The organism is Synechococcus sp. FACHB-909 (assembly GCF_014698945.1).
Taxonomy (GTDB): domain Bacteria; phylum Cyanobacteriota; class Cyanobacteriia; order PCC-6307; family Cyanobiaceae; genus Cyanobium.
Genome location: NZ_JACJTY010000001.1, coordinates 333,987 through 389,050, shown reverse-complemented (window position 1 = coordinate 389,050; position 55,064 = coordinate 333,987). Strand labels below are relative to the sequence as shown.

The 55,064-nt window shown below is 70.7% G+C and carries 56 protein-coding genes, 1 tRNA gene and 1 other RNA gene (2 of these 58 cut by a window edge); 26 read left to right on the top strand and 32 right to left on the bottom strand.

Translation table 11 applies throughout. The features are described from left to right. From cax to H6G99_RS01880, 3 genes are all read left to right on the top strand, one after another. Positions 1-351: the final stretch of a calcium/proton exchanger gene (gene cax, locus H6G99_RS01890; RefSeq protein WP_094584673.1), read on the top strand. The gene continues 762 nt to the left of window position 1, outside the view; the window shows 351 of its 1,113 coding nt (coding positions 763-1,113); its start codon lies off the left edge, out of view; it ends in the stop codon at positions 349-351. Further along, on the top strand, positions 348-1,529 hold the full coding sequence (locus H6G99_RS01885; RefSeq protein ID WP_190609537.1) for a pentapeptide repeat-containing protein: 1,182 nt from the start codon (positions 348-350) through the stop codon (positions 1,527-1,529). Before cax ends, H6G99_RS01885 begins: the two co-directional genes overlap by 4 nt. Positions 1,530-1,590: 61 nt before the next feature. After that, positions 1,591-1,675, top strand: a tRNA-Ser gene (locus tag H6G99_RS01880). A 33-nt stretch (positions 1,676-1,708) separates the two neighbouring features. Here the strand turns inward: H6G99_RS01880 and H6G99_RS01875 are convergent. Further along, positions 1,709-4,219 (bottom strand): ligase-associated DNA damage response DEXH box helicase, encoded by a 2,511-nt coding sequence (locus tag H6G99_RS01875; protein WP_190609535.1) that lies wholly within the window; start codon positions 4,217-4,219, stop codon positions 1,709-1,711. Positions 4,220-4,241: 22 nt separating this feature from the next. Continuing rightward, positions 4,242-4,451 (bottom strand): DUF350 domain-containing protein, encoded by a 210-nt coding sequence (locus H6G99_RS01870; protein ID WP_094584670.1) that lies wholly within the window; start codon positions 4,449-4,451, stop codon positions 4,242-4,244. Between the two features lie 54 nt (positions 4,452-4,505). Between H6G99_RS01870 and H6G99_RS01865 the strand changes: the two genes are divergently transcribed. The 4 genes from H6G99_RS01865 (at position 4,506) to H6G99_RS01850 (ending at position 8,021) form a co-directional block, all read left to right on the top strand. Next, positions 4,506-5,540 (top strand): hypothetical protein, encoded by a 1,035-nt coding sequence (locus H6G99_RS01865; RefSeq protein WP_094584669.1) that lies wholly within the window; start codon positions 4,506-4,508, stop codon positions 5,538-5,540. A gap of 1 nt (position 5,541) precedes the next feature. Beyond that, positions 5,542-5,775: a hypothetical protein gene (locus H6G99_RS01860; protein ID WP_094584667.1), complete on the top strand. Its 234-nt coding sequence runs from the start codon at positions 5,542-5,544 to the stop codon at positions 5,773-5,775. Then, entirely contained in the window at positions 5,772-7,319 is a 1,548-nt protein-coding gene (locus H6G99_RS01855; protein ID WP_190609533.1) for a polyamine aminopropyltransferase, read from the top strand. Before H6G99_RS01860 ends, H6G99_RS01855 begins: the two co-directional genes overlap by 4 nt. Positions 7,320-7,412: 93 nt before the next feature. Continuing rightward, positions 7,413-8,021: a DUF4178 domain-containing protein gene (locus tag H6G99_RS01850; protein ID WP_190609532.1), complete on the top strand. Its 609-nt coding sequence runs from the start codon at positions 7,413-7,415 to the stop codon at positions 8,019-8,021. On the opposite strand, the gene H6G99_RS01845 is transcribed toward H6G99_RS01850, so the two are convergent. From H6G99_RS01845 to H6G99_RS01835, 3 genes are all read right to left on the bottom strand, one after another. Continuing rightward, positions 7,997-9,673: an ATP-dependent DNA ligase gene (locus H6G99_RS01845; protein WP_190609531.1), complete on the bottom strand. Its 1,677-nt coding sequence runs from the start codon at positions 9,671-9,673 to the stop codon at positions 7,997-7,999. The two genes, H6G99_RS01850 and H6G99_RS01845, sit on opposite strands and share 25 nt — an antisense overlap. Positions 9,674-9,689: 16 nt before the next feature. Further along, the gene (locus tag H6G99_RS01840) at positions 9,690-13,229 is read right to left on the bottom strand and encodes a bifunctional diguanylate cyclase/phosphodiesterase (RefSeq protein ID WP_190609529.1); all 3,540 of its coding nucleotides are present in this window, start codon (positions 13,227-13,229) and stop codon (positions 9,690-9,692) included. Positions 13,230-13,400: 171 nt separating this feature from the next. Further along, positions 13,401-14,441, bottom strand: a complete 1,041-nt coding sequence (locus tag H6G99_RS01835) for a ligase-associated DNA damage response exonuclease (RefSeq protein ID WP_190609862.1) — start codon at positions 14,439-14,441, stop codon at positions 13,401-13,403. Positions 14,442-14,550: 109 nt separating this feature from the next. On the opposite strand from H6G99_RS01835, the gene H6G99_RS01830 reads away from it, so the two are divergent. Continuing rightward, positions 14,551-15,636, top strand: a complete 1,086-nt coding sequence (locus H6G99_RS01830; RefSeq protein WP_190609527.1) for a class I fructose-bisphosphate aldolase — start codon at positions 14,551-14,553, stop codon at positions 15,634-15,636. A gap of 34 nt (positions 15,637-15,670) precedes the next feature. Here H6G99_RS01830 and nadA read toward each other — a convergent pair whose 3' ends face one another. Beyond that, a complete protein-coding gene (nadA, locus tag H6G99_RS01825; protein WP_190609860.1) occupies positions 15,671-16,636 on the bottom strand; it encodes a quinolinate synthase NadA in 966 nt (321 codons plus the stop codon). A 68-nt stretch (positions 16,637-16,704) separates the two neighbouring features. Between nadA and H6G99_RS01820 the strand changes: the two genes are divergently transcribed. From H6G99_RS01820 to H6G99_RS01810, 3 genes are all read left to right on the top strand, one after another. Continuing rightward, positions 16,705-17,580, top strand: a complete 876-nt coding sequence (locus tag H6G99_RS01820) for a TIGR04168 family protein (RefSeq protein ID WP_094584657.1) — start codon at positions 16,705-16,707, stop codon at positions 17,578-17,580. Beyond that, entirely contained in the window at positions 17,574-18,674 is a 1,101-nt protein-coding gene (locus H6G99_RS01815) for a hypothetical protein (protein ID WP_190609525.1), read from the top strand. The genes H6G99_RS01820 and H6G99_RS01815 overlap by 7 nt, the downstream gene beginning before the upstream one ends. Positions 18,675-18,974: 300 nt before the next feature. After that, positions 18,975-19,730: a glycoside hydrolase family 24 protein gene (locus H6G99_RS01810; protein ID WP_190609523.1), complete on the top strand. Its 756-nt coding sequence runs from the start codon at positions 18,975-18,977 to the stop codon at positions 19,728-19,730. A 4-nt stretch (positions 19,731-19,734) separates the two neighbouring features. On the opposite strand, the gene H6G99_RS01805 is transcribed toward H6G99_RS01810, so the two are convergent. Next, positions 19,735-20,550, bottom strand: a complete 816-nt coding sequence (locus H6G99_RS01805; RefSeq protein WP_190609859.1) for a TPM domain-containing protein — start codon at positions 20,548-20,550, stop codon at positions 19,735-19,737. Positions 20,551-20,695: 145 nt separating this feature from the next. On the opposite strand from H6G99_RS01805, the gene H6G99_RS01800 reads away from it, so the two are divergent. Then, the gene (locus H6G99_RS01800) at positions 20,696-21,874 is read left to right on the top strand and encodes a class I SAM-dependent methyltransferase (protein ID WP_190609521.1); all 1,179 of its coding nucleotides are present in this window, start codon (positions 20,696-20,698) and stop codon (positions 21,872-21,874) included. A 176-nt stretch (positions 21,875-22,050) separates the two neighbouring features. Beyond that, the gene (locus H6G99_RS01795; RefSeq protein WP_190609894.1) at positions 22,051-22,236 is read left to right on the top strand and encodes a DUF8642 family protein; all 186 of its coding nucleotides are present in this window, start codon (positions 22,051-22,053) and stop codon (positions 22,234-22,236) included. A gap of 6 nt (positions 22,237-22,242) precedes the next feature. On the opposite strand, the gene H6G99_RS01790 is transcribed toward H6G99_RS01795, so the two are convergent. From H6G99_RS01790 to recQ, 3 genes are all read right to left on the bottom strand, one after another. Beyond that, the gene (locus H6G99_RS01790; RefSeq protein WP_190609519.1) at positions 22,243-23,337 is read right to left on the bottom strand and encodes a DUF4912 domain-containing protein; all 1,095 of its coding nucleotides are present in this window, start codon (positions 23,335-23,337) and stop codon (positions 22,243-22,245) included. Between the two features lie 138 nt (positions 23,338-23,475). Further along, on the bottom strand, positions 23,476-24,615 hold the full coding sequence (gene aroB / locus H6G99_RS01785; protein ID WP_190609517.1) for a 3-dehydroquinate synthase: 1,140 nt from the start codon (positions 24,613-24,615) through the stop codon (positions 23,476-23,478). Between the two features lie 27 nt (positions 24,616-24,642). Next, on the bottom strand, positions 24,643-26,472 hold the full coding sequence (gene recQ / locus H6G99_RS01780) for a DNA helicase RecQ (protein ID WP_190609515.1): 1,830 nt from the start codon (positions 26,470-26,472) through the stop codon (positions 24,643-24,645). Between the two features lie 82 nt (positions 26,473-26,554). Between recQ and H6G99_RS01775 the strand changes: the two genes are divergently transcribed. From H6G99_RS01775 to H6G99_RS01760, 4 genes are all read left to right on the top strand, one after another. Then, positions 26,555-27,451 carry a carbohydrate ABC transporter permease gene (locus H6G99_RS01775; protein ID WP_094584644.1) on the top strand — a complete coding sequence of 299 codons (897 nt, stop codon included), beginning with the start codon at positions 26,555-26,557 and terminating at the stop codon, positions 27,449-27,451. A gap of 92 nt (positions 27,452-27,543) precedes the next feature. Next, a complete protein-coding gene (locus tag H6G99_RS01770) occupies positions 27,544-28,827 on the top strand; it encodes an ATP-grasp domain-containing protein (protein WP_353617144.1) in 1,284 nt (427 codons plus the stop codon). A gap of 6 nt (positions 28,828-28,833) precedes the next feature. After that, positions 28,834-29,016: non-coding RNA, 6S RNA (gene ssrS, locus H6G99_RS01765), on the top strand. A gap of 61 nt (positions 29,017-29,077) precedes the next feature. Continuing rightward, complete coding sequence (locus H6G99_RS01760) at positions 29,078-29,527, top strand: hypothetical protein (protein WP_190609511.1); 450 nt, start codon at positions 29,078-29,080, stop codon at positions 29,525-29,527. Here H6G99_RS01760 and H6G99_RS01755 read toward each other — a convergent pair. Both H6G99_RS01755 and clpS read right to left on the bottom strand, forming a co-directional pair. Then, complete coding sequence (locus H6G99_RS01755; RefSeq protein ID WP_094584642.1) at positions 29,472-29,747, bottom strand: DUF2103 domain-containing protein; 276 nt, start codon at positions 29,745-29,747, stop codon at positions 29,472-29,474. The two genes, H6G99_RS01760 and H6G99_RS01755, sit on opposite strands and share 56 nt — an antisense overlap. Before the next feature lie 9 nt (positions 29,748-29,756). Further along, positions 29,757-30,050, bottom strand: a complete 294-nt coding sequence (clpS, locus tag H6G99_RS01750; protein WP_094584641.1) for an ATP-dependent Clp protease adapter ClpS — start codon at positions 30,048-30,050, stop codon at positions 29,757-29,759. 63 nt (positions 30,051-30,113) lie between these two features. On the opposite strand from clpS, the gene petN reads away from it, so the two are divergent. From petN to H6G99_RS01735, 3 genes are read left to right on the top strand one after another with little or no spacing between them, the layout of a single operon-like run. Continuing rightward, complete coding sequence (gene petN / locus H6G99_RS01745) at positions 30,114-30,215, top strand: cytochrome b6-f complex subunit PetN (protein WP_094584640.1); 102 nt, start codon at positions 30,114-30,116, stop codon at positions 30,213-30,215. Beyond that, complete coding sequence (locus H6G99_RS01740) at positions 30,193-30,357, top strand: hypothetical protein (RefSeq protein WP_015108282.1); 165 nt, start codon at positions 30,193-30,195, stop codon at positions 30,355-30,357. The genes petN and H6G99_RS01740 overlap by 23 nt, the downstream gene beginning before the upstream one ends. Positions 30,358-30,383: 26 nt before the next feature. Beyond that, positions 30,384-31,736, top strand: a complete 1,353-nt coding sequence (locus H6G99_RS01735) for a hypothetical protein (RefSeq protein ID WP_190609510.1) — start codon at positions 30,384-30,386, stop codon at positions 31,734-31,736. Here the strand turns inward: H6G99_RS01735 and psb29 are convergent. Beyond that, entirely contained in the window at positions 31,699-32,394 is a 696-nt protein-coding gene (gene psb29, locus H6G99_RS01730; RefSeq protein ID WP_190609508.1) for a photosystem II biogenesis protein Psp29, read from the bottom strand. The genes H6G99_RS01735 and psb29 overlap by 38 nt on opposite strands. Before the next feature lie 95 nt (positions 32,395-32,489). Between psb29 and clpP the strand changes: the two genes are divergently transcribed. Next, on the top strand, positions 32,490-33,080 hold the full coding sequence (gene clpP, locus H6G99_RS01725) for an ATP-dependent Clp endopeptidase proteolytic subunit ClpP (RefSeq protein ID WP_094584637.1): 591 nt from the start codon (positions 32,490-32,492) through the stop codon (positions 33,078-33,080). Between the two features lie 67 nt (positions 33,081-33,147). Here clpP and ftsH read toward each other — a convergent pair whose 3' ends face one another. The 4 genes from ftsH to pyk all read right to left on the bottom strand — a co-directional run bounded on the left by ftsH (position 33,148) and on the right by pyk (position 38,743). Next, a complete protein-coding gene (gene ftsH, locus H6G99_RS01720; protein WP_190609506.1) occupies positions 33,148-35,127 on the bottom strand; it encodes an ATP-dependent zinc metalloprotease FtsH in 1,980 nt (659 codons plus the stop codon). Positions 35,128-35,202: 75 nt separating this feature from the next. Next, complete coding sequence (locus H6G99_RS01715) at positions 35,203-35,511, bottom strand: DUF1830 domain-containing protein (RefSeq protein ID WP_190609504.1); 309 nt, start codon at positions 35,509-35,511, stop codon at positions 35,203-35,205. 190 nt (positions 35,512-35,701) lie between these two features. Then, positions 35,702-36,931, bottom strand: a complete 1,230-nt coding sequence (locus H6G99_RS01710) for an ABC transporter permease (RefSeq protein ID WP_094584634.1) — start codon at positions 36,929-36,931, stop codon at positions 35,702-35,704. 27 nt (positions 36,932-36,958) lie between these two features. After that, on the bottom strand, positions 36,959-38,743 hold the full coding sequence (pyk, locus tag H6G99_RS01705) for a pyruvate kinase (RefSeq protein ID WP_190609502.1): 1,785 nt from the start codon (positions 38,741-38,743) through the stop codon (positions 36,959-36,961). A 59-nt stretch (positions 38,744-38,802) separates the two neighbouring features. On the opposite strand from pyk, the gene H6G99_RS01700 reads away from it, so the two are divergent. Next, entirely contained in the window at positions 38,803-39,132 is a 330-nt protein-coding gene (locus H6G99_RS01700; RefSeq protein ID WP_094584632.1) for a nucleoside triphosphate pyrophosphohydrolase family protein, read from the top strand. Positions 39,133-39,203: 71 nt separating this feature from the next. Next, complete coding sequence (locus tag H6G99_RS01695) at positions 39,204-39,704, top strand: hypothetical protein (protein ID WP_286190957.1); 501 nt, start codon at positions 39,204-39,206, stop codon at positions 39,702-39,704. Here H6G99_RS01695 and H6G99_RS01690 read toward each other — a convergent pair. From H6G99_RS01690 to ilvA, 3 genes are read right to left on the bottom strand one after another with little or no spacing between them, the layout of a single operon-like run. Further along, positions 39,698-39,985, bottom strand: coding sequence for a YggT family protein (locus H6G99_RS01690; protein WP_190609500.1), 288 nt, complete (start codon positions 39,983-39,985; stop codon positions 39,698-39,700). The genes H6G99_RS01695 and H6G99_RS01690 overlap by 7 nt on opposite strands. Positions 39,986-40,037: 52 nt before the next feature. Next, positions 40,038-40,667 carry an SMC-Scp complex subunit ScpB gene (gene scpB, locus H6G99_RS01685; RefSeq protein WP_199296897.1) on the bottom strand — a complete coding sequence of 210 codons (630 nt, stop codon included), beginning with the start codon at positions 40,665-40,667 and terminating at the stop codon, positions 40,038-40,040. A 41-nt stretch (positions 40,668-40,708) separates the two neighbouring features. Next, complete coding sequence (ilvA, locus tag H6G99_RS01680; RefSeq protein ID WP_190609498.1) at positions 40,709-42,316, bottom strand: threonine ammonia-lyase, biosynthetic; 1,608 nt, start codon at positions 42,314-42,316, stop codon at positions 40,709-40,711. Between the two features lie 96 nt (positions 42,317-42,412). Between ilvA and dxs the strand changes: the two genes are divergently transcribed. Next, complete coding sequence (gene dxs, locus H6G99_RS01675) at positions 42,413-44,332, top strand: 1-deoxy-D-xylulose-5-phosphate synthase (RefSeq protein ID WP_190609496.1); 1,920 nt, start codon at positions 42,413-42,415, stop codon at positions 44,330-44,332. Continuing rightward, on the top strand, positions 44,322-45,569 hold the full coding sequence (locus H6G99_RS01670; protein WP_190609494.1) for an NAD(P)/FAD-dependent oxidoreductase: 1,248 nt from the start codon (positions 44,322-44,324) through the stop codon (positions 45,567-45,569). Before dxs ends, H6G99_RS01670 begins: the two co-directional genes overlap by 11 nt. A 4-nt stretch (positions 45,570-45,573) precedes the next feature. Here H6G99_RS01670 and psaK read toward each other — a convergent pair whose 3' ends face one another. From psaK to H6G99_RS01655, 3 genes are read right to left on the bottom strand one after another with little or no spacing between them, the layout of a single operon-like run. After that, positions 45,574-45,831 (bottom strand): photosystem I reaction center subunit PsaK, encoded by a 258-nt coding sequence (gene psaK / locus H6G99_RS01665; protein WP_094584626.1) that lies wholly within the window; start codon positions 45,829-45,831, stop codon positions 45,574-45,576. Positions 45,832-45,886: 55 nt separating this feature from the next. Next, the gene (locus H6G99_RS01660) at positions 45,887-46,246 is read right to left on the bottom strand and encodes a DUF3593 domain-containing protein (RefSeq protein WP_190609493.1); all 360 of its coding nucleotides are present in this window, start codon (positions 46,244-46,246) and stop codon (positions 45,887-45,889) included. Further along, positions 46,243-46,560 (bottom strand): DUF2499 domain-containing protein, encoded by a 318-nt coding sequence (locus H6G99_RS01655; RefSeq protein ID WP_190609491.1) that lies wholly within the window; start codon positions 46,558-46,560, stop codon positions 46,243-46,245. Before H6G99_RS01655 ends, H6G99_RS01660 begins: the two co-directional genes overlap by 4 nt. Positions 46,561-46,615: 55 nt before the next feature. Between H6G99_RS01655 and csaB the strand changes: the two genes are divergently transcribed. Then, positions 46,616-47,647 carry a polysaccharide pyruvyl transferase CsaB gene (gene csaB / locus H6G99_RS01650; protein WP_190609489.1) on the top strand — a complete coding sequence of 344 codons (1,032 nt, stop codon included), beginning with the start codon at positions 46,616-46,618 and terminating at the stop codon, positions 47,645-47,647. A 4-nt stretch (positions 47,648-47,651) separates the two neighbouring features. Here csaB and H6G99_RS01645 read toward each other — a convergent pair whose 3' ends face one another. From H6G99_RS01645 to H6G99_RS01605, 9 genes are all read right to left on the bottom strand, one after another. Next, positions 47,652-48,221 (bottom strand): peroxiredoxin, encoded by a 570-nt coding sequence (locus H6G99_RS01645; protein ID WP_190609488.1) that lies wholly within the window; start codon positions 48,219-48,221, stop codon positions 47,652-47,654. 52 nt (positions 48,222-48,273) lie between these two features. Beyond that, complete coding sequence (gene rpmB / locus H6G99_RS01640; RefSeq protein ID WP_015108262.1) at positions 48,274-48,510, bottom strand: 50S ribosomal protein L28; 237 nt, start codon at positions 48,508-48,510, stop codon at positions 48,274-48,276. Between the two features lie 48 nt (positions 48,511-48,558). Further along, positions 48,559-49,569 carry an ABC transporter ATP-binding protein gene (locus H6G99_RS01635; RefSeq protein WP_190609485.1) on the bottom strand — a complete coding sequence of 337 codons (1,011 nt, stop codon included), beginning with the start codon at positions 49,567-49,569 and terminating at the stop codon, positions 48,559-48,561. Continuing rightward, positions 49,566-50,360, bottom strand: coding sequence for a carbohydrate ABC transporter permease (locus tag H6G99_RS01630; protein ID WP_190609483.1), 795 nt, complete (start codon positions 50,358-50,360; stop codon positions 49,566-49,568). The genes H6G99_RS01635 and H6G99_RS01630 overlap by 4 nt, the downstream gene beginning before the upstream one ends. Next, positions 50,357-51,223, bottom strand: coding sequence for a carbohydrate ABC transporter permease (locus H6G99_RS01625; protein ID WP_190609481.1), 867 nt, complete (start codon positions 51,221-51,223; stop codon positions 50,357-50,359). Before H6G99_RS01625 ends, H6G99_RS01630 begins: the two co-directional genes overlap by 4 nt. Beyond that, positions 51,220-52,575, bottom strand: coding sequence for an extracellular solute-binding protein (locus H6G99_RS01620; protein ID WP_286190925.1), 1,356 nt, complete (start codon positions 52,573-52,575; stop codon positions 51,220-51,222). The genes H6G99_RS01625 and H6G99_RS01620 overlap by 4 nt, the downstream gene beginning before the upstream one ends. A 105-nt stretch (positions 52,576-52,680) precedes the next feature. Then, complete coding sequence (gene htpG / locus H6G99_RS01615; protein ID WP_190609480.1) at positions 52,681-54,600, bottom strand: molecular chaperone HtpG; 1,920 nt, start codon at positions 54,598-54,600, stop codon at positions 52,681-52,683. Positions 54,601-54,687: 87 nt separating this feature from the next. After that, positions 54,688-54,915 (bottom strand): ferredoxin family protein, encoded by a 228-nt coding sequence (locus tag H6G99_RS01610; protein ID WP_190609478.1) that lies wholly within the window; start codon positions 54,913-54,915, stop codon positions 54,688-54,690. 27 nt (positions 54,916-54,942) lie between these two features. Continuing rightward, a protein-coding gene (locus H6G99_RS01605; RefSeq protein ID WP_190609476.1) for an ATP phosphoribosyltransferase regulatory subunit crosses the window boundary here: on the bottom strand, positions 54,943-55,064 show its end. 1,066 nt of this gene lie beyond the right edge of the window; 122 of the gene's 1,188 nt are visible here — the last part of the coding sequence; the start codon falls outside the window, past its right edge; it ends in the stop codon at positions 54,943-54,945.

Here is a 55,064-nt window from a genome sequence, read left to right as displayed (position 1 = left end):
TTCACCGGCGTGGTGCTGCTTCCCCTGCTGGGCGGCGCGGCGGAATATCTCACCGCGGTGTCCATGGCCCGCAAGGACAAGATGGATCTGGCGGTGTCGGTGGCCCTGGGCTCCACCCTGCTGGTGGGGCTGCTGGTGGTGCCGGTGCTGCTGCTGGTCGCTCCCCTGCTCGGTCACCCCCTCGACCTCAGCTTCAACGTCTATGAGGTGGTGGCCGTGGCGACCGCGGTGCTGGTGAGCAACCTGGTCAGCCTCGACGGACGCTCGGACTGGCTGGAGGGGGTGCTGCTGCTGGCGGCCTACGCCATCCTGGCGGCCGGGTTCTTCTTCCAGGGCAGCCCCGTCCCATGAGCACGAAGCCGGACGACCGTCCGCTCACCGCCGCCACCGCCCCGCCCCCTGCCCTGCGCTCGGGTGGTGCCTGGACCCGTCTGCGCCATGGAGCCGGCCTGCAGCTGCTGCTCACGCTCCTGGTGCTCCAGGCGGCCCTCATCCTGGGTCTGGCCTGGCTGGCGCTGCCGGCGGCCCTGCTGGTTGTCGCCCTGGCCCTGCGCCAGTTGCTGCCGCCCCTCTGGCAGCTCCTGGCCCGCCAGCTGGAGGAACCCCCCACCGTCCGCCTGCTGGCGCTGGTGTCCCTGGTTCTCGCCCTGCTGGCGATCCCCCTGGCCCTGGGCTGGCTCGACCCGCTGCTGGCGATCTACCGCAACGGTGACTGGGAGGCGATCGGCGCCTTCGGGGAAGGGGTGATCGGGGCCATCGGCCAGATCCTCGTGGCCCTGGTGGCCCTGATGATCGCCTGGCGCCAGGTGATGGTGGATCAGCGGCTCACCACCCAGCAGAACCGCATCACCCAGGCCCAGACCATCGACAGCTTCATCCACGGCATCTCCGAGCTCATCAGCGACGAGGAGGGGCTGCTGGAGGACTGGCCCCTGGAGCGGATGCTGGCGGAGGGTCGCCTGGCCGCCGTGCTGAGCAGCATCGATGGCGACGGCAAGGCCCGCATCCTGCGGTTTCTCTCCCACGCCCGGCTGCTGACGCCCCTGCGCCGCGACCAGCGGCTGGGGCGCGCCATCCTTGACGGTGAGGGCAGCTACGAGGAGGACCGGCCGCGGGGCGTCCCGGTGATCCGCCTGCAGAGCATGCTGCGGGGGGCCGACCTCGCCGGCACCGACCTGCGGGCCATCGATTTCAACGGGGCCGACCTCTCGGGCGCCGACCTCTCCGGCGCTGATCTGGCCGAGGCGAACCTCTCGGGCGTGAATCTGGCGGGCGCCAACCTGCAGGGGGCCTGTCTGCAGGGCACCCGCTTCTTCTACGGCGACCCCCTGGAGGCCACCCCGCCCCAGGCCCAGCAGCCACCGGACCACGTCGGCGGTGCCGGCACCGGTGCCCTGGTGGAGAACGTCAACCTCTCGGGGGTGCGCCAGCTGGATCCGTCCAGCCGGACCTACCTGGCGGCCTGGAGCGGTGTGCGCTCCCGGCAGACCATCCCCGGTGGCTGCAAGGGGCTGCCCAGCCGGCTCTAGGCCCCGCCCCTCCATGGGAGCATGGCGGGGCTTCCGACATGGTCGGCAGGCCGTCCAGCCTGGAGGGGTGGTCGAGTGGTTGATGGCTCCGGTCTTGAAAACCGGCGAATCGCAAGATTCCGTGGGTTCGAATCCCACCCCCTCCGTCTTTCCCCCCGCCCTGGCCCGCATCCGGCTGTTCAGAGCCCCTCGGCCCGACAGGCCTGCTGGCGCAGCCGCTCCAGGCGCTCCAGCAGCGATTCGTTGCTCATCCGGTTGTTGAGCCGCTCCGCCAGCAGCGGGAAGGCCATGGGCCCGGGGCGGGGCGGGTGCCGCTCCAGCCACTCGCTCCCCTGCAGCCGCTGCAGGGTGCCGATCAACCGACCGAGATCGAGCTGCTCCTCCAGCACCTCGCCGCGGGCCTGGTCCAGCAGCAGATTGCCGGGCTCATGGCGCTGGAAGACATCGAAGAGCAGGGCGGCGCTGATCTGCAGCTGGCCGCTGGAGCGGGCCTGGCCGGGGTAGCCGTTGAGCACCAGGCCGCTCACCTGGGCGATGGAGCGGAAGCGGCGGCGGCACAGCTCCGAGAGGTTCACGGCTTGCTCCAGGTCCTCCAGCAGCCCGGCGGGATCCAGGAGGCTCTCGGCGTGCTCCCCGAGCAGCTCCTCGAAGGGGTAGCCGCGGGGGGCGAGCAGCTCGAAGCCGTAGTCATTCACCGACACCGTGAAGGTGCCGCTCCGGTGCCGGGCCAGCCGCCACGACCACAGGAATCCCAGGCCCTCGTGCACGAAACGGCCCTCGAAGGGATAGGCGTAGAGATGGCTGCCCTCCCGGGTGTGGCACAGCTCCACCAGGAACTGGTGCGTCCGGGGCAGGGCGGAGAGCTGCACCTGACGCTCCAGCAGCGGCTCCAGGGCCCGCAGCTCGGCGGTGTCGAGGCTGAAACCAGCCTCGCCCTCCAAGGCGCGGGCGCAGCGGTCGACCTCCCGGCGCAGATGGGCGCTGAGCAGGTCGGAGAGGGCCATCTGGCCGCCGCCCCAGGCGGGCACCGTGGCGCTGCGGCGCGTGGTGGCCTTCACCATCGCCGTCATCTCCCGCAGCCGCACGAACTCCAGCTGGCGCCCGGCGAAGAAGAAGACGTCCCCCGGCTTGAGCCGGCCGATGAAGGCTTCCTCCACATGGCCCAGCACGGCGCCGCGCACGAAGCGCACGGTCACGGCGCGGTCGGCGCTGATGGTGCCGATGTTGAGGCGGTGCAGGCGGGCGACAGCCGATTCCCGCACCACGTAGTGCCAGGTGCCGTCCGCCGCCGCCCCGGCCGGGTCCCGCTCCAGTTTCCGGTAGCGCGGGTAGGCCCCCAGGCAGTCGCCCCCCTCCTCCAGGAAGCGCAGACACCAGTCCCAGCGGCTGCGCTCCAGGTGGCGGTAGCTCCAGGTGCGCCGCACAGCCGCGAGGGTGGCCTCGGGCTCGAAGCCCGGTCCGCAGGCGAGGCTCACCAGGTGCTGGATCAGCACATCAAGGGGCTCCTGCGGCGGGCGGCGGTGCTCCACCAGCCCCTCCCCCAGCCCCCTGCGCATCGCCGACACCTCGAGCAGCTCCAGGGCGTTGGTGGGCATGAACAGCACCTGGGCCGTGCCACCGGGCTGGTGGGCCGAGCGGCCCGCCCGCTGCAGCAGCCGGGCCAGGTTCTTGGCGCTGCCGATCTGCACCACCCGCTCCACCGGCTGGAAGTCGACCCCCAGATCCAGGGAGCTGGTGCAGACCACCCAGCGGATCTCCGCGGCCTTCACCCCCGCTTCGATGGCCTCGCGCTGGGCCCGGTCGATGGCGCTGTGGTGCAGGGCCAGGGCGCCGTCCATCTCCGGGCAGGCGAAGCGCAGGCACTGGTGCCAGCGTTCGGCCTGGTTGCGGGTGTTGGTGAACAGCAGGGTGGAGATGGCCGGGTCCAGGGCGGCCACCAGCTCCTCGTACATGCGCAGCCCCAGGTGGCCGGCCCAGGGGAAGCCGTCGATCGTGTCGGGCAGCAGGCTGCGGATCTGGGTGTCCCGCCGGATCCGGGCGGTGATGATCCGCGGCTCGCCGCCCACCCCCACCGCAGCCCGGGCCGCCTCCTCCAGGTTGCCGATGGTGGCGCTGATCGCCCAGGTGCGCAGGGCCGGCCGCCGGCCCCGCAGCCAGCTGAGGCAGAGCTCGGTCTGGGAGCCGCGCTTGCTGCCCATCAGCTCGTGCCACTCGTCGATCACCACCGCCTCCAGGTCGGCGAACAGGGCCTCGGCCCGGGGGCCGGCCAGCAGCAGGGAGAGGGATTCGGGGGTGGTGATCAGGATCTGGGGCGGGGCCTTGAGCTGCTTGCCCCGCTCATGGCTGCTGGTGTCGCCGTTGCGCAGTCCCACCCGCAACGGCCAGCCCATGGCCTCGATCGGTTCCCGGATCGCCAGCAGCAGATCCCGGCTCAGGGCCCGCAGGGGCGTCAGCACCAGCAGACGCAGACCGCCCTCCGGCCCGGATCCCCCGTTCTCGGCCAGCATCGCCGCGATCGGTCCCATCACGGCGGCGTAGGTCTTGCCGGAGCCGGTGGGCACCTGGATCAGGCCGCTGGCTCCCTCCAGGTAGGCCCGCCAGCACTGGCGCTGGAAGGGCATCGGCCGCCAGCCGCGGCTGGTGAACCAGGCCTCGATCGGCCGCAGCGCCGCCGCGGGGGAAGGGGTCAAGGGTTGGCGGGGCGGGGACGGCTCAGGTGGAGAGCACCGCCACCACCACGGCGGCGATGGCCAGGATCACGGCCCCCAGCACCACCCCGGCGGCGATGTTGCCCCGGCGGATCTCGGCCCGGTAATCGATCGGAGAGAGCCGATCGAAGAGCAGGAGCCCGACATAGATGAGGATGATGCCCAGAAAGGTCCAGCCGACCATCAGCAGCATCTGGAGCAGTGGTTTGACCATCCCCGCGTCGCGAAGCCGGCCCCACCGTAGGGACAGCCCGGAGGCCGCCCGCTGATGGGGCTTTCTTCCCCGGGCGGACGGCGGGATCCGGCGCTGCTGCTCTGGCCGCTGGCCAGCCTGCTGCTGCCGCTGCTGCCTTTGCTGGTGCTGGCGGTCTCGGCGCTGGAGTGGCCCCGGCGGCTGGTGATGGTGGTGCCGGAGGGGCAGCGGGTGCTCAGTGCCCCCTTCGAGCTGCGGGACGGCTGGCTGGGCAGCCCCCGGCTGACGTTGACCGCCGAGATCCCCCCCAACAGCAGCGTCGAGCTGGATGTGGCCCTCCTCGATGCCGGCGGCCGCACCGTGCTCAGCCTCACCAAGGACGGCTGGCGGGCCAGCGGCACCTGGGCGGAGGAGGGGGAGAGCGGCACCTGGGAGGAGGGCGACGCGGGCCTGGCGCTGGCCATGCGTCCGGGCCGCACCGGACGCTTCCAGCTGGCGGTGCAGCTGCACGATCTGCTCGATGAAGCGGGCCGCCCCCTGCCGAATCCGGTCGTGGTCCGCGGCAGCATCCGCAATCACAGCGTCGACGCCCCCCTGCTCCTGTTCACCGCCGTAGTGACGCAGGCGACGGCGCTGGTGCTGCTGATGGCCTGCTACGGCATCGCCCGGGGCCGCTGGGTCCGCCGCAGCGATGAGGGCGTCGCCGCGATCCGCTGTGAGGCCGGTGGACCCGGCTTGGTGCGGGTGGGGGTGGTGGCCCGCTGGGAACTGCCCCATGACAATCCCCCCCTGGGCCAGCCCCCGGCCACCGCTTCTCTGGAGCTGCGGGTGTGCGACGCCTTGGGGCGCCCCTGCCTCCGGCACCGGCAGACGGTGACCGTGGCCCACCGCTCCAGCGATGGGGACCACTGGCTCTCGGCCCACCAGGTGATCCATCTGCGACTGCCGGAGACGGGCAGCCACCGCTTCCGCGTGCAGCTGCCCGAGACCTTCCGCGCCGACGGTGACATTTGGGAGATCGAATGGCTGCGACTCGCCGTGGAGGACGGGCTCATGACGCCGCGCCCGGTGCCGGTGTTGTCCCCGGACGCCGTGACGGAGGGCCGCTGAGATGGTCGATGAGCGCGCGGTGGTGATGGTGCTGGCCGTGACGGTGGTCACCGCCGGCACCCTGGCGGCCATCACCCGCCCCGGCCTCTGGCGCCTCGGCCAGGAGGGCACCCCCGCCGCCTCCAGCGGCGTCCGCTACGGCGGCAGCTACCGCTCCGGCCGCTGGGTGACGGCGACACCCCGCCGGCAGGACTGGTCGGGCTTCCAGGGGCGCGGACCCGGCGCGGCCAAGTGACGGCCCGGAGCCTGCCGGCCCTCAGCCCCGTTCAGGTGCGGGTGCTGCTGGCGGCGGCGGCCCTCTCCTCCAGCGTCAGCTTGGTGCTGGAGCTGATGCTGATCACCCAGGCCAGCTATCTGCTCGGCGATCACGCCCTGGCCACCGGCGTCGTGGTGGGCACCTTCCTGGCCGCCATGGGTCTGGGTGCCTGGGTGAGCCAGTTCCTGGCCACCGGGCCCGACCCCGGCCTGGCCCTGCTGCAGTGGTTCCTTGGCGTCGAACTGGCCCTGGCGCCTCTGTGCCTGCTGGCGCCCCTCGGCCTGTTCGCCCTGTTCCGGCTGGGGGGGCCGGTGTGGCTGGGCCTGGTGGTGTTCACCGTGCTGGTGGGGGCGCTCGGTGGCATGGAGGTGCCGCTGCTGACCCGGCTGCTGGAGTGCGGCCAGCAGCTGCGTGTCGCCCTGGCCAGGGTGCTGGCCCTGGATTACCTGGGTGCCCTGGTGGGGGCCCTGCTGTTTCCCCTGGTGCTGCTCCCCTGGCTGGGGCTGCTGCCCACCGCCGGCCTGCTGGCCCTGATGCCGCTGGTCAGCTGCGTGGTGATCGTCGCCGTGTTCCCGGTGGGGCGGCTCTGGCGCCGCTCGATCGCCGTCGCCGTTCCCGTGGTCGCCCTGGCCGGCCTGGGGCTGGTTCCCCTCGGCGACCGGATCGAGGACGGGCTTTACGAGGATCCGGTGGTGGGCCGCATCCAGAGCCGCCACCAGCGCATCGTGCTCACCCGCCGCCGCGACGACCTGCGCCTGTTCCTCGACGGCCAGCTGCAGTTCTCCAGCCTCGACGAGTACCGCTACCACGAGGCCCTGGTGCATCCGGCGATGGCCTGGCACGGCCGGCCGGTCCGGGTGCTGCTCCTGGGGGCGGGCGATGGCCTGGCCCTGCGGGAGGTGCTGCGTTGGCCCGCGGTGCGGCAGGTGGATGTGCTGGAGCTCGACCCGGCCATGGTGCGCCTGGCCCGGGAGCAGCCGTTCCTGCGGCGCCTCAACGGCGCCAGCCTCGAGGACGCTCGGGCGCGGCTGGTGATCGGCGACGCCTTCGAGCGGGTGCGGCAGCTGCGGGGCACCTACGACGTGATCATCGCCGATTTCCCCGACCCGGCCACGCCGGCCCTGGCGCGTCTCTACAGCGTCACCTTCTACGGCCGCCTGCTGCGGCGGCTCGCCCCCGACGGCCTGCTGGTCACCCAGGCCTCGACGCCGTTCTTCAGCCCCAGGGTGCTGGCCTCGATCCAGGCCACCCTGGCCGAGCTGCGGCTGACCACCCGCCCCTACGGCGTGGATGTGCCCAGCTTCGGGCCCTGGGGTTTCGTGATGGCCCACCGCGGCCCGCCGCGGCCGGCTCCGGCCGTGCTCCCCTTTCAGGGCCGCTGGATCGACCAGGGCCAGCTGGATCGCCTGTTTCCCCTCAGCCGGGACCTGGCCCTGCCGCCGGGGGAGCGGGTGCTGCCGAACCGGCTGCACCGGCCGGTGCTGGCCGACTACCAGCGCCAGGGCCGCTGGCGGGAGAACTGATCGTCACCGCCACCCGGACCGCCACCGGCGCCCGGCGCCGGCGTCCATAAGCTGGGCCCGCCGGTCTCGATGGTCCGGCCCCCGAGCGCTCCGATGGCCGTCTGGCTTCTCCTGCTCCTGCTGCTGCTCGCCGCCGTCGCCCTGGTGCTGGGGCGGCGGGCCCGCCTGCGGCGCCGTGCCCCGAAGCTGCAGGCCCGCACCCTGTTCAACCTCACCACCGGCGACATCGTCCAGCACGACGGCCGTGACTGGGTGGTGGAAGACCGGCTGCTCTACGACGACGACGGTTTCCAGTGGCTGGAGTACCTGCTGCGGGACGGGACCGATGGCCGCTGGCTGAGCGTCTGTGAGGACGACTGGCTGGAGGTGAGCTGGCTGGAGGACATCCCGGCCGCCGAGCTGGAAGGTCTGACGGCCGACTTCCCCGAGCACCTGCGCTGCCGCGGCCAGCTCTATCACCTCAAGGAGGCGGGCCGGGCCTCGGTGACCGCCGCCGCGCGGGTGATGAACCGGCGCCTGACGGGCTGCCGTTACGGCGATTACGAGGGGGCCGATGGCCGGGTGCTGTCCCTGGAGCGCTGGGAGGAAGGCGGTGATCCCGGGCCGCCGGAGCTCAGCCTGGGCCTGCGCATTGACCCGGCCGCGCCGCTGCTGCTGCCCGGGGATGGCCGCTCGGTCTATCGCTCAGCTGTCTCCCCCTGACCAGCCGATCGCTGAGCCGGATTCTGCAGCAGGGCCAGGGCACTGACGAGGGTATCGGCGGATTCGGCGGTGCGGTCGCGGCGCCAGCGCAGGATGCGGGGGAAGCGCACGGCCAGGCCGCTGCGGTGGCGGGAGGAGCGCTGCAGGCCCTCGAAGCCCAGGGTGAAGACCTGCAGCGGTTCCACGGCCCGCACCGGACCGAAGCGCTCGGTGGTGTGGCGGCGGATCCAGCGGTCCAGCTCGGTGATCTCGCCGTCGTCGAGCCCCGAATAGGCCTTGGCGAAGGTCACCAGGCGGCCTTCGCCGTCCCAGAGCCCGAAGGTGTAGTCGGTGTGGAGGTTGGCGCGGCGGCCGCTGCCGGCCTGGGCGTAGAGCAGCACCGCATCCAGCTCCATCGGCTCCAGCTTGTGCTTCCACCACAGCCCGCGGCGCCGGCCGACGCCGTAGGCCGAATCCAGCGCTTTCAGCATCAGCCCCTCGGCGCCCACCGAGCGGGCCTGCTGCCGCAGGGTTTCCAGCTCCTCCCAGCGCCCCATCGGCAGCACCTGGGAGAGGCGCAGGAGCCCGGCGGCGGGGGTGGAGGCCGCCTCCGGCAGCCCCCGCACCAGATCCTCCAGGGCGGCGCGGCGCCGGCCCAGGGGCTCGGGGCGCAGGTCTTGGCCCCCCTGCTCCAGCAGGTCGTAGGCGACGAAGGCCGCGGGACACTCCCGCAGCAGGGCTCCGCCGGGTTTCTGCCGCCCCAGCCGCCGCTGCAGGGGGCCGAAGCCGGCGGGCTGGCTCGCCCCGGCCGGCCAGACGGTCAGCTCCCCATCCAGCACCGTGCCCTGCCCCAGCAACGCGGCGACCCCCTCCAGTTCGGGGAAGCTGGCATTGATCAGCTCCTCGCCCCGGCTCCAGAGAAAGGTCTGGCTGTCGCGGCGGATCAGCTGGGCCCGGATTCCATCCCACTTCCACTCCACCTGCCAGCCGCCGGGGTCGGTGGTGGCGAGGCGCTCCGGCTCCAAAGGGGAGGCCAGGCAGAAGGGATAGGGCCGGCTGATCGGGGCGGTTGCACCGGCCTCCAGGGGCGCCAGCAGGGCCTCCATCGTCTCTAGGGAGGGTTCGAAACCGCCCATCAGCCGGTGGGCGACCTCCGCCTCCTCCAGCCCTGCCACCTCTGCCAGGGCCCGGGTGACCAGGCCGGCCGCCACCCCCACCCGGAAGCCGCCGGTGAGCAGCTTGTTGAACAGGAAGACCTGCCCCTCGGGCAGCCCCGCCCACACAGCCAGCACCGCCTCGGCCTGTGTCTCGGACTCCAGGGCGGCCAGGGCCGGCAGCCGGCTGCCCATCCATTCGGCCAGGGAGAGCTCGAGGGGCGGGGCCTGCGGCAGGGCCAGCCGGGGGAGCAGCAGGGCGATGGTCTCGGCCGAATCCCCCACCTGGGCGTGGCAGGAATCGAACAGCCATTCGGGCAGACCGGAGCCCTCCAGAGCGATCTGCCGCAGCCGCCGGCCTGTGATCAGCCGCCGGCGCCGCTTGCCCAGCAGCAGGGCCAGGGCCCAGGCGCCATCGGCCGGATCGGCCACCCGGAAGAAGCCGGTCAAAGCGGCCACCCGGGCCCGGGTGCCGCTGCTGTGCTCCAGGGTTTCGATCAGCTCGGCAAACAGCTGCATGGCCCCAGCCCCAGGTTCAGAGGGCGACCACCCGGTGGCGGCCGGCGGCCTTGGCTGTGTACATGTTGCGGTCGGCCCGCCGGAGGAACAGATCCGCATCCTCCCCGGCCCCGTGCAGGGCGATGCCGATCGAGAACGAGGGCTTGAGGGTGGCGTCACTCCAGGTGATCGGCTCGCTGATGCTGGTCTGGAGGTCTTCGGCGAAGGCGATCGCATCCTCCAGATGCTCGATCCCCTCCAGCAGCAGCAGAAACTCATCACCGCCGATCCGGCCGGCATGGTCACCACGGCGGGTCCGGGCCTGGATCCTGCGGGCCACGGTTCTCAGCACCGCATCACCGCAGGCATGGCCATGGCGATCGTTGATGCCCTTGAAGCCGTCACAGTCGCAGAAGAGCAGGGCCAGGGGCTGGGCGCTGTGGGCCCGTTCATCCAGGAGCAGCCGCTCCAGCCGCTCGAGGATGGCGGCGCGGCTGCAGAGGCCCGTGAGGGGATCGGTGTTGGCGCGATGCAGCAGCAGGCGTTCCTCCAGGACCTGCTCATCCACCGGCTGGAGCGTGATCACATAGCCATGGGCCAGGCTCAGGGGGGCCCCGACGGGATCCACCTCGCCACTGGTGTCGACCCCCTGGGTATCGAGGCTGCGCAGCTGGTCGCCGTCGAGCCTGCGGACGCTCAGCTGCACCCAGCTCCAGCCTCCGCCGGGATCGGCCAGCCGCAGACGGCCCTGGCGGATCGGGCCCGACTCCGCCAGCCACTGGTCGAGATCCACCGGCCCGGGCGGCTCCTCGGCGGTGGCGAACAGATCCCGGAACCTCTTGCCGTGCCACTGCTTCTGCTGCCAGCCCGTCATCGGCTGCAGCGACGGTGACACCCACACCACCTGCTGGTGGTGGTTCAGCAGCAGCATCACATCCACGATGTTGTCGGCGAGCAGCCGGTACAGGGCCGCCACATCCGCCAGGCTGCGGGCGGCCTGGTCCTGCTCGGTCACATCCCGCCAGGTGACCGCGAGCATGCCGCGGTCCGGGGTGATCTCGATGTCGAACAGGAGACGGCCCGTGGCCATGGGCCCATCGGTGGCGGCAAAGCCACTGACGGCGGTGGGGACGTTGCGCATGGCGGCATCGCCATACAGATCGATCAGGCCCTTCTGGCCCATCGACGGGCTGATGGCCAGCAGGGTCTGGCCCAGGATCGCCTCGCGGTCCTGCTGCAGGTGGGAGCAGACGGCTCTGTTGACATCCAGAACCCGGAAGTCTTCGATGCTGCCGTCATGGCGATGGACCGACTGCAGCAGCAGAAAGAAATCGCGGCTGGCGTCCACGGCCGTTCGCAGCAACGTGAGCTGCTCGAACGTGCCGGGCAGATGGGCCCCATCCGTCGGCAGGCTGGACGGGGCTTCGCTGCCCTGCGGCGCGCTCGACCAGCGCTCCGGGGGAGGCATCACGGCGGCGTCCGGATTCAGGAGCAGGGCCTCGAAGGCCTCCGGTTCCAGTGGAGGGCCGCACAGGAAGCCCTGGAAGCAGTCGCAGCCAAGATCCTGCAGCATCCGGCGCTGCTCCTCGGTCTCCACCCCCTCGGCGGTGCATTCCATCCCCAGGCCATGGGCCAGGGCGATGGTGGTGGCCACGATGGTCTGATCGACGGGGGAGGTCGCCAGCGCCTGCACGAAGGTGCGATCGATCTTGAGCCGATGGACCGGCAGGGTCCGCAGCAGTTCCAGGGAGGAATAGCCGGTTCCGAAGTTGTCGATCGCGATCCGGAACCCCTGATCGGCCAGCACCCGCAGCTGTTCACGGGCCAGCAGGGGATTGCGGATCAACGCCGTTTCCGTGATCTCGAGTTCCAGCTGCTCCGGCCGCAGCTGGTGCTCCGCCAGGGTCTCCAGCATGGCGCCGATGAAGCGCCCGTCCGGCAGCTCCAGCTCCCGCGGGGAGACGTTCAGGGCCAGTCGCGGGGGGCGGAGGCCCGCCGCCTGCCAGTCGCTGATCCGCTGGGCGGTCTGACGCAGGACCCAGGGGGAGAGCTGCAGGATCAGACCGCTCTCCTCGGCCAGCGGCAGGAAATGGCTGGGCGGTACCGAGAGGCTCAGATGGTTGGTCCAGCGCAGCAGGATCTCTCCGCCGGCGAGCGCGTTGGATGGGGTTCGCTGCGGTTGAATCAGCAGCCGGAACTGTTCGCGATCCAGCGCCTGGGAGAGCTGCAGGCTCAGCTCCATGCGCTCCTGAATCTGGCGGCTGATCGTGCTGGAGTACGCACACACCTGAAGGCTTCCCTGGGCCTTCGCCTTCATCAGTGCCGTGTTGGCGCACTGGATCAGCGTCCGGCTCTCTTGGGCGTGCTCGGGATAGGTGGCGATGCCCACGGAAAAGGTCGGGTCGAGGGGCAGGTCCTTCAGTAACGGCTGCTGCTGGCCCCACGCCTGCTGCAGACGACGGGCGGCGCCCATGGCATCACCGATGGAGCGGACTCCCTCCTCCATGAGGATCAGAAACTGGTCGCTGCCCAGCCGCGCCAGCCAGTCGCCCGGGCCGATCAGATCCCGCAGCCGGCCGGCCATGGCGCGGAGCACCCGATCGCCGACATCGGATCCGAAGTGGTCGTTGATGTCCCCGAAACCATCCACATCCAGGCTCAGGACCGCCATCGACGCGTTGTAGCGGCGACCGCTCAGGCGTCGGTTCAGCTCCTCCAGGGTGGCGAGCTTGTTGGGAAGTCCGGTGAGGGGGTCGCAGGAGCGCTCGCCCGCCACAGCCTGCATCAGGGCCTGCTCGCCGGTGACATCCCTCAGGGTCCCCACCATGCGCGCCGGCGCTCCGCTGTGGTCGTAACTGAGGTGACCCACAGCCTCCACCATCACCTCCGTGCCGTCCCCGAAGCAGAGCCGATGGCAGCTGCGGAACACATCGCCCCGGGTGACGGCCCGCCGCACATCCATGTGCCAGCGGAGCCGGTCGTCGGGATGCACCAGGGCGCCGTAGTCCCGGAGCGAGGTGTGCTCACCGCTGCGCTGGCCTTTGCAGAGGCGCCGGGTCTGCTCCGACCAGCGCATGCGGCCGTCACTGAAGCGCAGATCCCAGACACCGATGCCGCTGATCGAGGATCCCTCCTCCAGCAGGGAGAGGGTGTCGGCGAGTTGGATTTCCCGATGGCGCTGCTGGGTTTCGTCGCTGACGCAGCTCACGATCAGTTGCTGCCCGTCGATCTCCAGGACACGGCTGCGGACGATGACATCGCGGATGGAGTCATCGCTGCAGCGATGACGGGTGTGCATGGTCCCGCCGCCGGCGGCGATCAGCTCGCGGCGACGCTCGGCCACCCAGGCAGCGTCGTGATCGGGATCGGCCTGGATCGCTTCCGGAGACAGGGCCAGCAGTTCCGGGATGCTGTATCCGAGATGGGAGTGGGCTGAATGATTGCAGGCAAGAAAATGGCCGCTCAGCGCATCGGAAGCCAGCAGGTCGGTGTCGGTGAGGTCGGCGATCAGGCAGAAATCGGCCAGGCGATCGTGGAGGGTCGCGATGTGGTCTGCCGATCCCCCACGTTCACCCATGACGCCACCGTCCCTTCGTGAAGAACGCTAGGGGCGAGCTGCCCCCGTCACCCCGGACCTTCAACAGTTATTGATTCCCTCGCCGCCCATACTGCGGTTCCATCGCGAACATTCAGTGGTCCTTGATCTCTTCAAGGCTTCAGGCCGGTAATGCTTCAGGCCGGTAAAGCTTCAGCCTGGCAAGGCTGCGGCCACCTCCCCCTCCTCGTTGCGCTGCCCCTCGAAGGCCCGCCCCAGGGGCTCGGCCGCCAGTCCCAGCTCCTCGCGCAGGTAGCGGGCCAGTCCGTCGCTGTTGCCGTGGGTGACGTAGATCTGCCGGGCACCGCAGTCGCGGACTGTGGCCAGCAGCCCGTCCCAGTCGGCGTGGTCGCTGAGGGCGAAGCCCCGCTCGAAGCCGCGCCGCCGCCGCGCCCCCCGCACCGCCATCCAGCCGCTGACGAAGGCGGTCTGGGGGGGCGTGAACCGCCGCATCCAGGGCGAGCGGTGGGCCGAGGGAGGCGCCAGCACCAGGCGCCCCGCCAGTGAGGCGCTGCGGGGGAGCTCGCTCAGCGGCCGCGTCGGCGGCAGCACCACGCCCTGGCTCCGGTAGGGCTCCATCAGCGCCTGCACCGCCCCGTGCAGCAGCACCTCCTCCTCCACCCCCAGCGCCGCCAGTTCCGCCAGCAGCCGCTGGGCCTTGCCGAAGGCGTAGGCGAACAGCACGGAGGGCCGCTGGGGTGCCCCGCGCCACCAGGCCAGGATCTCGGCGGCCACCTGGTGGCCGGGCCGCCAGCGGTAGATCGGCAGGCCGAAGGTGGCCTCGGTGATCAGCACGTCGGCGCTCACCGGCTCGAAGGGGGCGCAGCTGGGGTCGGCATCGCGCTTGTAGTCGCCGCTGACCAGCCAGGTCTCGCCGCCGGCGGTGATCCGGATCTGGGCCGAGCCCAGCACATGGCCGGCCGGATGGAACGTCACCAGGGCCTCGCCGATGCGGCGCTCCTGGCCATAGGCCACCCCCGTCAGTTCGATGCCGGCCCCCAACCGCTGGCGCAGCACGCCCTCACCAGGGGTCGCCGCCCAGTAGGCGGCGCTGCCGGGCCTGGCGTGGTCGGCATGGCCGTGGGTGATCAGGGCCCGGCTCACCGGTCGCCAGGGGTCGATCCAGGCCGCCGCCGCCGGGCAGTAGAGCCCCTGGGGGGTGAGCTGGAGCAGGCCGTCGGGCGGCAGGGCCATGGCGCGCTGGTGCCGCTGCAGGGGGATGGCGGCATCCTGGCGGCCCCGGGCCCATTGACGGCGTGCGGGCTCACCACTAGCCATGGGGACAGCCGTCGCCCCTGGCCCGATGTCACTCGACACCCATCGCGAGGAGCTGGAGGCCACCGCGGCCGCCCTGGCCCGGCCGGGCACCGGCCTGCTGGCGGCGGACGAATCCACCGGCACGATCGGCAAGCGCTTCGCGGCGATCGGCGTCGAGAACAGCGAGGAGAACCGCCGCGCCTACCGGACCCTGCTGGCCACCACCCCCGGACTCGGCGAGACGATCAGCGGCGTGATCCTCTACGAGGAAACCCTCTACCAGGAGGCGTCCCCGATCCCGGGCCGGCCGGCCGGATCGATCGTCGATCTCTTCAAGGAGCAGGGACTGGTGGTCGGGATCAAGCTGGATCTCGGGGTCGAGCCCCTGGCCGGCGGCCTGGCCGGTGAGACCTGGTGCACGGGCCTGCGGGGGCTGCAGGAGCGGGCGGCCCGGGCCTACGCCCGCGGTGCCCGCTTCGCCAAATGGCGGGCCGTGCTGCGCATCAGCGCCGACGGCTGCCCCTCGGAGCTGTGCGTGCGCGAGAACTCCTGGGGGCTGGCCCGCTACGCCCGCACGGCCCAGGAGGAGGGCCTGGTGCCGATCGTGGAGCCGGAGATCCTGATGGACGGCGACCACGACATCCTCACCACCGCGGCGGTGCAGGAATGGGTGCTGCGCAGCGTCTACGAGGCCCTTGGCCGCAATGGCGTGTTCCTGGAGGGCACCCTGCTCAAACCCTCGATGACCCTGCCCGGCGCCGAAGGCTCCGACCGTCCCGGCGCCGCCCAGGTGGCGGCCTACACCGTCCGCACCCTGCGCCGCAGCGTGCCCCCGGCCGTGCCGGCGATCCTGTTCCTCTCGGGGGGACTGGGGGAGGAGGAGGCCAGCGTCCTGCTCTCGGCCATCCATGCCGCCGACCCGGGCGCCCCCTGGCACCTGGGGTTCTCCTACGGCCGGGCCCTGCAGCATTCCTGCCTCAGTGAATGGAAGGGGAACGACACGGCGGCGGGCCAGGCGGCCCTGCTGGCCCGCGCCCGGGCCAACGGCGCCGCGGCCCGCGGGGCCTATGTGGCCGGCTCCGAACCATCGGGCGATGCCGGCTCGCTGTTCGTGGCCAACTACAGCTACTGAGCCGCTGCCGAGTCCAGGGGTCCGGGCCGGCCCCTCAGGCGCTCATCGCCAGCATGCGTTCGATCGGCACCAGGGCCCTCTGGCGGATCTGCTCGTCGAGCTCGATGGCCGGCCCCATGCTGTCGAGGCACTGCCACAGCTTCTCGAGGGTGTTCAGCCGCATGTAGGGGCAGGCGTTGCAGCTGCAGCCATCGGCCCCGGGCACCTCATGGAAGGTCTTCTCCGGTGCCCGTCGGCGCATCTGATGGAGGATGCCTGGCTCGGTGAGCACGATGAAGGAGGGGGCCGGGCTGGTCTGGGTGCGCTGCAGCAGCTTGCTGGTGGAGCCGATGAAGTCGGCCAGATCGAGCAGGTGCTGCTGACACTCCGGATGGGCGATCACCTCGGCCTCGGGGTGTTCCTGGCGCAGGCGCAGCAGGGCCTGCTCGCTGAAGGTCTCGTGGACGATGCAGCTGCCGGGCCAGAGGGTGAGCTCCCGGCCGCTCTGGCGGGCCACCCAGCGCCCCAGGTTCTGGTCGGGGGCGAACAGGATCGGGCGATCGGCCGGCAGCTGCTGCACCAGGTGGACCGCGTTGCTGCTCGTGCAGATCAGGTCGCTCTGGGCCTTCACCGCCGCGGAGCAGTTGATGTAGCTCACCACGACGTGGTCGGGGTGGTGCCGGCGGAAGTCGGCGAAGGCGTCGGCCGGACAGGCGTCGGCGAGGCTGCACCCGGCTTCCAGGTCGGGCAGCAGCACCGTGCGGCCGGGATTGAGGATCTTGGCGGTCTCTGCCATGAAGTGGACGCCGCAGAAGACGATCACTTCGGCGTCGGTGCTGGCGGCGCGGCGGGAGAGCTCGAGGGAATCGCCGATGAAATCGGCGCAGTCCTGGATGGCGTCGTCCTGGTAGTAGTGGGCCAGGATGATGGCGTTGCGCTCGTTCTTGAGCGTGTCGATCGCTGCGGCCAGCTCAGCACGGGGCGGGCAGGCCTCAGGGCTGGGTTGGGGCGTGTGGGTCAGCGTCTGCGTGAAGACCAACCGATGCCCCTTCTCATGCACGATGATCCCACTCTAGGAAGCGGTCGGTATTGGCTGAGCTGAACATCGCCATTGCGGGGGATCTGCACGACCAGTGGGATCGCAGTGACCACGACGTGCTGGATCGGATCCGTCCGGATGCCCTCCTGCTGGTGGGCGACCTCAGCGACGGCAAGTGCCGCATCCCCGAACTGCTCGCCACCCTGGAGCTGCCGATCGCCTGTGTGCTCGGCAACCACGATGCCGGCAAGGACGGCAGCGGCCGCACCCTGCGCCGCCAGCTGGAGCTGCTCGGCGAGCGGCACTGTGGCTGGGGTCTGAGGGAGCTGCGTCCTCCCGGACTGGCGGTGGTGGGCGCCCGTCCCGGCACCGCCGGCGGCGGCTTCCACCTCTCGAAGGCGGTGCGATCGGTCTACGGACCGGTGGGCCTGCAGGAGTCCGCCGAGCGCATCAGCCGGGCGGCCCTGGCCGCCGATCCCCAGCTGCCGCTGATCCTGCTGGCCCATTCCGGCCCCAGCGGCCTGGGCACCCAGGTGGACGACCTCTGCGGCCGGGACTGGAAGGCACCCGCCTGCGACTGGGGGGATCAGGATCTGGCCCTGGCGGTGGACCAGATCCGCCGCCGCCGCCGCCTGCCCCTGGTGGTGTTCGGCCACATGCATCACGCCCTCTGCCATCACCAGGGGGAACGGCTCAGCTTCCGCCGCGACGCCCAGGGCACCGCCTTCCTCAACACCGCCTCTGTTCCCCGCCACGGCGTGGATCAGCAGGGACGGGCCCTGCGTCACTTCAGCTGGGTCGTCTTCTCAGACGGCGATCTGCGCCACATCAGCCACCGCTGGTACGGCATCAACGGCGCCCTCCACTACGAGCAGACCCTCTGGACGGCGTCCCTGCCGGCGGCGGGGGTGCTGAGTCCTTGCTGATCCACGCCTGCGTCAGCAGCCATGGCTTCGGCCACGGATCCCGCACGGTCTCGGTGCTCTCTGAACTGGCCGCCCTGAGGCCCGACTGGCGGCTGGTGGTCTCCACCGGACTGCCCCAGGGGTTCCTGGAGCTGTCCTTCGGACGTGTGCCCTTCGAGCTGCGCCCCTGCCGCTGGGACGTGGGGGTGATCCAGGCCGATGCCCTCGGCGCCGATGCCGGCGCCACCCTGGCCGCCCTCGCGCGGCTGGAGGAGGAGCTGCCGGCGCTGGTGGAGCGCGAGGCCCGCTGGCTGGAGGACCAGCGTCAGCCGGTCCTGGTGCTGGGGGATGTGCCTCCGGCGGCGGCCCTGCTGGCCCGTCGACTGCAAGTGCCGCTCGTGTGGCTGGCCAGCTTCGGCTGGGACGTGATCCATGCCCCCATGGGCCCGGCCTTCCGTCCCTGGGCCGATCGCCACCGGCAGCTCTACGGCCAGGGGGATCTGCTGCTCCATTGCCCCCTGTCCCTGCCGATGGACTGGGGGGTACCGGAGGTGCGGCTGGGCCTGACCTGCTCCCGGCCCCGGCTCGATGGCGAACGGCTGGCCCGGGAGCTGGACCTGCCGGCGGACCGGGAGCGGGTGGTACTGGTCAGCTTCGGGGGGCTCGGCATGGCGATCGACCCGGCGCTGCTGGCCCGCTGGCCCGAGCATGTGTTCATCGGGCCGGAGCCGCTGCTGGCCACGGTGCCCAATGGCCGTTGCCTGCCGCCGGGGGTGCGCCCCCTCGACCTGATGCCCCTGGCCGGACGGCTGATCACCAAGCCCGGCTACAGCAGTTTCTGCGAGGCCTTCAGCCAGGGGGTGGGCATCCATCTGGTGCACCGGAGCGGCTTCGCCGAGGCGCCGGTGCTGGAGGAGGACCTGCGCAACCACGGCTGGCACCGGCTGCTGAGCCAGGAGTCCTTCCGCCGCGGCGACTGGGAGCTGGACCAGCCCCTGATTCCCCCCCGGCGCGGCCCCCTGGCGGACGACGGGGCGTCCACCGCCGCACGGACGCTCGTGACCTGGCTGGAGGGACGATCAGCACTGCCTATGGGGCAGGCCTTCAGGATTTGATCATCTGTTCATCGAATCCGGGAGATATCAGTCCCTGGCTGTAACCGGAATGCAAAACGTCATTCTTGATACAAGTAGACAGTTGTTCGACCGTCACAAATAAGGAATCGATTCTGCTGATTCATCGGCAAATTACCGCCAAGTCTCGGCGGCATGAATTCAATTTCTCTGCCACGGGATCACTGGTTCTTCCTGTTGTCGTTCTCCAGAAGACCTGGTCACACCAAGCGCATCAAGCCGGATTGACTCTGTTGTTACTGCAACGGGTCTTCCCCCACTTGTCCTTCACGACCTCTCCTCTTGCCGAACCTTCAGCGCACCCCCCTGCTTCTCGCCCTCGCCGGACTGGGTCTGAGCCTGGCCGGGCCAGTCAGGGCCGCCGAGGGCTCCCAGGGCTGGGGGGCCAGCAGCGCCGCCTCCGCCGGCCCCACGCGGGTCGCGATGCTGACGCCGCTGCCGGCCGCCCCCCGGGTCTTCGCCATCACCCCCGAGCGGCGCGCCCTGCTCAACACGATCCGCTACGCCGAAGGCACCTGGGCCAACGGCCATGAAATCGGCTACCGGATCCTCTTCGGCGGCAGCCTGTTCGACTCCCTCGAGCGCCATCCCAACCGCGTCATGCGCACGGCCCGCTACGCCAGTGCCGCCGCCGGCGCCTACCAGTTCATGCCCCCGACCTGGGACATGGTCACCCGGGCCCTCGGCGTGCGCGATTTCGGACCGGAGTCCCAGGACCAGGCCGCCCTGTTTTTGGTGCAGCGCCGCGGTGCCCTGCACCTGGCCGACCGCGGCGAGCTGAGCGCCGACCTGGTCGCCCGTCTCGCTCCCGAGTGGGCCTCCTTCCCCACCATGGCCGGCCGCAGCTTCTACGGGCAGCCCGTGAAGCGCCTGAACGACCTGCGCCGCTTCTACGAGCAGAACCTGGCCCAGCTCCGCCGGGAAGCCGCCGCCGTCTGGGAGGACGTGGCCATCCGTCAGGTGCCCCCGGCCTGCAGCGACGAGAGCCTGTCCTGTCAGCTGGAGCGCGTCAGCACCCCCGCCACTTCCGCTCCCTGAGCGCTCAGCCTTCCCCCTTGCCCTCCAGCCGCACCCCTCCGAGGGTCTTCTGGGCGATCAGGTAGGCCAGCACCGCCGCTCCGAGGAAGCCCAGCACGTTGCGCAGCAGCGGCAGCACGTCGTGGGTGCGCGTGATGATCGGTCCCATGCCCAGGGCGACGAACAGGATCACCCACAGGGGCGAGAGCAGCAGCACCCAGGTCCACTCCACCCGTCGACCCTCCTGGCGGGGGAAGGCGGCGAACCCCACGATCAGCCCGCCCAGGATCGAGGTGCACAGGGTCAGGATCCACTGCTCCTGGGGCAGGCCTGGCACCACCTGGCAGCCGCCCATCGCCAGGCACCCCTTCACGGCGTGGATGGCGGAGAGGATCGAGCCGTCCTCGCCGTGGTCCCGCACATAGAACTGATTGCCATAGCGGGTCTGGAGTTCCACCCAGAAGGTGCGGGGCATCAGGGCGAACAGGGCTTCGCCCACGTTGAAGTTCAGCAGGTTGCCGCCCCGGGGATCGGCCACCAGCAGCAGGCTGCGCTCGTCAAGGTCCCAGAAACCCTTGACGGCCAGGCCGGGCGTGCGCTCGTACTGGGTCAGCACCCGCAGCTTCCAGCCGCTGGTGGCTTCGAAATCCTCGAGTTCGCTCTCCAGGGCCCCCCGCTCGCCATCGGTGAGGGCCTTGGCCAGGTCGATCACCGGGGTGGGGTGATCGGGCAGCAGCTGGGGGTTGTCCGCCGCCAGGGCGGGGCCGCCGCCGCCCGGCAGCAGCCAGGTGGCGAGCACGAGGCAGACCGTGGCCAGGGCGGCCCTGAGCCGCCGCCCCAGGGGGCCGCTTCGCGCGGGCCTGCGCCGTTGTGGTGCCTGAACCGTCTCCGCCGTCACCGCCACCGATCCCGCTGCCCCATCTGCCGCCATTCGCATCGTTCCGTCGTCCATCGGTCAGCATTCTCACCGAGTCCCCCCACGCCGCGTGACCACGTCCCACCCCGGCTCCCCGGCGGCTCCTGACTGGCTGGCCCAGCGCCTGCGGGCGGCGGGCGGCTCGGTGCCGTTCCTCGACTACATGGACTGGGTCCTGCACGACCCGGACCATGGCGCCTACGGCAGTGGCAGGCTCCAGATCGGTCCGGGAGGCGATTTCGCCACGGCCCCTTCGCTGGGGGAGGAGTTCGCCCGCCTGCTGGCCCCCCAGGTGGCCCAGTGGCTGGCCCAGCTGCCCGCTGACAAACCCCTGGCCCTGGTGGAGACCGGACCGGGGGAGGGGCAGCTGGCCCTGCAGCTGGCCGAAGCGCTTCATGCCGGCTGGCCCTCCCTGGCCAGGCGCACCGAGCTGGTGCTCGTCGAGCCGAATGCCGGCATGGCCGAGCGGCAGCGCCGGCGGCTCGCCGCCTGCCCCCTGCCCGTGCGCTGGGCCGACTTCCGCACCCTGGCGGACGCCCCGGTGCGCGGAGTGGTGCTGGCCCACGAGGTGCTCGACGCCCTGGCCGTGGAGCGGATCGAGCGCCGGGGTGAGCGCTGGTGCCGCCAGCGGGTCGTCCTGGAGGGCGTCGGCCTGCGCCTGGAGGCCGGCGAGCCCCTCTCAGGGGCCCTGCTCGAGCCCCTGGCCGACCTCGGACTGCTGCCCCTGGATGAACGCCGCCCGGAAGGCTGGTGCAGCGAGCTCCATCCCGGACTCGCCCCCTGGCTGGCCGCCTGCGGTGAAACGCTCACCCAGGGCTGGCTGCTGGTGATCGACTACGCCCACGAGGCCCGCCGCTACTACGCGCCCCAGCGCAGCAACGGCACCCTGATGGCCTACCGGCGCCAGCGGGCCAGCGACGACCCGCTGCAGGAGCCGGGCCACTGGGACCTGACCGCCCACCTCTGCCTGGAGAGCCTGGAGGTGGCCTCCCGGGCCGGAGGCTGGCAGACCCTGGGCGTCTGCCGTCAGGGCGAGGCCCTGCTGGCCCTCGGGCTCGCCCAGCGTCTGCATGGCCTCCAGCAGGAAAGCGGCACGCCGCTGGCGGAGCTGCTGCAGCGCAGGGAGACCCTGCTGCGGCTGGTGGATCCCGCCGGACTCGGTGAATTCCGCTGGATCGCCCTGCGCCGCGACGGTGAGCCGCCGACCCCGATGACGGAGCCCCTGTTCCTGCTGCCACCCACGGTGTGAACCCAGGGTTCCAACGCAACTCAGCGTTACATCTCAATGCAGCGTTACAACTCAAGCCTTCAACACCTCAACCGCCGCCGTTACATCCCCTCACAAAGGATTGAGCATTCCTGCTCAATCCTTCAGGCGCCCTCAGGCGATGAGGTTAGGTTGAAAAGACTTCCAGAGGAGCGGCCATGGACAGGGTTCTGGGTGATCGCGTGGCTGATCGGGCTGCCGTTCGGTCGGCGGATCAGCTCGCTGTCAATGGCGCCTCGAACGACGATCCCGTCGAGCGTTACTTCGCCTGCATCACCACCTGCTCCCTCGACGACGGTGAGTGCATCACCATCTGCACCGAGGAGTTGCGGGAGAGCCACTGAGGCTCATCAGAACCACTCCGACTGGGCCTCTTCGCGCGGATTGACGTTGGCGTGGGGGGTGGTGCGGCGGAACTCCATGGTGATGCTGCGCTTCTGCTCGCCATCGGCCGCCAGGGCCTCGATCGGGTAGAGCTGCTGGCCGTCACGGAAGGGCACCTGCAGGCGGAAGGTGCCATCGGCGGAAAGGGGAACGGCCTCACCGCCGATGCTGAGGCTCGCCGAGGGGTCGGTGGCGCCGTAGACGATCAGCTCGGCGTCGGCCACCAGCCAGAAGGAGCGCTGGCGGGGGGCCACCCCACCGATGCCGGAACCGCTGCGGCCGGAGGCCCAGGGGCCGGCGCCGGAGGGGGACAAGGCACCGCCTGCGGCGAGACCAGCGGCGGAATCCATCTCGTGGAAGGCCTCCGAGCCACGGCCCAGGCGACGCCAGGGGCTGGTGGCGCTCTGGTAGAGCCGCTCGTGCAGATCGTTGACGATCTCCCGCGCCGGCATGGCTCCAGGAGCCGGCTCGGCGGCGGGCGGCATGGAGAAGGCCACGAAGGGATCGGGCGTCGTCAGGGCCGGTCCGTCCAGTTCCGGCACATGGGCGGTGGCGGAGAAGGCCATGGAGATCCAGCCGCCACTGCCCCCCTTGCGGAAGCCCAGCTCCACCCTGTAATCGCGTCCGGAGAGGGGAACCGGCAGATACCACTCGCTGGCCTGGCTGTCGACGACCACCTCCTGCAGGGTGTGGGGATGGGTGGATCCCCCATCGAGGCCCGTGACGTCGGCGACGCGCAGGCACAGCTGGGTGGCCCCTTCCGCCTGGGCCCGCTGGCGGTCGGCCGGCTCGATGAACCAGCGCACCTGGGACCACTGGGGATCACGGGGCACGAAGGCCACCCAGCTGGCTCCACCGCCGCTCTCCTGGGACGCGGGGTCAGGGGTGGAGGGCGCCTGGGCCGTAGCCGCCGCCGCCGGAGGCTCCTCCACGGGAGCGGCGGATGGGTCGGGCTCAGCGGTCTCCTCCTGGCCGCCGAGCCCGATGGTTCGGGCCAGGGCACCGAGTCGTCGCAGGGGCTGGCTCAGGAAGTTGTTGAACCGGCTGGGACGACTGCTCATGGGCCGTGGTGAATAAAACCTTCCGGTGATGGTCTCCGATCCGGGGGGATCGCGCCTTCCCTGTCAGCGAAAGACCACGATTGAACCCCTTCCCTGCGGGGCATGGCCGGCAGGAACCCCCCGGATCGGGCCGCCATGTCAGGGGGCGCCGATCGAACTGGCGACCGCCAGGGCGGCCCTGATGGTGGCGGGTTCGACGTCGTCGCGGATCGTGACCGAGCCCACACCGGTGGGCAGCACGAAACGCACTTTCCCCTGGCGCACCTTCTTGTCCGCCTGCAGGGAGGCCAGCACCGCCTCCGGATCGAGGGCCGGCCAGTCCATGGGCAGGCCGGCGGCGGCGATCAGGCGTCGCTGGCGGTCCTGATCCGCCTGGCTCCAGAGACCCATGGCCACGGCGATGTCGCCGGCCGCCAGCATGCCCAGCCCCACGGCTTCGCCGTGCAGCCAGGTGCCGTAGCCGCTGAGGTTCTCCACGGCGTGGCCCAGGGTGTGTCCGTAATTGAGGATCGCCCGCAATCCCCCTTCCCGTTCGTCGGCCGCCACCACGCGGGCCTTGGCGGCTGCCGAGCGCTCCAGCAGCCGCTGCAGGAGCACGGGGCCGAGGGCTTCCCGGCTGGCCAGGCCTCCGCGGGGGTCCCGTTCGGCGGCCGTCTCCAGATCCCGGAAGAGGATCCCGTCGCCGATGACGGCGTACTTGATCACCTCCGCCATCCCGGCCCGGAACTCCCGTTCCGGCAGGGTCGCCAGCACCAGGGGGTCGATCAGCACCAGCTTGGGCTGGTGGAAGGCGCCGATCAGGTTCTTGCCACCGGGATGGTTCACCCCGGTCTTGCCGCCGATGGCCGCATCCACCATCGCCAGCAGGGTGGTGGGCACCTGCACCACGGCGATGCCCCGCAGCCAGGTGGCGGCGGCGTAGCCCGCCATGTCCCCCACCACACCGCCACCGAGGGCGACGATCAGGGAGCTCCTCTCCAGGCGGTGGGCGAAGGCGGCGTCGTGGATGGCCGCCACCGTGGCGGGGTTTTTCTGTTCCTCCCCGGCCTCGATCACAAGCGTCTGAACCACAAAGCCGCTGGCCTCCAGGCTCTGCCGCGCCAGGGCGCCATGAAACCCCTCCACGTCGGGGTTGGTCACCATCAGCACCCGGGTGCCGCTCTGGATTCCCTGTTCGAGCAGGAACGAACCGAGGCCCCCGAGCAGGCCCTCACCGATCAGGATCGGGTAGGGATCGGCAGCGAGGGACACCGTGATGGTGCGGTACTCCTGCGGCACGGAGGAAGGGGCGAGGGTGGCCCGAGGCTAGGCCTGGGGCGACTGGCGCCGGACCACCTCCAGCACCGCCTCCCCGTAGCTGGCCAGCTTGGCGTTGCCGATGCCGGTGAGACCGGCGAGTTCCTCAAGGCAGGCGGGGCGGCGTTCGGCGATGGCCACCAGGGTGCGGTCGTGAAAGACCACATAGGGAGGCAGGCGCTGCTGCCGGGCCTGCTCCAGCCGCCAGGCCTTCAGGGCCGACAGGAGTTCCGGATCGGCGGACTCCGCGCTGGCCCCTGGTGTGGCGTTCCCGGAGGGGCGCACCCCACGCCGCTCCCGGGCCGGAGGCGGCAGCCGGACCTCAAGCCGCGACTCCCCCCGCAGCAGCGGCCGCACCAGTTCATCGGGGCCGAACTGCAGGCCGCCGTGGCCATCGGCGGCCGCCACCAGGTAGCCCCTGGCGGTGAGCTGACGGAACAGGCTGCGCCACTGCAGCCGGTCCAGTTCCTTGCCGATTCCGTACACCCCCAGCTGGTCATGGCCGAGGCTGCGGACCCGGGCGGTGTCGCCCCCCAGCAGCACGTCCACCAGATGGGCGGCCCCGAAGCGGCCGCCGGTCCGGTACACGGTCGAGAGGGCCTTGCGGGCCGGCTCGGTCACGTCCACGCCCTGGTTCGGCTCCAGGCAGACGTCGCAGTTGCCGCAGTCGGCGCTGCCCGTTTCGCCCAGATAGTCGAGCAGGATCCGGCGGCGGCAGCCGGAGGTCTCGGCGAAGCCGATCAGGGAGTCGAGCCGGCCATGCTCGATCCGCTTCTGGGCCGGTTCGGCGTCGGACTCCTCGATGAAGCGGCGCAGCGGCGGCACGTCGGCGGCGCCGTGCACCATCCAGGCGATGGCGGGCAGCCCATCGCGGCCCGCCCGGCCCGTCTCCTGGTAGTAGGCCTCCAGGCTCTTGGGCAGGTCCACATGGGCGACGAAGCGCACGTCCGGCTTGTCGATGCCCATGCCGAAGGCGATGGTCGCCACCACGATCACGCCGCTGCCATGGCGGAACCGCTCCAGGGCGGCGCTGCGTGTGTCCGCCGCCAGGCCGGCGTGGTACGGCAGGGCGTCATGCCCCTCGGCCGCCAGCAGGGTGGCGAACTCCTCCACCCGCTTGCGGGAGCGGGCGTAGACGATGCCGGCGTGGCCCCGCTGGCTGGCGAGAAACTCCAGCAGCTGGCGTTTCGGCTCGCTCTTGTCCCGCAACAGGTAGCGGATGTTGGGCCGATCGAAGCTGGCCATAAACACCGCCGCCTGCTCCAGGCCCAGGCGCGCCACGATCTCGGTCCGGGTGCGGGGATCGGCGGTGGCCGTGAGGGCGATGCGGGGCACGGTCCCGAAGCGCTCGGCGAGTACCGCCAGCTGCAGGTACTCGGGCCGGAAATCGTGGCCCCACTGGGAGACGCAGTGGGCTTCGTCGATGGCGAACAGGGCCAGGGGCAGATCGGCGAGCCGCTCGATCAGATCACCGTTCAGCAGCCGCTCCGGCGACACGTAGAGCAGATCCAGCCTCCCGGCCTGCAGCTCCCGCCAGGTGGCCGCCGCCGCCTCGCCGCTCTCGGCCGAGTGCAGGGCGGCCGCCCGCACGCCCGCCTGCCGCAGGGCCCCCACCTGGTCCTGCATCAGGGCGATCAGGGGCGACACCACCACGGCCGTGCCCGGCCGGCAGAGGGCCGGGATCTGATAGCAGAGCGACTTGCCGCCACCGGTGGGCATCAGCACCAGGGCCGATCCCCCCGCGCAGACGTGCTCGACGATGGCGGCCTGGGGGCCGCGGAAGGCGTCGTAGCCGAAGACCTCCCGCAGCACCTGCTTCGGCGTCGGCGTTGGGGTCATGGGGAAAGGGGTGGGGCGGCACCAAGGGGGCTCCTGCCTCGGTTCCGATTGTGCATCGCCCCGGCTCCGGCAGGATGCACCCATGGCCCCACCCACCCCCGCCGCACCGGCTGCCACCCGCTCCGCCTGGGCGTTCCTGACCCCCGCCCTGGTGCTGCTCGCCGTGTCGGTGCTGATCCCGGCGGCCATGGCCCTGGTGATCAGCTTCACCCGGACCGGGCTGGATGTGGGCGAGCCGCTCACCTTCGTGGGCCTGGCCAACTTCCGCCGCCTGCTGGCCGACCCGATGCTGCTGCGGGTCACGGGCACCACCTTTCTCTATCTGGTGGGGGTGGTGCCGCCGATCGTGCTCGGATCCCTGGCCCTGGCGGTGCTGGTCAACCGCCAGCTGCCGGGCATCCACTGGTTCCGTGGCGCCTTCTATACCCCGGTGCTGGTGTCGCTGGTGGTGGCGGCGATCGCCTTCCGCTGGCTCTACGCCGAGAACGGCCTGGTCAACGGCTGGCTCGGTGCCCTGCTGGGGGATCGCTTCTCACCGATCGGCTTCCTCACCTCCACCGGCCTGGCCCTGCCCTCGGTGATGCTCGTGACCCTCTGGAAGGGCCTCGGCTACTACATGGTCATCTTCGTGGCCGGCCTGCAGGGGATCTCCGCCGATCTCTACGAGGCGGCGGCATTGGATGGCAGCGAGGGCTGGCGCCGCCATCTGGACATCACCCTGCCCCTGCTGAGGCCCTACATCACGCTGGTGGCGGTGATTTCAGCCATCGGGGCCACCAAGGTGTTCGAGGAGGTCTACCTGATGACCCAGGGGGGGCCGGCCGACAGCACCCGCACGATCGTCTATTACGTGTACGACCAGGCCTTTTCCGAGCTGGAGATCAGCTACGCCTGCACCGTCGGGCTGGCCCTTTTCCTGATCGTGCTCCTGCTCAGCCTGCTCCGTTACGCCTTCGCCGCCGAGAACCCGCTCCAGTGATCCCCCGCTGAGCTCCCGCCTGGGACCCCAGGCGAGAAGGCATCGACGCTGTAGTGGCAGGCTGGTTTCCGCTTCGAGCCACCAACCCCAGGGTGCAGATCATCGCGGACCCCCTTTCCCAGACCACGCCGGCACCGCTCGAGGCCATCGGCATCGTCGGCGGCGGCCAGCTGGCCTGGATGCTGGCCGAGGCCGCCCGGGATCTCGGTGTCGCCCTTCACGTGCAGACGCCCGGCGCCGAGGATCCGGCCACCCGCGCCGCCGCCAGCGTGGTGCTGGCGCCGGTCGAAGACGTGAACGCCACCCGGGAGCTGGCCGGCCGATGCGGCGCCATCAGTTTCGAGAACGAGTGGATCCCGCTCGAGGATCTGCGGGCCCTGGAGGGGCCCGCCCTGCAGTTCCTGCCGGGTCTCGACGCCCTCCAGCCCCTGGTCAGCAAGGCGGGCCAGCGGCGGCTCCTCGGCGACCTGCATCTGCCCGCCCCCCGCTGGTGCCCCCTGGCCGATGTGCTCCAGCCGGAGCCTCCCCTCCCCCAGGCTCGCGACGCGGATGGCCTGCCGCTGGTGGCTCCCCCGCGTCCCCTGCAGGCGCCGGCGCTGCCGCGCCTCCCCGAGGGCTTCGCCTTTCCCCTGATGGCCAAGGCCAGCCGGGGGGGCTACGACGGCCGGGGCACGGTTCCGGTGGCCGACCTGGGGGCCCTCGAGGAGCTGCTCGAGCGCGTCGAGCCGGACGACTGGATCCTCGAGGAACTGGTGGGCTTCGAGCAGGAACTGGCCCTCGTGGCCTGCCGTGACCGGCAGGGGCAGGTGGCCTGCTATCCCCTGGTGCAGACCCACCAGCACAGCCGTGTTTGCGACTGGGTGCTGTTCCCGGCACCGGTGGACCACCGGGTCGAGGTGTTCGCCCGCAACGTGGCCGCTTCCCTGCTCACCGCCCTCGACTACGTGGGGGTGCTGTCGATCGAGTTCTTCTATGGGCGCTCGGGGCTTCAGGTCAACGAGCTGGCCCCCCGCACCCACAACTCCGGCCATCTGACGATCGAGGCCTGCCGCACCAGCCAGTTCGCCCAGCAGGTGCGGATCGTCGCCGGCCTGCCGATGGGTTCCACCGATGCCGTCGTGCCCGGGGCGCTGATGGTCAACCTCTTGGCGCCGGAGACGGGCGATGACGAGCAGCTCGTGCGCCGGCGGGCGCTGGAGGCGCTTCCGGGCGCCCATCTGCACTGGTACGGCAAGCGGGGCGGTGGGGTGGGCCGCAAGCTGGGCCATCTGACCCTGCTCCTGGATGGCAGCACCGCGGAGGAGCGGGAGCTGCAGCGGCAGCGCCTGCTGGCCGAGGTACGGGCCATCTGGCCGCTCCCCCCCCAACCCGCCTAGGATGGGTTCGGACTGCTGTGTTGGTGACTGCCTTTCACAGTTTTCTGATCTGACTCCCTTTCGACATGGGGAGTCTTCAGCGACGGCAACGTAGACCGGCTTCATTGCCGGAAACGAAGCCCCGCCCCTGACTCCCCTTCTGGTTCATCCAGGTCGAACACTGGGGCAAGACGGCACGGCGGTCCACCCTTTTCAGCCCATCCCGATCACACCCGGCCCGGCATGCTGGGGAGACGTCCCCCCTGCCGCCGTGAACAGCGAGCCCTCGAGCTTCCTGCAGGCCTTCGAGCGCCTGCTCGCCCGTGCCCCGGGTCCGGTGTTTCCCAGGGCCCGGGCGCTGTACCTGCAGAAATACCCCCTGGAAGGGGAGCCCGGGGGCGATTTCCGCACCTTCCTGCTGGAGGAGGAGATCCAGGAAAGTCCCGCCGGCGCCCTGCGGATCCGGGCCCTGGCCCTGGCGATCGTGGCCTGGGGCCAGCCCCGCTTCGATGTGGCCGCCGCATCGGCCTACCTGGAGCAGCGCTGGGGATTGCACCCCAGCGATCTCCAGGTGGTGGAAGGGGCGAACTGGTTCCGCGACAGCGGCGCCTACGGCCGCTTCGGCACCCCGGCCGTCTACGAACGGGTGGCCCCCACCAGCCTGCTCAGTTCGTCAACCGATCCAGCTCCTCCTGCAGCTGATCCCGGCTCAGCCGGGTGACCACGAACACCTCTTGGGCCGTGCTGCCCCGGCGGGCCAGCAGCTTGTGGCCTCCGGTGATCGGGGTCGACACCCGCAGCCGCAGGCCGACGCTGCGGCCCCTGACCCGGGTGATCACCGCCGGGGTGATCGTGTCGATCTCCTTCAGGGTCGCCAGCCTTCGCAGCAGCGGGATCAGGCCCTCCACGTAGGTGCTGTGGGTGATCACCAGCCGGGCCATGGGTGCCGCTCAGCCGTGGCCCAGGGGCGCCATCGTCAGCCCTTCGGCGGAGAGCAGCTGGTGGTAGAGCTCCCCCTGCTCGAGCGGTCCGCTCCAGACCACCGCCGAACCCTCGCCATCGATCCGGTGGGCCAGCTCCCAGGCACGGTCGGGCTGCATGCCGGGCAGGTGGCGCACGAGCACCGCGACCACGTGCTGGAAGGTGTTGACGTCGTCGTCGAGCACGATCACGTTGACGCTGGGGTAGCCCTCCGACCGGCGCTGGGCGATCGGGGCGGTACTTCTCGAGGGAGCGACGACCATGGGCCCGCAGCGGCTGCCGGTCACCAGCGTAGGTAACATGCGCGCAGTCTTGAACCGGTCCCGATGTTGATCACCCTTGGTTGGTCCGCCCTGGCGGCCATCTTCAGCTTCTCGATCGCCATGGTCGTGTGGGGCCGCAACGGTGACAACAGCATCGGTTTCTGATCTGGCTTTCCCCACCACCACCCTGCTGGCGGGCCTCGCCTCCGCCCTACTGCTCTTCGTGAGCGTGGGCGTGATCTATCTCTCCACCGTCGAATGGCGGGACAAGCGTCGGCGCCGCTCCAGTGAGGGCCGCAACCGCTGATGGGATCGCCCACGGCGGCTCTGGCCTTGCCGCGTCTGCCCCGCAGGCTGCCGCTGCCGCCCCTGCCGCTCACCACGGTCACGCTGCTGCTCCTGCTGCTGCTGCCGGGCCTGGCCCTGTGGCGCTGGCCCCGGCCCCGGGCCCAGGGCCTCGAGCAGCTGATGGCGGTGAGCAGCCTGCTGCAGAGCTTCCCCGCCAGTCCCGAGCGGCCGGTCCCGGCCCTGTGGAGCGAACGCCTCGGCGAGGCCCCGGCCACCCGCCTGTGGCGCGAGCAGCGCCGCACCTGGTGGCAGTTCTGGGGACCCCACACCGATGGCGGTGCGTACCTGGTGGTGCAGGAAAACGCCGGCGCCGGAGCCGGTCGGCCCCTGCCTGCCGATGCCCTGCGGGTGGGCAACCTGCTGGTGGTGGCACCCGATCCCCTCTCCCGGCGCCTCCTGCAGGACCAGCTGCGACCGGACCAGCGAGCCGGCCGCGGGTTGTTCAGCGCCTGCCTCTCCCGGCTGGAGACCGGCCAGGGGGTGTTCTGGAACGCGTCCGGCCTCGGGGCGCTGGTGGGTCCCCTCGCCCCCCTGCTGGAGGCCTACCAGGAGGGCTGTCTGTCCCTGTCGCTGCAGTCCTCCGAGGTGCGCTGGCGCGGCGAAGCCTCCGACAGGCCCGCCGCCGTCGGCCCGGCCGGCAGCCTGAGATCCCCGGATCTGGCGGCCCCATCCAGGCCGCCCCTGCCGGCGGATCAGCTTCTGGAACTCCAGGGCTCCTCCCTTGAGCAGCTGTTCCGCGGGCTGCTGGCCCGCCAGCTGATCCGCGATCCCCTGGCGGCCCGCTACGGCATCGACACCAAGGGTCTGGCCCTGCTGCGGCGTTCCCCGTTCCGCCTGCGGCTCCAGCCCCAGGCCACCGGTCCCTTCCAGGCCTCACTCGAGCTCCAGGTGGCGGTGGGGCCCGATCGCCAGGGCTGGCGTCAGCTGCTGCTGGGCCTGGCCAAGGCCCTGCAGGCCCAGGGGCTGGAGGATGGCCCCGGCAGCACCACGACCTCCCAGGCCCTGGCCGCCACCTGGAGCCGGCAGGACGGCGTGGTGCTGGGGGGATGGCGCTGGATCGGGGAGAGCGGGCCTTCGCCCCAGCTGCTCCTGTTCCTCGGTCCGGTGCCAGGCCGCTGGCAGCCCATGGCGATCGCGGGGACGAGTGCCCCCGCCAGCGGCGAGCTCTGGTTGCGGGTCCGGCCCCGGGGCCTCGACCAGCTGGGCCTGCTGCCCGAGCCCCTGCCGGAGCTGGTCCGTCGTGCCGACCAGCTATGGATGGAGGCCGTTCCCGGTGAATCCGCCAGCGGCGGCGCTGGGCTCAGCTGGCTGAAGGGACGCCTTCAGGTGAGCCGCTGACGGCCTGACGCTCTCGCCGCCGCCGCTCGGCGGCCACGGTCTCCTCCATGAGCTCAACGGCCATGGACATCTTCTCCAGGTTGCTGGCGTAAAGGGCCAGGTCCTTGTCAAGCCGGTCGCGCAGCAGGCCCATCGACGCGCCGATCTCGTGGGCCAGCTGGCGCAGGGCCTGGGGCTCCATGGCGTCGTCGGCCAGGGCCTGCTCCAGCAGGGCCAGCAGGCCGACGGCCATCAGGCGGGAATAGTGGAAGTCGGGCCGGCGGATGCCGGCCAGGGCGGTGGCCACCGGCGGCGGCGCCCCCTCCCCCTGGCTCTCGATCCACTGGCGCACCTCGGCCTGGCTGTGGCGCCCCATGGCGGCCAGGGCGTCGTTGCACTGGCGACGCAGGTCGGGCCCGTCGAAGCCGGAGGAGGCGCACAGGGCGTCAAAGAGCGGGCCCTTCTGGGCCTCGGGGCGGTAACCCCGGGCAAAGCCATCGAAGACCTGCACGACCCCGACGGCGAACAGGGGATCACTCTGGAAACCCTTCTGACGGCTCAGCAGGTGGAGCTCCACCAGCAATTCGTCGACCATGCGCCGGTAGAGGGGACCGATGACATGGGGGAAGGCGCCATGGAAGGCGCGTTTGCTGTCGGCGACGGTGAGAGCAGCGCTCACGCGGTTGGATTCTTCGTTGCAGCGACCTTAGCGCTGCAGGCACTCGACCCGATCGGCGGCTGGGTAGGATCGTTTCAATCGCCTGTCTGGAGCCCATGATCCCGATCGTCATCGAGGAGTCGGGTCGCGGTGAAAGAGCCTTCGACATCTATTCGCGCCTGCTGCGCGAGAGGATCATCTTCCTCGGCGAACCGGTGACGGCGGAATCCGCCAACCGCGTGGTGGCCCAGCTGCTGTTTCTGGAGGCCGAAGATCCTGAGAAGGATATCTTCCTCTATGTCAATTCCCCGGGCGGTTCGGTTTACGACGGCCTCGGCATCTTTGACACGATGCAGCACATCAAACCTGACGTCCAGACCGTCTGCGTCGGGCTGGCGGCCAGCATGGGTGCCTTCCTGCTCTGCGCCGGCGCCAAGGGCAAACGCAGCAGTCTGAGTCACTCCCGGATCATGATTCACCAGCCCCTCGGCGGCGCCCGGGGCCAGGCCAGCGACATCCGCATCCAGGCCGATGAGATCCTCTATCTCAAGGACAAGCTGAACCGGGAACTGGCCGGCCGCACCGGTCAGGATCTCGAGCGGATCCAGATCGACACCGACCGGGACTTCTTCATGTCCCCGGCCGAAGCGATGGCCTACGGCCTGATCGACAAAGTGATCGAGAAGCGGCCCGTTCGCCCCGTCTGAGCCGAAAGCAGAGACAAAAAAAGGGCCTGCCGGAGCAGGCCTTTTTTCATGGCCGAGACTCAGGGCCTCAGGGGGCCTCGCTGGTCTCGGCGACGGCGGCTCCCTCATGGGAGGCAGCAGCCAGGTCGGCGGCCGTGAGCAGGGGGGAGAAACGATCCTTGTCAGGAATCGAGGCGAACTCGGAGACGATCAGCCGGAACTCATCGCCATCGAGGCTTTCCTTCTCGATCAGCAGTTCCACCAGCCGGTCCATGCAGGCACGGTGCTCGGCCACCAGCTTGACGGTGTCGGTGTAGCAGCTCTGGACGATCTGCCGGACGGCCTCGTCGATCTTGTGGGCGATGGCATCGGAAACATCGCTGCGGGTCATCAGATCACGGCCCAGGAACACCTCCTGGTTGCCGGCCTCCAGGGACATCGGTCCCAGGTCGCTCATGCCGAAGCGGGTCACCATCTGGCGGGCCATGGAGGCCACCTGCTGAATGTCGCCGCCGGCACCGGTGGTCACCTCGGCGTGGCCGAACACCACGTCCTCGGCGGCACGGCCCCCCAGGGCGCCCATGATCCGGGCCCGCAGCTGGGCGCGGCTGACGAGCATCTGCTCCTCGTCGGGGGCGAACCAGGTGAGGCCCTGGGCCTGACCCCGGGGGATCAGGGTGACCTTCTGCACCGGGTCGTGCTGCTTCACCAGGGTGCCAACCAGGGCATGGCCCACTTCGTGGTAAGCGATCAGGCGCTTGCTGCGGCCATCGGTGAGGGGTTTGCCCTCCATGCCGGCGATGATCCGGTCGACGGCGTCGTCGATCTCGGCCAGGCCGGTGGCCTCCTTGCGCCGGCGGGCGGTGAGAATCGCCGCCTCATTAAGCAGGTTGGCCAGGTCGGCACCGGTGAAGCCGGGGGTGCGGCGGGCGATCATCTCCAGGGAGACGTCGTCGGCCAGCTTCTTGTTGCGGCTGTGGACCTTGAGGATCGAGAGGCGTCCCTTGATGTCGGGGGCGTCGACCTGCACCTGGCGGTCGAAGCGGCCGGGGCGCATCAGGGCCGAGTCCAGGACGTCGGGGCGGTTGGTGGCGGCGATGATGATGATGCCGCTGTTGCCCTCGAAGCCGTCCATCTCGGTGAGCAGCTGGTTGAGGGTCTGCTCCCGTTCGTCGTTGCCGCCGCCGATGCCGGCGCCGCGCTGACGGCCGACGGCGTCGATTTCATCGATGAAGATCAGGCAGGGGCTGTTCTCCTTGGCCCGCTTGAACAGGTCGCGGACCCGGCTGGCGCCGACACCGACGAACATCTCCACGAACTCCGAACCGGAGAGGGAGAAGAAGGGCACACCGGCTTCGCCGGCGATCGCCTTGGCCAGCAGGGTCTTGCCGGTGCCGGGGGGGCCCACCAGCAGCACGCCGCGGGGAATTTTGGCCCCCACGGAGGTGAAGCGCTCGGGGGTCTTGAGGAAGGTGACCACCTCCTGGAGATCCTGCTTGGCCTCCTCCACCCCAGCCACGTCGTCGAACTTGACGCCGGTTTCAGCCTCCATGGCGAACCGTGCCTTGGACTTGCCGAACTGCATCGCTTGGCCCGGCCCGCCCGGCATGCCGGAGGAGCGCCGGGCCAGGAAGATCAGCGAGCCGATCAGCAGCAGCGGGAACAGCAGGTTGCCCAGCAGGCCGAGGGCCGGAGGGGTGGACTTGGGCGGATGGACATCGAAGCTGATGCCCTGGTCCTTGAGTTTGTTGATCAGCTCCGGCGCCACGCCGGGAAGATCGACCCGCAGGCGCTGGACGCGGTTGTCGAGATCGGGATCCACCGCCTCGATCACGGCGGTACGGCCTCCGTCAAAGATGTCGACGGCGGTGACGCGTCCGGCTTCCACGTAATCAAGGAAGCGGCCGTAGCTCATGCGGGCCACCGCGGCATTGCGGGGCGCCGTGGTGTCGCCGCCGCTGTCGGCGGGGGCCAGACGCCCCCCGGAACTCAGCAGCTGCCAGCCCAGGAACAGGGCCACGGCGACCGGCAACAGCCACAGGGCAAGGACACGCCAGCGCTGATTCATGGTTGTGAAGCTTTCGGACAACCTTAAGAGCGCAGGGCCCGGAACCGGGAGCACGCGACCCCCGGCGAGGAGGGCTCAGCCGGCCTGGAGCCAGGGATTGAGCTCAATGCCGCCGGCGGCGGCCTCCGGCACCGGCGCCGATTCCATGATCAGTTCGCGGGCCTCGATCGATTCGAGCAGCTCCGGACCGCCCAGGCCGTGTGTCCAGATCTCCACCTCGCTGCGATCCGGACACTGAAAGGTCAGGAGTTCGAAAGGAAAGACGACCCGTTCGAGGAAGAAATGCTCCGGCCCGATGCAGCGCAGGATGACCATGCGGTCGGAGCCGTTCCGGTAACCGCAATCCACCTGTTCCGTCCTGGCCAGTTGATCCAACACCTTCATGCGGCGACGTCCATACCATCAAGCCATTGCGGCTGTGGGGATTCGGTGACGAAGGCGACGGATTGCCAGTCTTAATCTTTTCTTCTGTTCTTCCCGGGCCAAGGCAAGGCTAAGGCCCGAAACCGGCCAGGCCGCCCTGGCCCCGCAGGGTCGTCACCGGGGTCCGGCGGCTCCCCGAGCCGGAACGCCTTCAGAGACTCCTGAGGGCGGCGATCGGATCCAGCCGGGCGGCCCGGCGCGCCGGCACCACCCCGAAGAACAGGCCGATCGAGCCGGACAGCCCCACCGTCAGCAGCACCGTGCCGGCCTCGATGGTGGCCGGCAGGGGGGTGAACGCCGCCACCAGGCCGACGGTGCCCAGGCCCAGGGCACTGCCGATCACCCCGCCGAGGCTGGCCAGCACCAGGGATTCCACCAGGAACTGGAGCAGGACGTCGCTGCTGCGGGCGCCGAGGGCCTTGCGCAGGCCGATCTCCTCGGTGCGTTCACTCACCGACACCAGCATGATGTTCATGATGCCGATCCCGCCCACCAGCAGGGACACGGCACCGATGGCGCCGAGCATCAGGGTGAGACCGCCCGTGATCGTTCCCACGATCGTGAGGGCATCCTTCTGGGAGCGCACGGCGAAGTCGTCCTCCCGCAGGATGCGGTGGCGCTGGCGCAGCAGGTTGGTGATCTGGAAGGCGGCGGCGCCGGTGCTGGCCTCATCCTTCGCCTCCACGCTGATGAAGGTGAGGCTGATGCCGAAGGTGGGATCCCGCCCGCTCAGCTGGCTCACCATGGTGGTGAGGGGGATGTAGGCGTTCTCGTCCTGGTTGGAGCCAAACACCGCCCCTTTCGAGGCCAGAACGCCGATCACCTCAAAGGACTTGTCCCGGATGCGCAGCTGGCGGCCCAGGGCCTCGCCGGTGGGCATCAGCTTCTTCTGCAGATCGGGCCCGATCACCACCACGTTGCGGGCCCCCTTGAGATCGCGCTCGTCGATGAAGCGGCCCCGGGTCACTTCGAAGCTGCGCACCGGCAGGAATTCCGGCGTCACCCCCGAGACCGAGACCGATGAGCTGAAGCCACCGGCCTGGGCGACTTCGTTGAGGGTGATCTGGGGGGCGACACGACGGACGCTCGGCACCTGCTCGGCGATCGCCTTGGCGTCCTCCAGCACCAGGGTCCGCGGCATCTCGATCCCCTGGCGCCGGGTGTCGTTGTTGCCCGGCACCACGAACAGCACGTTGGCGCCCAGGGTGCTGAGCTGACTCTCGGCCAGGTTCTGGGCCCCGCGCCCGACCCCCACAAGGGTGATGACGGAGGCGTTGCCGATCACGATGCCGAGCATGGTGAGCAGGCTGCGCAGACGGTTGGAGCGCAGCGTCAGCAGCGCCATGGACACCGTTTCGCTCAGGGGCAGCTTGGAGGCCATGGCGGCGCAACCGGAGTGGCTTCGGTTCTAGAGGAACGAGGGCACCGACGAAGCGTGGGCACTGCGGGGGCCCCGGTGGACCACACCCTCCTGAATCTCGAGGGTGACCACCTCACCCATGCGCAGTTCGAGGGTGGCGTTGGCCACACCGACGATCACGGGCACGCCCAGACGCTCGGCGATCACGGCGGCGTGGCTCTGGCGGCCCTCCTCCTCGGCGATCACCCCGCGGGCCTTGCGGATCGCCTCCAGGTAGGCGGCGCTGGTCTCGCGGACCACCAGGATCTCGCCGGCCTCCAGGCGGGCCGCATCCTCGGGCGAGCTGGCCAGCCGCACCTTGCCGCTCACGGTGCCGCTGCCGATGCCGACACCGCGACCCATGACGGCCGAGACGATGCCCACCTTGACCAGGTCGGTGGAGCCGCTCACCCCCTCCAGGGTGCCGGCGGTCTGGACCACCAGATCACCGGCTCCCAGCAGGCCCAGCTGCTGGGCCGTGGCCATGGCGACGCTGAAGGTGCGGCTGCTGCTGGACTGGTCCTGGATCAGCAGCGGATTGACCCCCCACACCAGTTGCAGCTGGCGGGCCACCGTGACGTCGGAGGTGATGGCCAGGATCGGGGTGCTGGGGCGGAACTTGCTGACGTTGCGGGCCGTGGAGCCGGTCTTGGTCAGGGGCAGGATCGCGGCGGCGTTGAGCTGGCGGGCGATGCTGCTGACCGCCTGGCAGATGGCGTTGGGGATGGTGGTGGCCATGTGGCTGTCCAGCACCCGCTGGGGGTAGTCGCGCTCGATGCGGCGGGCGATCTGGTCCATGGTGGCCACCGCCTCCACGGGGTAGTCGCCGACGGCCGTCTCGTTGGAGAGCATCACCGCGTCGGTGCCGTCCAGGATGGCGTTGGCCACATCGCTCACCTCGGCGCGGGTGGGCCGGGGGCAGGAGGCCATCGAATCCAGCATCTGGGTGGCCGTGATGATCGGGATGCCGAGGCTGTTGGCCTTGCGGATCAGCTCCTTCTGCAGCAGCGGCACCTCCTCGGCGGGCATTTCCACCCCGAGGTCGCCACGGGCCACCATCACCCCGTCGCAGAGGGGCAGGATCGCGTCGATGGCGTCGATGGCCTCGAACTTCTCGATCTTGGCCACCACGGGCGTGTCGTGACCGTGGCTGCGGATCAGCTCCCGGATCTCCAGCATGTCGGAGGGGTTGCGCACGAAGCTGAGGGCGACCCAGTCGACCCCCTGCTGCAGGCCGAAGGTCAGGTCGCGGCGGTCCTTGGGGGTCAGGGCCCGGATCGACAGCTGAACATCGGGGAAGTTCACCCCCTTGTTGTTGGAGAGCACCCCGCCGACGGTGACCTTGCACTTGAGGGTCTGTTCGGGGCCGTCCACCTCCACCACCACCATCTCGACGCGGCCGTCGTCCAGCAGGATGCGGCTGCCGCTGCTCACCTCGTCCGCCAGCCGGTCGTAGGTGACCGTGGCGATGGTGTTGTCGCAGTTGACGGCCCGGGAGGTCAGCGAGAAGGGATCCCCCTTAGCCAGGGTGATGGGACCGGCCTGGAAGCGGCCTAGGCGGATCTTGGGACCCTGCAGATCCTGGAGGATGCCGATGTGGACGCCCATTTCGTGGGCCACCTGGCGGATGGTGGCGATCCGATCGGCGTGATCGCTGTGATCGCCGTGGGAAAAGTTGAGACGGAAGGTGGTGGCGCCGGCGGTGATCAGCTGCCGCAGCACCTCGGGTGACTCGGTGGCGGGCCCGATCGTGGCCACGATCTTTGTGCGACGCATGAGATCGTGAGGGGCCATTGGACGACCTTGTACAAGGGCGGAAACTACCATCCGGGCTTGCCAGGAGCGCGCTTGAAATGGACTTTCAGGACTACCAGCAACGCTCCCGTGAGACGGCGCGCTACCCGGAGGCGGGTGCCAACATCCTCTACCCGACCCTGGGGCTCTGCGGCGAGGCCGGCGAGGTGGCCGACAAGGTGAAGAAGGTGCTGCGGGACCGGGGCGGCGTGTTCGGCCCCGAGGTCCGCGACGACCTGCGGCTGGAACTGGGCGATGTGCTCTGGTACGTGGCCCAGCTGGCCACGGAGCTGGGGCTCGACCTCGACGATGTGGCCGGCGCCAACCTGGCCAAGCTGGCCGACCGCGCGAACCGTAACGTGATCGCAGGCAGCGGCGACCGGCGGTGACTCAGCAAAGGACCGTCGTTCCAGGGCCAGGAATCTCGTCCAGGACCTGGGGCAGGATCGGGCCCGCCAGCCTGGTGGTGGCGGGAGCCCGGCTGCTGCTGGGGCTGTCCCTGGTGCTGCTGGTGCTGGTCGGCGCCCCCGCCCTGGCGGGCGCCACCGACCTGAAGGTGTCGGAGGTGGTGCTGGAGCCCTGCCCCGCCGATGACCTGGGCACCCAGCCGACCCTGGCCCGGCCCAGCGGCGCCACCTGCTGGGCCCTGCGCGGCGTGGTGGTCAACCCGGGATCGAAGCCCGTGGTGGACACCGATGTGTTCGGCCTGATCCTCGATGCCAGCGGCGAGCCGGTGCTGCCCAACCGCACCAGGGTGGGATCCATCGGCGACGTGCCCCCCGGCCGCTCCAGCTTCGCCCTGCGGCTGGCGGTGCCCGCCGGCACCCCCGGCCCCCTGGGCACCCGCAGCGTCAAGGCCCGGGGCTTCAGTGCCCCGGTGCGTACCCGTGCCGGCGTCGACGACGAGCTGCTGCCCCTGGAGGAGGCCCTGGCGGCGTCCCCGGCCGCCGACCCTCAGTAGAGGCCGCCGGAGAGGGTGGCGATGGAGGCCCCCAGAAGGCTCTGGGCCAGCTGCAGGGCGATGAAGGCCACCAGGGCCGAGAGGTCGATGCCGCCGAGGGGCGGAATCAGGCCGCGGAAGGCGTTGAGGTAGGGGTCGGTGATGGCGCTGACGCTGGAGAGCACCGGGTTGCTCCAGTCCAAGTTGGGGAACCAGCTGAGCAGCACCCGGACCAGCAGCACCAGCAGGTAAATGCTCAGGGTCTGGGCCAGCACCTGGAGCAGGAAGACGAGGATGCTCATGGAAGGGGTCGGGGGATGGGGCTGCAGGCTTGCGCCGACGCTTGGGACAACTCTATGGATCCGCCTCTTCGTCGGGTGGTGGCGGGGTTCCGGCCGTCTCGGCGGCCGCCAGGCGTGAGCCCAGGGCGGCCAGATCATCGGCCTTCAGGGAGAAGGTGCGGTGGAACTTCTCGCTCAGGCTCAGCCAGTAGGAGCGGCCGTCGCTCTGGCGGCGGCGTTCGATGAAGTCCTGGGCCAGCAGCTCCCTGATGTGGTCGTAGGCCCCTGAGCCGCGCAGCTCCACCAGCTCCGACTGCAGCAGGCGCTTCTTGAGGGCGATGGTGGCCAGGGTCCGCAGGGCGGCGACAGAGAGGTCCACCGGCAGCAGGTTCTGGACCAGGTCCCCCAGGCCGGCGCGCAGCTGCAGGGCGTAGTGCTGGCCCTCCTGGTGGATCTCCAGGGCGGTGTCCCGGTGCGCGTAGTCGGCCATCAGGGTGATCAGGGCCAGCTCGGTCTCGTCCCGGTCGATGCCGGCGATGGCGGCCAGCTCAGCCAGCTCCAGGGGCCGACCCTTCAGGTAGAGAATCGCCTCGAGCCGGGCCGGCAGGGACAGGCCCGGGGTGGCCGCCACCGAGCGATCGCCTACGGAGGGCTTGCCTTCAGGAGGCTTGCCTTCAGAAGGCAGGCGGTCGGGTTCAGCCATGGGGACGTCCGGCACGGCGTGGCGGCAACGTATCGCAGGCCTCAGACCCCTACCAGCCCGCCCGGACTGGCCAGGGACCGTCCCACCTCACCCAGGAACAGCCGGTAGGCCGGATTGGACGTTTCCTCCCAATGCTGGTAAGGGAGATCAGCGAGGAAGGCCTGCCAGGCCTCCAGCTCCGCTGGCGGCACCTGCACCCCGACCACGATGCGGCCCACGTCGGCGCCGTGGTTGCGGTAATGAAAAATGCTGATGTTCCAGTTGGGGTGCAGGGCGTTCACGAAGGCCATCAGGGCACCGGGCCGCTCCGGGAACACGAAGCGATACAGCCGCTCTTCCCCCTGGTTCAGGGCCGCCCCCGCACTGGCCGGCAGCCGTCCGCCCACCATGTGACAGAGGTGGAGCTTGGCCAGCTCGTCGCCGCTCAGGTCGAGACAGGGAAACCCCTGGGCCTCAAGCGCTTCCATCAGCTGGCGGGTGTCCTGGTGGCCGCTGATCTGCACCCCCACGAAGATGTGGGCCAGCTGGGGATCGGCGAGGCGGTAGCTGAACTCGGTGAGGCTGCGCTGGCCGAGGACGGCGCAGAAGCGCGCCAGGCTGCCGGGCTTCTCCGGGATCTCGACCGCCAGCAGGGCTTCGCGCTCCTCCCCCAGCTCGGCCCGCTCGGCTACGAAGGCCAGCCGGTCGAAGTTCATGTTCGCGCCGCAGGCCACCGCCACCAGGGTGCGGTCCCGCAGCTGCCTCTGGGCCACGTCCTTCTTCATCCCCGCCACCGAGAGGGCGCCGGCCGGTTCCAGGATCGAGCGGGTGTCCTCGAAGACGTCCTTGATGGCGGCGCAGATCTCGTCGGTGTCCACCGTGACCATCCGGTCGACGCAGCGCTGGGCCAGGGCGAAGGTGTGCTCGCCCACCTGCCGCACGGCCACCCCGTCGGCGAACAGGCCCACCTGCTCCAGCCGCACCCGCTTCCCCGCCGCCAGTGAGCGGGTCATGGCGTCGGCATCGCTCGGCTCGACCCCGATCACCTCCACCCGGGGCCAGAGGCTCTTGACGTAGGCGCCGATCCCGGCGATCAGACCGCCGCCGCCCACCGCCACGTAGATGGCATCGGGGGGATCGGAGCACTGGCGCAGGATCTCCAGGGCGACCGTGCCCTGGCCGGCGATCACATCCGGGTCGTCGAAGGGATGGATGAAGGTGAGTCCGCGCTGGCGCTGCAGGCGGTGGGCTTCCTCACAGGCCTCGTCGTAGGTGTCGCCGTGGAGCACCACCTCGGCCCCGCGGGCCGCCACCGACCGCACCTTCATCTCCGGCGTCGTGACCGGCATGACGATCACGGCGGTGCAGCCCAGCCGCTGGGCCGCCAGGGCGACCCCCTGGGCGTGGTTGCCGGCGCTGGCGGCGATCACCCCCCGGTCGAGCTCGGCGCGCTCCAGGCCGACCATCTTGTTGTAGGCGCCGCGCAGCTTGAAGCTGAACACGGGCTGGAGATCCTCCCGTTTGAGCAGCACCTGGTTGTGCAGCCGGCGGGAGAGGTTGGGGGCGGGATCGAGGGGGGACTCGATCGCCACGTCGTACACCCGGGCCCGCAGGATCCGCTGCAGGTAGGCGGTTGCCCCGGGGAACGCGTCGTCGTCAGCCATGGTCATCGCTCCAGTGTCGCAACCCGACCCCGGAACGGTGGCGTCCGTCGCCGTGGGTCGGGGCGAACCCCGTAGATTGGCCACCTGGAAGCAAGGAAGGGCATGCATCTGAGCGAGCTGAGCCATCCGAATCAGCTGCACGGCCTGAGCACCGCAGAACTCGAGGCCATGGCTCGCCAGATCCGCGAGAAGCACCTGGAGGTGGTGGCCACCAGCGGCGGGCACCTGGGTCCGGGCCTGGGGGTCGTGGAACTCACCCTCGCCCTCTATCAGACCCTCGACCTGGAGCACGACCGGGTGGTGTGGGATGTGGGCCACCAGGCCTATCCCCACAAGCTGGTGACGGGCCGTTACAAGGATTTCCACACCCTGCGCCAGCAGGGCGGCGTGGCGGGTTACCTCAAGCGCAGTGAGAGCCGCTTCGACCACTTCGGCGCCGGCCACGCCTCCACCAGCATCTCGGCCGCCCTGGGCATGGCCCTGGCCCGCGACCGTCGCGGTGAAGATTTCAAATGCGTCGCCGTGATCGGTGACGGCGCCCTCACCGGCGGCATGGCCCTGGAGGCGATCAACCATGCCGGCCACCTGCCGCGCACCAAGCTGCTGGTGGTGCTGAACGACAACGACATGTCGATCTCACCGCCGGTGGGGGCCCTGTCCACCCACCTCAACCGCATGCGGCTCAGCAAGCCGGTGCAGTTCCTCTCCGGCAGCGCCGAGGAGGCGGTGAAGCACCTGCCCTTCCTGCACGGGGAGCTGCCCACCGAGCTCAAGACCCTCAAAGAGAGCATGAAGCGGCTGGCGGTGCCCAAGGTGGGGGCCGTGTTCGAGGAGCTGGGCTTCACCTACGTGGGCCCGATCGACGGCCACGACATCCCCGAGATGGTCCGCACCTTCCAGGCGGCCCACCGCTGCGAGGGCCCGGTGCTGGTGCACGTGGCCACCACCAAGGGCAAGGGCTACCCCTACGCCGAGGCCGACCAGGTCGGCTACCACGCCCAGTCGGCCTTCGACCTGGCCACCGGCAAGGCCTACCCCTCCAGCAAGCCCAAGCCCCCCAGCTGGAGCAAGGTGTTCGGCCAGACGCTGGTCAAGATCTGCGAGCAGGATTCCCGGGTGGTGGGCATCACCGCCGCCATGGCCACCGGCACGGGTCTGGACCTGCTGGAGAAGGCCCTGCCCCAGCAGTACTTCGACGTCGGCATCGCCGAGCAGCACGCCGTCACCATGGCGGCCGGCATGGCCTGTGAGGGCCTGCGGCCGGTGGTGGCGATCTACAGCACCTTCCTGCAGCGGGCCTACGACCAGCTCATCCACGACGTGGGCATCCAGAAGCTGCCGGTCACCTTCGTGCTCGACCGGGCCGGCATCGTCGGCGCCGACGGCCCCACCCACCAGGGCCAGTACGACATCAGCTACCTGCGGGCCGTGCCCAATTTCACGGTCATGGCCCCGAAGGACGAGGCCGAACTGCAGCGCATGCTCGTCACCTCGATCGCCCACGACGGCCCCTGTGCCATCCGCATCCCCCGCGGCGAAGGGGAGGGCGTGCCGCTGATGGACGAGGGCTGGCAGCCCCTGGAGATCGGCCGCGGTGAGCTGCTCACCGACGGCGATGACGTGCTGATCGTGGCCTACGGCGCCATGGTGGCTCCGGCGATGGCCACCGCCGGTCTGCTGCAGGAGAAGGGTCTGCGGGCGGCGGTGGTCAATGCCCGCTTCCTGCGGCCCCTCGACGAGGCGCTGATCCTGCCCCTGGCCCGCCGCATCGGCCGGGTCGTGACGATGGAGGAGGGGGCCCTGCCCGGTGGTTTCGGTGCCGCCGTGGTGGAATCCCTCAACGACCACGATCTTCCCGTGCCGGTGCTGCGTATCGGCATCCCCGATGTCCTGGTGGACCACGCCAGCCCCGACCAGAGCAAGGAGAAGCTGGGGCTGACCCCCTCCCAGATGGCCGACCGCATCCTCGAGCGCTTCGGGCCCGTCTTCCGCGCCACCGTTCCCACCGCCCTTGCCGTCTGAGTCGTCCCTCCGCTGCCAGGTGCTGGTGGTGGGGGCCGGACCGTCCGGCGGTGACCTGGCCCGGCGTCTGGCCCTCCAGGGGGTGGATGTGGTGCTGGTCGACCGGCTCGACGACTTGAGCCGCTCCGCCTTCAGCAGCGCCGCCCTGCCGATCGAGACCATGACCAGCCTGGGCCTGCCGGCGGAGGTGGTGGGCAGCCGCTGGCGGGAATGGCAGCTGATCGGGCCCGGGGCCGCCACCCGGCGCTGGGCCGCCCCGCAGCCCCTCGGGGTGGTGCTGGATTTCGGCGCCCTGCGCCGCTGGCAGGCCGACCAGTGCCGCCGCTGGGGCGCCCGGTTGCACCTGGGCGTCCACGCCTGCTCCAGCCGCCAGGAGGGCGAGCAGGTGGTGACCATGCTGCGCCGTTCCGACGGCAGCACCCTTGAGGTCCGCAGCGACTGGACCGTGGATGCCAGCGGCCACGAGCGGGCCCTGCTGGGGGATCCGCCGGTGAGCGACCGCCGCCGCGATGCTCTGGTGCGGGCCGCCGGCCTTGAGTGGCTGCTGCGAGTGTCCCCTTCCTGCTGGGAGCGCTGGGCCGACCGGCTCAGCTTCTGCCTGGGCAGCGACTGGGTGCCCCAGGGCTACGGCTGGATCTTCCCGATGCAGCCCGGGGTGCTGAAGCTCGGTGTCTGCCGGCTGGTGGATGGTCAGCGCCGCCAGCCGCCCCTGGGCGGGCTGATCGCTGACCTGGGCCGCCGGCTGCTGGCGGACGAAGGGGCGGGCGGCGAGCCCTTCGAGGTGCTCGACCGCCACGGCGGCCTGGTGCGCAGCACGATCCGGCGCCGGGAGCCTCACCAGCGGGGCCGCCTGGTGGGGCTGGGGGATGCGGTCAGCACCGCCAACCTGCTCGGCGGCGAAGGGATTCGCCACGCCCTCACCAGCAGCGCCGTACTGGCGCCGCTGCTGCAGCGGGCCCTTATGGGCCCGGGGTGTTCTTCGATGCAGGCGGAGCGAGCCCTGCGGGACTACGCGCCACAGCTGCGACGTGCCCTGGGCTGGCGCTGGTCGCTCAGCGGCCGGCTGGCACGGCGCACCTGGCTGGGCCTGCACGGGCCCGGGGCCGATGGCCGTCTGGACCGGGTGTTGCGGGGGCTGGAGAGCCGCAGGGCGGAGGATCTCTCAGCCCTGCTGTTCGGCTATCGGTTCGAGCGGTACGGCCTCAGGGCGATGCCGTACCTGCTCGGCTGGCGCTGAGAGCTCAGAGAACGCCGCGGGAGGCCAGACCCAGGATCGCTCCCATGCCCAGGATGTGACCCAGGCTGGTGGTGCCGAGCATGGCGCCGTGGCTGAAGCCGCCGAAGAAGTTGTCGCTGGGCAGCTTGAGGCCCTCTTTCTGCTGCTGGATGGTGGCCTTGCCGATGGCGATGGCGATGACGTTGCAGACGATCATGACCAGGGCCACCTTCGGGGACCAGCTGATCGAAGCGGGAGCCATGGCCAGGAGAGGAGCGATCATGATGCACTTGCCGACGCCCCATCTTCCGGGTCAGGGCGACCTGTGCCCCGCCCACTTAAGACTTGTTGACCTGGGTGCCGGCAGAACCCGCCGCCGGGGGTTCCGCAGGGAGCTGCCGGAACCCCAGGAGCACCACCAGGTTGCTGAGGGTCAGGAAGGCTTCGGCACCGCCGTGCAGGGGATCGACGTCCGCCAGCTGCCGGCCGTAGACCTGCTGGGCCACCACCGCGGCGGCGATCGTGACCGCCACGAACAGCAGGGTCAGCTGGAATCCCCGCAGCGCCAGCCTTGGGAAGGCCCGCACCTGGCGGGCCCACCACAGGAAGGCCAGGTAGGGGAGCAGGGAGAGCACGAAGAACGGGGCCGGGTCGATGGCGCCGAGGCCCTGGAACCAGGCGGCCAGGGGCAGGGTCACGAGGCTTCGTCCTCCGGGGAGAGCCGCTGCTGCCGCAGCAGGTTCCAGGCGGCCAGGGCCATGGCCCCGTTGCCAACGGCGGTGAGGCCGGCCTGCAGCACCACCAGGCCCCTGAGGGCCTCGCTGTTGTCGAACAGATGCCAGGTGCAGGCGGCCATGGCGCTCACCAGCGCCGGCACCATCGCCAGGGCCAGCCAGCGCCAGCCCCCCTCCCGCCGCCGGCTGCCGAAGGCCTGTACGGCCAGGATCGCCAGCATCCACTCCAGCACCGAGGTGATGTGGATCCACCAGGTGGGCAGCGACAGCGCGTGCATGGGCGGGGCCTGGTGCGATCCGTAATGTACGGAGCCGGAACCACCGCTGCGTCGGATGCGTGCTCTGATCTGCGGCTATTACGGAGAGCACAACCTCGGTGACGATGCCCTGCTGGAGGTGCTGCTGGGTCAGCTGCCGGCCGGTTGCCGTCCCCTGGTCACGGCCCATGACCAGGCCCTGGTGCAGGGGCGTTTCGGGGTGGAGACCACCGACCGCCGCCGCCTGAAAGGGGTCCTGGCCGCCCTGGGCCGTTGCGACGCCCTTGTGCTCGGCGGCGGCAGCCTGCTCCAGGACGCCACCAGCTTCCGCAGCCTCCTGTACTACGGCGCCCTGATGCTGGCCGCCCGGAGTCGGGGCAAGCCGGTTCTGCTCTGGGGCCAGGGGCTGGGCCCCCTGCGCCGCCGCCGCAGCCGGCTGCTGGTGCGGGGGCTGCTGCCCCTGGCCACGGCGATCAGCTGGCGGGACCCGGCTTCCGCAGCCCTGGCGAGGGAATGGGGGGTGGCGGCCGGCGTGGGGAGCGATCCGGTCTGGGCCCTGTCCGCAAGGGTCTGGAACGGCAGGGGCGGGCCGATCGTGGTCTGCTTCCGGCCGGTGCGCCAGCTCGATGCCGCGGCCTGGCGGCCCTACCTGCAGGCCCTCGAGGGGCTGGCGGTGGCCGCCGACCGGGAGGTGCTCTGGCTGCCCTTCCACCAGGACCAGGACCGGGGATTGCTGGCCGACCTCAGCGGGCAGGGTCTGGTGGGGCCGGCCCTCGCCGCCCGCAGCCGGGAGCTGGCGGCCGCGACCCCACAGGAGGCCATGGACGCGTTCGTCCAGGCGGGCCTGGTGCTGGCCATGCGGCTGCACGGCCTGATTCTGGCGGCCCTGGCGGGCAGCCCCTGCGCCGCCCTCAGCTACGACCCCAAGGTGGCCGCCGCGGCCGCCGGCATCGGTTGCCCCTGCCACGACCTGGAGGCTGCGCCGCCCCCCGGCCTGCAGCAGAGCTGGGCCGCCGTGCTCGACCAGCCACCGGATCCGGCCGGTATCGCCGCCCTGCGTCAGGAGAGCCAGGTGCACCGGGCGGTGCTGGACACCCTGAAGGGCTGACGGCTCAGCCCGCCGTCTCCCCCTGCAGGCGGGTCAGTTCGGCGAGCACCTCCTGGCTGTGGCCGGACGGTCGCACCGCCACCCAGCTGGCCCGCAGCACCCCGTCCGGGTCGATCAGAAACGTGTGGCGCGCCGAGAACGGCGCCAGCCAGGAGCCGTAGCGGCGGCTGGTGGTCCCGCCCGCATCCGACAACAGCGGGTAGGCCAGACCCTCGCTGCCGCAGAACGACAGGTGCGCCTCCGGGTCATCGGCACTCACCCCCACCACCTCGGCGTTGCGGGCATGGAATCCCTCCAGGTCCCTCTGGAAGCCGCGGGCTTCGAGGGTGCAGCCGCTGGTGAAGTCCTTGGGATAGAAGTACAGGGCCAGCCAGCGGCCCCGGAAGTCCGCCTGGCCCAGGTGCGTCGCCACGACCGTCCCGTCCGCAGACGGGGCAACCCCGTCAAGGTCGAAGGCGGGGGCCGGCTGGCCGATCTCGGGAAGGGTGCCGCCCATTGCCTGGGCTCTGGCTGGCCGGACCAGCAGGCTGAGGGCGGCCAGCAGGGATCCCCCCAGAAACGTGCGACGGTCCACAACCAGGCTTCGATCAGGGCCGGACCCTAGCGGGGCCGGCCGGGGGATCCGTTCAGATCTTGGCCAGATTGACGCCGAGTTCCTTGGCGTAGGCGCCGAGACCCTTCTTCTGGATCGTCTTGAGGGCGCGGGTGGACACGCGCAGCTTCACGAAGCGGTTGCCCTCGGCCCACCACAGGCGCCGCTCCTGCAGATTCACCTGCTGCAGCTTCTTGGTGCGCACGTGGGAATGGCTGACGGCCATGCCGTTGTTGGCGCGCTTGCCGGTGAGCTGACAGACCCGGGACATGACGATGTGACGACGGTGGACGATGCAGGCCTGAGCCAGCCTGCGACTTTACCAAACGGGCCTCTGGCCATGGAGCCGGGCGCCGCTGAGGGGGTCGAACCAGAGTTCATGCTGCCGCTGCCAGCCCAGGCGCGGTTCCGCCGGCAGCGTCAGATCGGGGTCGCTGAGCACCCGCAGGGGCCCCCAGCGGCTGTCAAGCCAGAGAAGCTGCTGGTGGCCCCACCATTCGCGCCGCAGCAGCCGGGCCTCCACCGGCCCCTCCTCGGCCAGATGCAGATGCTCGGGCCGCAGGCCCAGCTGGCGCCCGGGCGCGATCGTCAGCAGGTTGATCGCCGGCCGCCCCAGGAAGCAGGCCACGAAGCGGTTGGCCGGATCGGCATAGAGCTCCCGCGGGCTGCCCACCTGCTGCAGCCGGCCGGCGTCGAGCAGGGCGATGCGGTCGGCCATGCCCACGGCCTCCTGCTGGTCGTGGGTGACGTAGATCACCGGCTGCTCCCGTCCGCACAGCAGCCGCCGCAGTTCCGGTCGCAGCTCCTCCCGCAGCTGGGCGTCGAGGTTGCTCATCGGCTCATCCAGCAGCATGATCCGCGGCTGGCGCAGCAGGGCCCGGGCCAGGGCCACCCGCTGGCGCTGGCCGCCGGAGAGCTGGGCGGGCCGGCGCTGTCGCAGCTCCTCGAGCTGCAGCATCTCGAGCACGGCCCCGAGGCGCCGCTGGCGCTCGGCGGCGGCCACGCCGCGCACCTTCAGCCCCAGTTCCAGGTTGCCCTCGACGCTCAGGTGGGGGTAGAGGGCGTAGCTCTGGAACACCATCGCCACCTGGCGTTCGCCCGGGCTGAGGGCGCCCAGGTCCTGGCCGTCCAGGAGCACCTGGCCGGCACTGGCGGGATCCAGCCCCGCCACCAGACGCAGGGTGGTGGACTTGCCGCAGCCGCTCGGCCCGAGCAGGGCGAGGCATTCGCCGGGGGCGACGGCCAGGTCGAGCCGGTCCAGCAGCCGGCGCCCCCCCACCTCCCGGCACAGCTGGCGCAATTCCAGACCGGCTCCCGTTGCCGCGTTCATCCCTTCACCGCCCCGCGGGTGAGACCCGAGACGATCGGCCGCTGGGCCAGCAGCACCAGCAGCAGCAGGGGCAGGCTGCCCAGCACCGTGGCGGCGGCGAAGGCGCCGTAGGGGATGGTGAACACCGAGCCGCCGCCGATCCGGGCGATGGCGATCGGCAGGGTGAGCAGGTCGTTGCGGCTGATCCAGGTGAGGGCGATGGCGTACTCGTTCCAGCTGGCCAGGAACACCAGGATGCCCGTGCTGGCCAGGGCCGGCCCCAGCAGGGGCAGCAGCACGTGCCGCAGCCGTTGGCCGAGGCCCAGGCCCTCCAGCCGGGCCGCGTCCTCCAGCTCGCCGGGAAGGTCGGCGAAGGCGGCCCGCAGCAGCAGCACCGCCAGCGGCAGCGACAGGCCCGCGTAAGGCAGGCTCAGGGCCAGCAGGTCATTGGCCAGGCCGAAGCGGCGGGCGATCTCCAGCAGTGCCAGGAACAGCAGCACGGTGGGGAACATCGCCGCCCCCACCAGTCCCAGGCCGACGCCCCAGCGCAGCAGGCCGCGCTGCTGCTGCAGCCCATAGGCGCAGGGCACCGCCAGCAGCAGGGTGAGCAGGGTGGTGGCCAGGGCCACCAGGGTGCTGTTGCCCAGGTAGCGCCAGAAGGGCGGGTCGCCGGAGAGCACCAACTGGTAGTTGGCCAGCGTCCAGGGGTTCCCCTCCAGCAGCGGCGCCACCAGTGCCTCGGGGCGCAGCAGGGAGGTGCGCAGCTGCCAGAGCAGCGGCCCCAGGCTCCAGAGCAGCACCAGCAGCCTCATGCGGCCCGCTCCCGCCGCCACAGCAGCCAGCCGCCACCGAGCAGCACCAGCAGCAGCAGGAAGGTGGCGAGCATCACCGTGGCGGCATAGCCGAAGTCGAGGAAGCGCATGGCATTGAGGTAGGCGTAGAGGGCCAGGCTCTCGGTGCTGCCGGCCGGGCCGCCGCCGCTGAGCACCTGGATCAGGTCGAACACCCCCAGGGCCTGGGCCAGCCGGAACAGCAGGGCCAGGGTGAGGTAGGGCACCAGCAGCGGCAGGGTCAGGCGGCGCAGGATCTGCAGACGGCCGGCGCCCTCCAGCCGCAGGGCTTCCTCCAGATCCTCGGGAATGGTCTGGAGTCCGGCCAGGAGCAGCAGGGCCACGAACGGCAGGGTCTTCCAGACATCCGCCAGGACCACGAAGAACCAGGTGGTGGCAGGGGTGGAGAGGAAGCCGTAGCTGCTGCCGCCAAGGGAGCGGATGGCGGCGTTGAGGGGGCCGTGGGGATCATTGAGGATCCAGCGCCAGCCGAGGGCCATCACGGTGGTGGGCAGGGCCCAGGGCAGCAGGGTCAGGGCCCTGAGGGTCCCCCGGCCCCGCAGGGGGCGATGCAGCAGCAGGGCCAGCCCCAGGCCCCCGGCCAGTTCCAGCGCCACCGAGCAGACGGCGAAGCGCAGCGTCTGGACCGCATCCGTCCAGAAGCGGGCGTCATCGAGCAGCCGCCCCCAGTTGGCGCCCCCGTTCGGTACCGGCTCCAGCCCGGTGAGCACCGAACTGGCCTGGAAGCTCAGCCAGCCGTAGCGCAGCAGGGGGTAGACGAACACCGCCGCCAGCAGCAGCAGCGCGGGCGCCATCAGCAGCAGGCTGGCCGCGCGGGGTTTCATCGGTCCACGGCAGGGCGGCCCCCTGCACTCTCGCCTGCAGTGTCGCCCGCCGGTCCCGCCAGCGAGCGCAGCACCTGCAGGCTCTGGCGCTGGGCGGCCGCCATGGTCGGGCCGGGGCCCCCCTGGCCAGTGAGCATGCCGTTCACCTGCCGGGCCAGCAGATCGCTGAGCTGGGCATAGGCCGGCGTGGGCGGACGCAGCTGGGGATGCTGCAGGGCCTGGCGCTGCACCGTCAGCAGCGGGGCACGGCGCTGCAGGTCGGGATCGTCATAGAGCGTGCTCCAGGTGGGGGCATAGCCCTGCTCGATGGCGAGCTGGCGCTGCACCACCGGACCGGTGAGCCAGCGGATCGCCGCCACAGCCTCCTCCTGGTGGGGGCTGCCCTTGATCAGGGAGAGGCCCCAGGTGCCCAGGGTGCCGCCCCCCTGCTCGCCAGGCGCCCCCACCATCGCCGTGACGCCCACCTTGCCCTTCACCGGCCCCCCGCCCTTCTCGATCTCCCGCCAGGCGTAGGGCCAGTTGCGCAGGAAGGCGGCGTCACCGGCGGCGAAGGACTGCAGGGCGTCGTTCTCGGCGTAGCTGGCCACCGCCGGTGGGCTCACCCCGTCCTGCAGCAGTGCCGCGAGCCACCTCGCCGCCGCCACGGCCTCCGGACTGTCCAGCTCCGTGCGCGCGGTGGAACCGTTCCACCAGCGGGCACCGAAGCCGTGCAGCACCTCCACCATCACGCAGCTCAGCCCCTCGTACTGGCGCCCCTGCCAGAGGTAGCCCCAGCGGACCCTGCCGCGGCGCTGCAGGTCCCGGGAGATCGCCACCAGCTCCTCGGTGTCGCGCGGAGGACGCTCCATCAGATCGGTGCGCCAGTAGAGCAGGCCGGTGTCGCCGGTGAGGGGCATGCGCCAGAGGTGGCCGTCGAGGCCGTTGCCCAGGCGGGCGCCGGGCTCCATCGCCGCCAGCACCTCCGGCCCGAACCAGCGCTCCAGGGGCTCGAACCAGCCGGCGGCCACGTACCTCGCCAGCCAGCTGACATCCACCAGCAGCAGGTCGAAGGGGGCCTCCCCCAGCAGCAGGCTGCCGGTGGCCAGATCGGAGATGGTCTCGGTGTCCAGGGGCCCGCGGATCACCTCCAGGGCCACCCCGGCACCGCTGGCGTTGAACTGGGCCACCGGAGCGGCCACCGCATCGGCCAGCGGAGCCGGCATCAGCACCCGGATGGTCACCGGCTCGGCAGCCGCCGCCGGGATGCCCGACTGACCCGCGCTGGGCAGCCCGGAGCTGGAGAGGCCGGATGCGGGCAGCAGCACCAGCAGGACCGTGGCCGACAGGAGGGCCAGCAGGGCGTTCGTCAGCAACTTCGGGAGCGACCGCCACCGCCGCAGACTCGAGAGGGGGGGGGCGGGCCGCCATGGGGGCAGGTTAGGCGGGCTGCCCCGCCAGACCCGCCAGACCCGCCGGCCTCACAGGCCGCGCTGCATCAGCTGTCCCATGAGGTCGGCACTGCGCTGCTGGAAGCCGGCCAGCTGGTTGGGTTCCAGGCCCCCCACGGCCAGGCGTGCCATCTCGTAGACGTGGCGACTCAGATCCTCGGCCAGCTGGAGGCTGGGGGAACTGCCGCCGCCGGTGATCACGGCACCGGAGGACAGCTTCAGCAGGCCCTCCACAAGGGGATGACGGCGGTTGACCAGCAGCACGTGGTGGTCGGGCAGACCCGGCAGCCGCTGCTCCATCAGGGCCCCCATGTCGTTGAGGCGGCGCATCTGCTCCGGCAGCAGGATCAGGGCGGCCGGGGAACCCTCTCCCTTCAGCGACTGCACCTGGACGGTGATCTTGTCGTTGGCGAGGGCGGCCTTGAACAGACCCCGCAGCTTCTCGCCGTTGTCGACGCCGTCGGCATCCGCCAGCTCGCTCTCCGGCTCATGCAGGCTGTCATCGAGTTCGGCGTCGACCCGCTGGAAGCGGAGGTCGCCGTGGCGGGCCTCCAGCCAGGGGATGAACTGGGAATCGATCAGGGTGTCGGCGAGCAGCACCTCGGCCCCCTGCCCCTTCCAGAGGGCCAGGGCCCCGGCCTGACCTGCCTCATCGGTGCAGTAGAGGATGCGGGTGGCGTTGTCGGCCGGCAGCCGGCCGCGGTAGCCGGCCAGGGTGGTGTACGTGCGGCCGTCGGTGGCGACGGGATCGGGGGCCACCTCCGCCTCCCCCTCCGCCGACGGCTCGCTGGCCGCCGCGGTGGTGCCGAACAGGATCAGGTCGGCCACCTGGTCGGCGAACTTGTCGTCCTCCATGGCGCCGATCTTGATGAAGGGGGCCAGGGAATCCCAGATCTCGGCGTAGCGGGCCGGCTCGTCGCGGTGCAGTTCCTTGAGCCGGTCGCCCACCTTCTTGGCCACGAAGCCACCGATCGAGCGCACCCGGCGGTCGGTCTGCAGGGCACTGCGGCTCACGTTGAGGGGGATGTCGGGCGAATCGATCACGCCGCGCAGGGGCAGCAGGTAGCGGGGCACCACCTCCTTGATCGAATCGCTGACGAACACCTGGTTGCAGTAGAGGCGGATTTCACCCTTCTCCCAGTCGGCCCGCCCGGTGATCCTGGGGAAATAGAGAATGCCCTGCAGGTTGTAGGGGTAGTCGGTGCTGAGATGCACCCAGAGCAGGGGATCTCCCTGGAAGGGGTAGAGATAGCGGTAGAGGGCGATGTAGTCGTCGTCGCCCAGATCCCGGGGGCTCTTGCGCCAGGGGGCCTCCCGTTTGTTGACCGTTTCGCCGTCCAGCTGCACCGCCACCGGCAGGAAGTCGCAGTAGGTGGTGATCAGGGTGCGGATTCGGGAGGGCTCGATGTACTCCAGCTCCTCCTCCATCAGATGCAGGATCACGTCGGTGCCGGGTTCGGACCGTTCCGCCCCTTCAAGACTGTAGTTGGGCGAGCCGTCACAGCTCCAGCGCACCGCCTCGGCCTGGGGCCTGGCGCTGAGGCTGACCAGCTCCACCCGGGAGGCCACCATGAAGCTGGAATAGAAGCCCAGGCCGAAGTGGCCGATGATGGCGTCGCTTTCGCTCTTGTACTTCTCGAGGAAGTCCTCGGCGCTGGAGAAGGCCACCTGGTTGATGTAGCGCTTCACCTCATCGGCGGTCATGCCGATGCCGTTGTCACTGATGGTGAGGGTCTTGGCTTCCCGGTCGATGCGGATGGAGATCGTTCCCCCATCCCCCTCGCTGCAGTCGCCGGCCATGGCGGCCATGCGCCGCTTGCTGATGGCATCGACGCCGTTGCTCACCAGTTCCCGGAGGAACACCTCATGGCCGGAATAGACGGCCTTCTTGATGATCGGGAAGATGTTCTCGGTGTGGATCTGAATCTGGCCCTGTTCCAGCACCGTCATGGCGAAAGAGAAGAATCGCCCTGAACCTAGGTGGGGGTGCCCGGCGGCTCAAGGCCGGCGAGGGTGGGGTCTCCGAACCAGCGGGCGTCAGCCGCCGGGCTTCTGCAGGTCGGGCCGCTCCTCGGGCAGGATCGCCCCCGCCACCGGGCACACCTGCAGGCAGATGCCGCAGTCGATGCAGGTGTCGTAGTCGATCCAGTAGAAGGCCGTGCCCTTGCTGTTCGCACCCGCTCCGGGGTGGATGCAGGCCACCGGGCAGGCGTCGACGCAGTCGGCCACGCCCTCACAGACGTTGGTGACGATCGAATGGGCCATCGACGCGAAAGAGCGAGCGGCCGGATCCTAGGCAGCCAGCCACTGGGCACCGCGGCAGCCCCGTTCCGCCGCCAGCTGGTCCGCCGCCGCCTGGTCGGCGCAGGGCTGGGTGCAGAGTTCGGCGGCCTCGCCGCCGCCGTGCAGTTCCG

Excerpts from the sequence above, each read along its gene's own strand:
- H6G99_RS01885 (WP_190609537.1), top strand. The coding sequence starts at position 348 with ATGAGCACGAAGCCGGACGACCGTCCGCTCACCGCCGCCACCGCCCCG.
- H6G99_RS01870 (WP_094584670.1), bottom strand. The coding sequence starts at position 4,451 with ATGGTCAAACCACTGCTCCAGATGCTGCTGATGGTCGGCTGGACCTTT.
- H6G99_RS01865 (WP_094584669.1), top strand. The coding sequence starts at position 4,506 with ATGGGGCTTTCTTCCCCGGGCGGACGGCGGGATCCGGCGCTGCTGCTC.
- H6G99_RS01860 (WP_094584667.1), top strand. The coding sequence starts at position 5,542 with ATGGTCGATGAGCGCGCGGTGGTGATGGTGCTGGCCGTGACGGTGGTC.
- H6G99_RS01850 (WP_190609532.1), top strand. The coding sequence starts at position 7,413 with ATGGCCGTCTGGCTTCTCCTGCTCCTGCTGCTGCTCGCCGCCGTCGCC.
- H6G99_RS01845 (WP_190609531.1), bottom strand. The coding sequence starts at position 9,673 with ATGCAGCTGTTTGCCGAGCTGATCGAAACCCTGGAGCACAGCAGCGGC.
- H6G99_RS01840 (WP_190609529.1), bottom strand. The coding sequence starts at position 13,229 with ATGGGTGAACGTGGGGGATCGGCAGACCACATCGCGACCCTCCACGAT.
- H6G99_RS01835 (WP_190609862.1), bottom strand. The coding sequence starts at position 14,441 with ATGGCCCTGCCGCCCGACGGCCTGCTCCAGCTCACCCCCCAGGGGCTC.
- H6G99_RS01830 (WP_190609527.1), top strand. The coding sequence starts at position 14,551 with ATGTCACTCGACACCCATCGCGAGGAGCTGGAGGCCACCGCGGCCGCC.
- H6G99_RS01795 (WP_190609894.1), top strand. The coding sequence starts at position 22,051 with ATGGACAGGGTTCTGGGTGATCGCGTGGCTGATCGGGCTGCCGTTCGG.
- H6G99_RS01790 (WP_190609519.1), bottom strand. The coding sequence starts at position 23,337 with ATGAGCAGTCGTCCCAGCCGGTTCAACAACTTCCTGAGCCAGCCCCTG.
- recQ (WP_190609515.1), bottom strand. The coding sequence starts at position 26,472 with ATGACCCCAACGCCGACGCCGAAGCAGGTGCTGCGGGAGGTCTTCGGC.
- H6G99_RS01775 (WP_094584644.1), top strand. The coding sequence starts at position 26,555 with ATGGCCCCACCCACCCCCGCCGCACCGGCTGCCACCCGCTCCGCCTGG.
- H6G99_RS01755 (WP_094584642.1), bottom strand. The coding sequence starts at position 29,747 with ATGGCCCGGCTGGTGATCACCCACAGCACCTACGTGGAGGGCCTGATC.
- clpS (WP_094584641.1), bottom strand. The coding sequence starts at position 30,050 with ATGGTCGTCGCTCCCTCGAGAAGTACCGCCCCGATCGCCCAGCGCCGG.
- petN (WP_094584640.1), top strand. The coding sequence starts at position 30,114 with ATGTTGATCACCCTTGGTTGGTCCGCCCTGGCGGCCATCTTCAGCTTC.
- clpP (WP_094584637.1), top strand. The coding sequence starts at position 32,490 with ATGATCCCGATCGTCATCGAGGAGTCGGGTCGCGGTGAAAGAGCCTTC.
- ftsH (WP_190609506.1), bottom strand. The coding sequence starts at position 35,127 with ATGAATCAGCGCTGGCGTGTCCTTGCCCTGTGGCTGTTGCCGGTCGCC.
- H6G99_RS01715 (WP_190609504.1), bottom strand. The coding sequence starts at position 35,511 with ATGAAGGTGTTGGATCAACTGGCCAGGACGGAACAGGTGGATTGCGGT.
- H6G99_RS01710 (WP_094584634.1), bottom strand. The coding sequence starts at position 36,931 with ATGGCCTCCAAGCTGCCCCTGAGCGAAACGGTGTCCATGGCGCTGCTG.
- pyk (WP_190609502.1), bottom strand. The coding sequence starts at position 38,743 with ATGGCCCCTCACGATCTCATGCGTCGCACAAAGATCGTGGCCACGATC.
- H6G99_RS01700 (WP_094584632.1), top strand. The coding sequence starts at position 38,803 with ATGGACTTTCAGGACTACCAGCAACGCTCCCGTGAGACGGCGCGCTAC.
- H6G99_RS01690 (WP_190609500.1), bottom strand. The coding sequence starts at position 39,985 with ATGAGCATCCTCGTCTTCCTGCTCCAGGTGCTGGCCCAGACCCTGAGC.
- scpB (WP_199296897.1), bottom strand. The coding sequence starts at position 40,667 with ATGGCTGAACCCGACCGCCTGCCTTCTGAAGGCAAGCCTCCTGAAGGC.
- ilvA (WP_190609498.1), bottom strand. The coding sequence starts at position 42,316 with ATGACCATGGCTGACGACGACGCGTTCCCCGGGGCAACCGCCTACCTG.
- dxs (WP_190609496.1), top strand. The coding sequence starts at position 42,413 with ATGCATCTGAGCGAGCTGAGCCATCCGAATCAGCTGCACGGCCTGAGC.
- psaK (WP_094584626.1), bottom strand. The coding sequence starts at position 45,831 with ATGATCGCTCCTCTCCTGGCCATGGCTCCCGCTTCGATCAGCTGGTCC.
- H6G99_RS01655 (WP_190609491.1), bottom strand. The coding sequence starts at position 46,560 with ATGCACGCGCTGTCGCTGCCCACCTGGTGGATCCACATCACCTCGGTG.
- csaB (WP_190609489.1), top strand. The coding sequence starts at position 46,616 with ATGCGTGCTCTGATCTGCGGCTATTACGGAGAGCACAACCTCGGTGAC.
- rpmB (WP_015108262.1), bottom strand. The coding sequence starts at position 48,510 with ATGTCCCGGGTCTGTCAGCTCACCGGCAAGCGCGCCAACAACGGCATG.
- H6G99_RS01635 (WP_190609485.1), bottom strand. The coding sequence starts at position 49,569 with ATGAACGCGGCAACGGGAGCCGGTCTGGAATTGCGCCAGCTGTGCCGG.
- H6G99_RS01630 (WP_190609483.1), bottom strand. The coding sequence starts at position 50,360 with ATGAGGCTGCTGGTGCTGCTCTGGAGCCTGGGGCCGCTGCTCTGGCAG.
- H6G99_RS01625 (WP_190609481.1), bottom strand. The coding sequence starts at position 51,223 with ATGAAACCCCGCGCGGCCAGCCTGCTGCTGATGGCGCCCGCGCTGCTG.
- htpG (WP_190609480.1), bottom strand. The coding sequence starts at position 54,600 with ATGACGGTGCTGGAACAGGGCCAGATTCAGATCCACACCGAGAACATC.
- H6G99_RS01610 (WP_190609478.1), bottom strand. The coding sequence starts at position 54,915 with ATGGCCCATTCGATCGTCACCAACGTCTGTGAGGGCGTGGCCGACTGC.